Here is a 57,671-nt window from a genome sequence, read left to right on the forward strand (position 1 = left end):
CCCGCCCCAGTCCAGCCGGTACAGCACGCTGCGCCCGCCGATCCGGTTCGCCAAGGCGTACAAGGCACCGTCGCGCGCGAGCACGACGGAGCCGTAGATGTCGGCGGGCGGGAACCGGGCGTCCTCGGCCTCGATGACCTTGCCGGACGCGGGATCGATGGTGATCACGGCGCCTTTTCCGCGCCAGGTGGTGGAAACGCCGTAGAGCAGTCCGTTGTGGTAGGCGAAATCGTTGACGTCGTGGGCGAGGGTGATCGGCCGCAGGAACACCGTCTTGATCACCCGCAGGTACCGCTCTCCCGGCGTCAAGTCCACTGTGTACAGTGTGCCGTTCCTCAGCAGGTACCAGGAGTTCCCGCCGATCGCGCCGGCGGTCACCCCCGCGACGGGGCTCCACGCCGGCAGCCGGTTCCCGGCGCGGGTGATCGGGCCGAGGTCCTGGGTGCGCCCGTCGCGGTCGATCGTCACCGCGTGCGCGCCGCGGCTGAGTCCTTCGGCGACACCGAAGACGAGATCACGGGTCGCGGAGTAACCGAGCGCGTTGAGCCGGTACCCCGGCTCGGTCACCCGCGAGGTGGTCCCCGACCCGACGTCGAGCCACCGCAGCTTCGTCTTCCCGTACGAACCGGTCTCCGCCTGCACCACCAGGCAGGACTCGGCGGCCCGTGCGGCCATCGGGGCCAGCAACGCCGACGCGCCGACCAATCCGGCGACGGCCGCCGTCGCCGCCGCCCGCGTCACCCCGTCCACAGTGCCCACCGGCTCAAGTGAGCCTTGTCAGCGCGGCGGTGAACGCGTCGGGCGGGATCCGCACCCCGCCCCCGAACGGGTTCTGCAACTGGTAGATGGCGAACAGCAGCAGCGTGACCGTACCGGCCAGAGTGGACACGATCACCAGATGCGCGGCCAGCCGGGTGCCGCCGAACAGGTTGGGCAGCAGCACCGAGATGAGACTGCCGAGAATGAGCGCGAACCAGACGACACCGCCGACCCGGCCACCCTCGACCGCGTTGAGCCGGTCCTGCCGGGCTTCGTAGACCTGCCAGAGCTGGGCGGACGCCTCGGTCTTGCGCTCGCGGAGCCAGTCGTCGTCCGAGGAGGCCTTGTCGACCGCCTTGCGCAACTGGTCGAGCTGCTTCCAGCCGACGTCGGAGACGAAGTCCCCGCCGCCCGCCATCTGCGGCCACTCCTTCTTCTCCACCGTGGAGATGTAGTCCACGCCCAGCTTCCGGACCTCGGCCTTGACCTCGTCCCCCAGGGAGTCGGCGGCCCAGACGGCGGCGACCAGGCTGTCCGCCTCGTGGTACGAGCCCTCCCGCGCCGCGCTCGCGGAGTCGAACAGGGAGATCAGGATGAACGCGACCAGTACGGCGTGCAGTCCGCCGACGATGGTGAACACCTGGCCGGCGGCGTCGTTGTTGTCGGGCCGCCCCTCGTCCCAGCCGAACTTGCGGACGAGGTAGCCGACGAATCCCGCGAGGGCCGCCGCACCGACGACCCAGGCGATGCCGGTCAGGTAAATACCCATTCGACTCCTTCCCTGCGATGACTGCTGAAACTAGTTCACGCTTCGCCGGGCGGAAAAGACCACTTGAATCAATTCATACAAGCGGCGGACGAATCCCGGATGATCATCACCGGCTCGGCCCAATTTCTCATATCGCGAAACGAATTCCGATACGCGCAGGAAAGGCGCGTCACCAGTCGGAGAGCACGGCGTCACGACCGAGTGAGGACCCGCCACAAGACGTCACCAACGGCGCCGTATACCGACATTTCGAGCAGCTTCGTGGCCTGAACGGCCGCCGGTGACTGCCACTTCCGGCCCAATCCGGCAAACAGGTGAACCTCCCGCGAGACCCGATCGAGTTGTTTGTCCGGGCATTACCGCTTGCTATGTTGACTTTGCGCCTGCCCACTCGAATGGGTATCCGCTAATTATGGAAACAGCGGTTCGCCAGGCCGCCGGCCGGTTGAGTAAACCCGTCGACTACGAGACTGAAAGGGAGTCCGTTGACGACCATCGACACCCGCACCGGTTCCCGGCCCGCAGGCGAAGTCCTGACCTGGAGCCGGAACCTGCTCGATCCGGCGCTGCGAGAGGCCGTCGACGGACTGCCCGAATCGATGCGGCTCATCGCCGGCTATCACTTCGGCTGGTGGGACGAACACGGCCATCCGTCCACTTCGGACGGAGGGAAGGCGTTGCGGCCGGCACTCGCGCTGTTGTCGGCGCAGGCTGTCGGCGGTGACGCCGAAGTCGCCGTCCCGGTGGGGGTCGCGGTCGAGCTGGTGCACAACTTCTCACTGCTGCACGACGACGTGATGGACGCCGACACCACCCGGCGGCACCGCCCGACCGCGTGGACCGTCTTCGGTACGGGCGCGGCGATCCTCGCCGGGGACGCCCTGCTGTGCCGGGCCTTCGAGGTACTGGCCCCGTTCGGACAGGTCGCGCTGCGAGTGCTGAGCACGGCCGTGATCGACCTGCTGGAGGGGCAGAGCGCGGATCTGAAGTTCGAAGAACGCGGTGACGTCGACACCGCCGAATGCGTACGCATGGCCGAGGGGAAGACCGGCGCGTTGCTCGGGGCGTCCTGCACGCTCGGCGCGCTCGCCGGGGAAGGGAGGCAGGATCAAGTCGACCGGCTGACCGAGTACGGGAGGGCACTCGGGCTGGCGTTCCAGCACATCGACGATCTCCTCGGGATCTGGGGCGATCCGGAGGTGACCGGGAAACCGGTCCATTCGGATCTTTCCAACCGGAAGAAGTCCCTGCCGGTGGTGGCCGCGCTCCACTCCGGGACCGAAGCCGGGCGAGAGCTGGACACCTTGTACCGCAAGGAAAACCTCGACGCCGCGGAATTGCCCCACGCGGCGGAGCTGGTGGAACGGGCGGGCGGCCGGTCATGGAGCCAGGAGCAGGCCGACGCACTCCTGACCGGCGCGCTGCACCATCTCGCCGTCTCGAACCCGGTGCCCCGCCCAGGCGCCGAGCTCGCGGCCCTCGCGAAACTGGTGGTACGGCGACGATATTGAAGACGGGCGCGGAAAGGCAGGGGTGGGCCGGTCGAAGCGGCCCGGCCCACCACTGTCGGGCAGCGGGGGGTCAGCGCCCGGGGCGGGTCAGCCCCTGCTCACCGGCTCCCCGGCTGAGGACGACCTCGTCGGTGGCCTTGAGCGCTTCCGCGCCGGCGTCCCCGCCCTGCCCGGCGGTGAGATCGAGCAACCGGATCGGCGGGCCGAGCTGGACCAGCGTCGGGACGTACTCGGCCTTGTCGACCTTCCAGCGTTCGCCGTCGCGCACGAACCGGAATCGCGCGGCCGCGCCCTGTTCGGTCGAGCCCTTCGGTTCCGAATGCCGGGCGACGCTGTTGCCGAGGCCGTAGGCGACCCATTTGCCGTTGATCCGCTCGAAGGGCTGAACGACGTGCGCGTGGTGGCCGATGATCAGGTCGATCGAGTCGTCACCGAGGAGTTTCTTCGCCAGTGAGCGCTGTTCGGCGGTCGCTTCGTGCTGGTACTCGGTGCCCCAGTGCAGGCTCGCGAGGACGACCTGGGCGCCCGCCTTCCGCGCGGCCTTGGCCTGGGCGATCACGTCTTCGGCGTCGATCTGGTTGACCAGCCAGGGTTTCCCCGCGGGCACCTTGATCCCGTTGAACCCGTAGGCGAAGGAGATCTGGGCGACCTTCACTCCCTTGACGTCGACGATCAGCGGCTTCTTCGCCTCTTCGGCCGAACGCGCCGAACCGGTGTGCTTGATCCCCGCCTCGTCGAGCTTGTCGAGCGTCCGCGTCGCGCCTTCCGCGCCTTGGTCGATCGTGTGGTTGGACGCCGTCGAGCAGTTGTCGTACCCGGTGTCCTTGAGCGCGTCGACGATCTCGGGCGGCGCGCTGAACGACGGGTAGCCGCTGTACGGCCCGCCCTTCGGCGCGAGCGGGGTCTCCAGATGACAGATGCCGAGGTCGGCCCCGGAGATCAGCGGTTCGATCCCGGCCAGCAGGGGCCGGTAGTCGATCTCGCCCTTGCCGTCCTCCTTGGCCTGGTCGGTCAGCGCGGGGTGGATCAGCACGTCACCGGTGGCGACCACGGTGAACGACCCGTCCGGCGCCTGGCTCGTCTGGGGCTGCGCCTCGGAAGCGACGGGTGGCTGCTGGTCCTCGGGGGCCGCGCCGCACGCGGCGAGCAGCAGGGCGGCGCCGAGGAGGGCGCTGGTCTGACGGGCGCGGGAGCTGAACATCGGTTCCCTCGATCGGGTGACAAGTCCCTTTCATCCTGCCTTACGCCGAATGGGTACGACACCCAACCAAAGTCAACAAGACCGATCGGACAAACTTCGGACAAGTTCCACAGGACCGCTCGCCGTAGTGCACGGCTTCCGACATGCGATTAGTACGACCACAGCCGTCCTTCGTGACTCAATCGCGCCTTGACGTCACCCGGAAGAGTGCTTAGTAATACGAGTCACACTCTTCCGCTTCGTCCTGGGAGCATTCGATGTCCACAGCTTCGCACAGGTCCCTGCCCTGGCGCATTGTTGGTTCTTGTTTGATTGCCGGTGTCGTGTTGACCGGCTGCTCCTCCGGCAAGGAAGCCGCCGCGCCGCAGCAGCAGGCCCCCGCGAGCGGCAAGGTCACCCTCTTCTACCTGCAGAAACAGGGCGATCAGCAGTACTTCGTCGAACAGGCGCAGGGCGCGCAGGAGAAGGCGAAGGAGCTGGGCGTCGAGCTCAAGGTCGTCAACCTCGGGCAGGACGCCAACAAGGCGATCACCGAACTCGACGCCGCGCTCGCGCAGGGCGCCAACGGCATCGCGATCGTCGTCCCGGACCAGGCCATCGGCCCGCAGGTACTCGACAAGGCCAAGAGCGCGGGCATCCCGATCATCGCCTCCGACGATGTGATCAAGGACGGCGGCGGCACGAAGTCGCCGTTCGTGGGCTTCAACGGATCACAGATGGGCGATTCGGTCGGCAAGGAGGCCGCGAAGCTGTTCAAGGCGGCGGGATGGACGGCGGCCGACACCAAGATCATCAGTGCTTACAAGCAGGACCTGACCGTGTGCTCGGATCGTGTGTCCGCCGCGAAGGCCGCGTTCGACAAGGACGCCGGCGCCCAGGTCCCGGTGATCGAGGTCGGCACCGACAACACCCCGGTGGACGCGCAGAACCGCACCGGCGCCGTGATCGGCTCGAACCCGGGCGTCAAGCACTGGGTGGTCTGGGGCTGCAACGACGAGAACGAGACCGGTGCGGTGACGGCGCTCGCGAACTCGGGCGTCGCCGCGGACGACATCATCGGCGTCGGCCTCGGCGCGTACCTGACCTGCAAGGACTGGGCCGCGGGCAAGGACACCGGCAACAAGTCGGCGCTGTTCATCTCCGGCGCCGAGGTCGGCCGCACCGCGATCCAGCTGCTCGTGGACAAGGTGAAGAACTCCAAGGACCTGCCCCCGGAGACGATCGCGAAGACCCAGATCGTCACCAAGGACAACTACAAGCAGGCCGGCGTCAACTGCATCTGATCCCGCGTGGAGGCGTTTCCATGGCCACATCCGAACCCGCGGCGGCGCTGACCGCCGAAGGGATCAGCAAACGGTTCTCCGGGGTGACGGCGCTCGACGGCGTCACCCTGGACTTCCGGCCCGGCGAGGTCCTCGCGCTGATGGGCGAGAACGGCGCCGGGAAGTCCACCCTGCTGCGCGTGCTGTCCGGCGACCACGGTCCCGACGACGGGCACCTGCTGATCGACGGCGCTCCGGTGACCTTCGACAGCCCGCGCGCCGCGATGGCCGCCGGGGTCCGGGTGATCTACCAGGAGCCGGAGATCATCCCGCACGTTTCGGTGGCGGAGAACGTCTTCGTCGGCGAACTGCCCGCGCGGGGACGGCTGGTCAACCGCCGGACCCTGCACCGGATGACACAGGAAGCGTTGCGGGAGTATGGGTTCGAGGGCGTGCTGCGGCCGGAGACGCTCGGGAGCAGGCTGTCCGCCGCGCAACGGCAGCTGGTCGAGATCCTGCGGGTGCTCACCGCGACGACGCCGCCGAAGGTGATCGCGTTCGACGAGCCGACGTCGTCGCTGTCCGAACACGAGGTCGACGCGTTGTTCGCGCTGATCCGGCGGCTGCGCGGCAGCGGGGTGGCGGTCGTCTACGTCTCCCACCGGATGAAGGAGATCTTCCAGCTCGCGGACCGCGTGGCGGTGCTGCGCGACGGACGGCTGATCGGCGTGAAGGACGCCACCGCCACCGACGAGAACCAGTTGGTGCGCATGATGATCGGCCGCGACCTGTCCACTTTGGAGCGCAGGGTCACCCAGGAGACCGGCCGGGTCGTGCTGCGGCTCGACCACGTCACCACCGACGACGTCACCGACATCTCCCTGCAGGTCCGGGCGGGCGAGGTCGTCTGTCTCGCCGGGCTGGTCGGTGCCGGGCGTTCCGAACTCGCGCACGCGATCGTCGGCGACCTGCCGGTGCGCTCGGGCACCGTCGAACTGGACGGGAAACCGTTGCGCGCCCGCACTCCCGGCGACGCGGTCAAGGCGGGGATCGGGTTCGCTCCGGAGGAACGCAAGACCGACGCGTTGCTGATGCAGCGGTCCGTGCGGGACAACGTCTCCATCGCCGTACTGGACCGGCTGCGCCGGTTCCGGGTGGTGCGGCGGGCCAAGGAGCGCGAACTCGTCGCCGAGTACGTGCACGAACTGCGGGTGCGGACGCCGTCGATGGAGCAGGAGGTCCGCAAGCTCTCCGGCGGCAACCAGCAGAAGACCGTCCTCGCCCGCTGGCTCGCGCGGCGGCCGAAGCTGCTGATCCTCGACGAGCCGACGCGCGGTGTCGACGTCGGCGCGAAGGCCGAGATCTACCGGATCATCGACGGTCTCGCCGCCGAAGGCATCGCGCTGCTGGTGATCTCGTCCGATCTGCCCGAGGTGCTGAGCCTCGCCGACCGGATCGTCGTCCTGCGCGCGGGCCGGGTCGCCGGGGAGATCGACCGCGACGACGCGACCGAGGAAGCCGTGCTGACCCTGGCCATCCCCGCCACCGAACCCGCCGTCGAAGAAGACCAGGAGATCGCCTCGTGAGCACCCCCACGCGCACCGAATCCGAAGAACGGTCCGCCTCTTCCGGCACGGAGACCGAGCGGGTCTCCCCCGCCCGGCGGGTGCTGACCGCGATCGGCGTGCAGAACTCGAGCCTGCTGCTCACCCTGATCGCGCTGGTGATCCTGATGAGCTCGCTGAACGAGAACTTCTTCCGCACCAACAACCTGCTGCTGATCGGCAGCGCGATCACCATCATGGGCCTGCTGTCGCTGGTGCAGACCCTGGTGATCATCCTCGGCGCGCTGGACATCTCGGTCGGCTCGATGGCCGGGCTCGCGTCGGTGGTGTCGGCGATGGTGTTCACCTCGACCGGCTCTTCCGCGGTCGGCACGCTGGCCGCGATCGGTGTCGGCGTGGTGTGCGGCCTGGTAAACGGCATGATCATCATCTTCGGCCGGGTCAACCCGGTGGTCGCGACACTGGCGATGCTCGCGACGTACAAGGGCATCGCGCAGGTGATCTCGGACGGCAAGGCGCAAGGCTACACCGGCGCCGACGACCTGTTCATCTTCCTGGCCAAGGGGTCCATCGCCGGGCTGCCGACGCTGGTGTGGGTGTTCCTGATCGTCGCGGCGATCCTGCACTTCCTGTTGCGCTACACCGACATCGGCCGCAACATCTACGCGATCGGCGGCAACGACACCGCCGCGCGGCTGGCCGGGATCAACATCAACCGCTACATCATCGGCGTGTACGCCCTCGTCGGTGTGGTCGCGGCGATCGCGGGCCTGCTGATCACCGCGCGCACCGGGTCCGGGCAGCCGACTTCCGGCTCCGAAGGGCTCGAACTGCTGGCCGTCACCGGCGCCGCGCTCGGCGGCACGATGCTCAAGGGCGGCAAGGGATCCATCATCAGCACGGTGCTGGCGGTGATCATCCTGGGCGTGCTCAACAACGGGATGTCCGGGCTCGGCGTCAACCCCTTCTGGCAGAACATGGCGACCGGGTCCCTGCTCGTCATCGCCGTCGTGCTCCAGCAGGTCCGCGGCGGGGAACGCCGGGTCGGCCTGCCCGTATGACCCGGCATGCCCGGATCGTCGACGAACTGGGCAGGCTGATCGTTTCCGGTGTTTTCGGGACCGAGCGGCCGATCGTGCCGGAAGACCTCGGCCGCCGGTTCGCCGCGTCGCGCACGGTGGTGCGGGAAGCGTTGCGGGTGCTGGAAACCAAGGGCATGGTGACGGCGCGGCCGCGGGTCGGTACCTGGACGCGGCCGCCGGAGCACTGGGACGCGATCGATCCGGACGTCATCGCCTGGCGGGTCGCCGGCCCCGAACGCTCCCGGCATCTGGCGGAACTGCACGAACTGCGGCTGGCGATCGAACCGCAGGCGGCGAGAATGGCCGCGTGGCACCGTCGCCCGGACGAACTCGCGGTCCTCGTCGCGGCGTACGGGCTGATGGCCGACGCCACCGATCTCCCGGCGTTCCAGGAAGCCGACCGGGCGTTCCACGCGGCCCTGCTCCGCGCGTCCGGCAACCCCTTGATCGCGCAGTTGCACGTCCCGGTCGTCGCGGTGCTGGACGAGGTCCCCGGCGACGACATGCTCGCGGCGCATTCACTCGTGGTGGCGACGGTGCTCGGAAAGGACGGTGACGGAGCGGAAACGGCGTCACGCCGCTTACTGGAAACCGTTGTGCCGTACCGCTCATCGGCATCTTGACACCCTGAGTGGTACACACCATTCTCGATTCCGGGTTTCCGGGCACGGAGGCTCACCGCCGCCGCGAAGTGCTTGAGGAGGACGCTTCATGCGTTTCCCCGGAATTCGCCGGGTCACCTTGTTCGCCGCCGCGGCACTGGGCGCGAGCCTGCTGGCCGTGCCGCACGCCGTCGCCGCGGAACAGTGCTCCGTGGCGAAGTCGATGATCGCGGCGGGCGACTACTGGGTCACCCACGGGACGGATCTCGCCACGAATTCGTGGCAGAACGGCACCTTCCACGTCGGGAACCTCGCGCTGGTGCGGACGACGGGCGTCTCGAACCACAAGACACTTCCGTGGGCGCAGGACAACAAGTACCTGCTGCAAAGTGATCCGGCGCGGCCGTTCTTCCCCGATTTCCAGGCCGCCGGCGAGGCGTATCTGGACCTGTACTCCTTCCACCCCGACGCCCCGGTGATCGCCGACGTCCGCAAGCGGGTCGCGGACGAGGTCGCCAGTGTCGAGCGGGGCGATACCGGCTACTGGGACTACGTCGACGCGCTGAACATGGCGATGCCGTCGCTGGCCAGGATCGGAGTCATGGACGGCAGCGAGCCGACCCTGGCCGCGATGCGGAAACTGTTCCGCTCGGCGGAAAAGAAGCTGTACGACGACGCGCTGGGGCTTTGGCGCCGCGACGCGGGCAGCGACGCCTACTGGTCGCGCGGCAACGGCTGGGCGCTCGCCGCGCTGGCGAAGGTGCTGCAGGTCCTGCCTTCCGGCGATCCGCGCCGTCCGGAGTTGCTGCGGGTGTTCACGAAGATGGCGAACACGCTGTGGTTCCTGCAGCGGCGGGACGGCTTCTGGAACACGGATCTGCTGCGGCCGTGGAACCACGGCGGCCCGGAGAGCAGCGGGACGGCGCTGATCACGTACGGGCTCGCGTGGGGCGTCAACGCCGGGATCCTCGACCAGGGCAAGTACCGGCGCACCGTCGACAAGGCCTGGGAAGCGTTGTCCACCAAGGCTTTGCGGGCGGACGGATTCTTCGGCTACGTGCAGCCGGTCGCTTCCGGCCCCGGTCCCGTCCGGGCCGGTGACACGGGCGCACACGGCGTCGGCGCGTTCCTGATCGCCGGTCAGCAGGTGGCCCGCCTCACCCCGGCCTGCTCCTGACGCGTTTCGTCCTCTGAATGCTGTTCTTGTACAAGAAAGAACAGCATTCAGAGGACGAAACGCGGGAGTCAGGCCAGGCAGTCGGAGGGGTCGCCGCGGCGCAGGGCCGGGTCGTCCTGAGGAAAGGTGCGTGCCACGCCCGGGCCGCTGGACCGCGTTTCGAACCGCACGGTCACCCGCCCGTGCCCGGCGCCCTGCACCCAGCCGCTCCCGTGCTCTTCGTGCACGACGTCGTCCCCAGGCCGCCAGCTCGACGACGGGACCGCGGCCGCCGGAGCGGGCGCCCGCTCGACCACGGGCACGTCCGGGACCGGGACGGACAGCGTGAACAGCGGATCCTGATGCGGCACCGAAAGCCCGGAGAGCGCGACCCCGGCCAGCCGGACCCCGCCGAACTCGGTCGGGTCGATCAGCAGCCGTTCCGCCATCGAGGCGAGCTGGTCGAATTCGTCGGTGGGCGAAGCCATCGTCTCCGACCGCGTCACCGTGCTGAAGTCGGTGTGCCGCAGCTTCACCACCACCGTCCGCGCGACCCGGCCGGCGTTGATCAGCCGCCGATGCGCGTGCACGGCGAGATCGCGGACCTCGCGCCGCAGGCTCGGCAGGTCGATCAGGTCCCGGTCGAAGGTCGTCTCGGCGCTGACCTGTTTGAGTTCCGCGCGGTCGGACACCGGCCGGTCGTCGACGCCGGTGGCCAGGCGCCGCAGGTCCCGGCCGACCACACTGCCCAAAGTGGACACCGCGTCGGCGTCGGTGAGCGCGGTCAGCTGGCCAAGGGTCCGGACGCCGATCGCCCGCAGCTTGCCTTCCGCCACCGGGCCGATCCCCCACAGCACCCTGGTCGGCAGCGGGGCGAGGAAGTCGCGTTCGGTGCCCTGGTCGACGACGAGCAGCCCGTCCGGTTTCGCCAGATCCGAGGCTACTTTCGCGACCTGCTTCCCCGACGCCGCCCCGATCGACGCCACCAGGCCGATCTCGGACCGGATGTGCTCACGCAGGCGGGTACCGAAGTCCCGTACCTCGGCCGAGGTGGCCCCGGCCAGCGACGGCGGTTCCGCGAAGGCCTCGTCGAGCGAGATCCGTTCCAGCACGGGCGCGTACGTGGCGACGAGGTCGAACACCCGGGTGCTCAGCAGTTCGTACAGTTTGAACCGCGGCGGCAGGATCACCCCGCCTGCCGGCAGCAGCCGTCGCGCCTGCGACATCGGCATCGCCGATTTGATCCCGTGTTCGCGCGCCTGGTAGCTCGCCCCGGCGACCACGCCACGCGGGCCCGCGCCGCCGACCAGGACGGCACGCTTCGCCAGGGTCGGCCGGGTCAGCTGTTCACAGGAGGCGTAGAACGCGTCCATGTCGAGGTGGATGACCCACCGGTCATGCCCGCCCATCGCCCGGTACCTCGAGAAGACGGTGCAGGGCCTTCGTGTACTCCTCGAACGCGGCCCGGCCCCGGGTGGTCAGCTCGACCAGCGTAACCGGCGTGCGGTGTTCGAAGGCCTTGGTGATCTCGACGTAGCCGGCGTCCTCCAGTTTGCGCAGATGCGTCGACAGGTTGCCGGGCGTCATGTCCAGCAACTGCTGCAACCGCGGGAAAGTGATGCGGTCCCCCGGCCCCAGACTGGACAGCGCCACGGTGACCCGCAGCCGCGCCTGCGCGTGGATCACCGGGTCGAGCTGCGGCAGCCCGTCTTCGCTCATCGCGACCGCACCAGGAAGACCAGTGACGCCACCAGGAAGCCACCGCCGCCCGCGAGACTCAGCACGAGGAAGTTGTGCGGTCCCCCGGCCAGCACGCTCGCCGCGCCGCACGCGATGATCCACACGCCGAGGCCGTACTGCAGCTTGCTCTGCCACAGCATCCCGCCCGCGAGGTACATCAGGCCGGTCAGCATGAGCGAGGTGCCGGACCACAGCAGCGGGATCAGGTCGGCGTCGAGGCCGAGGCGCATCAGCGCGGTGTTCACCACCGTCAGGCCGCCGAACGCGATCATCCAGCTCCAGCCGTACATCGCTCCGACGAGCCGGGACGGCCCGCGCACGCCGCGGCCGGCGCGGATGCCGTAGATCGCCGAGTACGCCATCGCGCCGGCGAACCCGGCGACGGTGATCGCCCCGGCGACCCACATCGGCATCAGGGCGGTGGGTGGCGCGGAGACGTAGACGAGCCCGAAACCGAACAGCCACACCAGCCCCCAGACGGCGAGCAGCACGGACGGATTCGGCCCGATCTCGCGCCGGGTCTGCTCCGACTGCCTGGCGATGAGCGCGAGCGACTCCTCGGGCGTCATCGGCCGCTCGTCGTCGGCCCGTTCATCCTCCACCACCTGGGAAAGCTAACACGCGGTCACAGTCTCGCCGTGTCAAGCCGGAACCTCGCCATCACCACGAGCGCGGGCACCACGAGCCAGGCCGCGAGCACTCCGAGGGCGGTCAGCGTGCTCGAACCGCCGAGTACCGGCGCGCGGCCGATCTCGCCCAGCCAGTAGGTCGGCATGAGGTGCCCGGCGGTGTTCATCCAGCCGGGCAGGATCTGCAGCGGGATCCACAGCCCGCCGAACATGCCCAGCGGCAGCATCAGCGCGCCGGTCACGGCCTGGACGGTGTCGCCCTTGCCGAACAGGCCGATCATCAGGCCCAGCACCGCGAAGGGGAGCGCCCCGAGCCACAGCGAACCGAAGATCGTCAGCCATTGGCCGGTTTCGAGCCGAATGCCGCGGATCATCCCGGCCGCGAAGATCACCAGCAGCACGGGCAGCGCGACGAACAAGCCCGCCGACACCTTGACCATCAGGTAGCCCGGCGCCCGCATCGGCGTCAGCCGCAAAGTGCGCTGCCAGCCGTCGGTGCGCTCGGTGGCGACACGGGTGCCAGTGAACAGCGCGGCGGTCATGGCGCCGTACGCGGCCATGTTCACCATCGTCACCGTCGCGGTCGAGATCCCCGGAGCGATCTCGCGGGCGCCGAAGATCCCGCCGAACAACAGGAACATCGCCAGCGGCATGCCGATGGTGAACAACGCGAACTGCGGGCTGCGGACGATGCGCTTGATCTCCAGCGCGAGGTAGTTCAGGTTCATCTCAACGCTCCTTCAGGCGCATCGGTGGTCAGCGCGATGAAGGCCTCTTCCAGTCCCATGGCGGTGATCTCGATGTTCACGGCGCGCGGGAACTCCCGCAGCAGAGCGCGGATGGCGAGGTCGGAATCGGCGCAACTCAGTTCCGCGTGCCCGGCCCGCAGCACCGCGCGCGACACCCCGGGCAACGCGGCGAGCGCGGCTTCGGTGTCTTGGGTGGCATCCGGGATGACGGCGCGCAGCATCCGGCCCGCGACCGCGGCCCGGACCTCGCCGACCGGGCCGTCCGCGACGACCCGGCCGTGCCGCATGAGCACGACACGGTCCGCGTAGTCCTCGGCCTCGGCGAGGTAGTGCGTCGCGAAGAGGACCGTGCGGCCCGTCTCGGTGTACTCGCGCATCGACGCCCAGAACCGGCGGCGCCCCTCGACGTCCATCGCCGCGGTCGGCTCGTCGAGCACCAGCAGCTCCGGATCGCCGACCAGCGCTAGCGCGAACCGCACCCGCTGCTGCTCGCCGCCGGAGAGCTTCCCGCAGCGGCGGTTCGCGTACTCGGTGACACCGGCGCGCTTGAGGACCTCGCGGGTCGGCAGCGGATTCCGGTGCAGCGAGGCGAACAGGCCGACGAGCTCGGCGACCGTGGCGTCCCTGAGCAACGTCCCGTTCTGGGCCATCGCGCCGACCGTCCCCCGGTCCATCGCCTCGGCCGCGCTGACCCCGGCGACCCGGACCTGGCCCGAATCCGGCCTGGTCAGGCCCAGCAGCATGTCGATCGTGGTGGATTTGCCCGCCCCGTTCGGTCCCAGCAGCGCCACCACCTCCCCCGGTGCGACCCGCACACTGACGTCGTCGACGGCCAGGACGTCACCGAAGCGCTTCACCAGCCCTTCGAGGCTGAACGCGTCCGCCATGACTCTCCCCCTTCGAGCACTCTGAACTACAAAGCTCACTCCGCACTTTGTAACACAAAGCTCCCTGCGGCGGAAACCCCGAAGCGCGTGAAGGCCCCCTTCCCTCGGCTGAGCCGAGGGAAGGGGGCCTTCACGCGCATTCCGTCAGGCGGGTTAGGCAGGCACCCGGGAGGTATCCGCGCCGGAGGTGGAGGCGGAGACCGCCGGTGGGGTGGGCACCGGGAGCGGCAGCGGCGCGCATTCGACGTCGGCCGTCCGCCCCGGCTTGCGGTCGGGCAGCGCCCCGGTCGCCAGGTAGTCGGCGATCCGGTTGTCGACGCACGCGTTGCCGCGCGGCGTGATCGCGTGGCTCGTGCCGCCCGGCTCACCGATCAGGCGAGCGCCGGGGAACCGGCTCCGCACTTCGAGGCTGCCTTCGTACGGCGTCGCCGCGTCGAGCGTCTCACCGATCATCAGCACGCTCGGCACCTTGCTGCCATCGACCTTCACCGGCTTGCCGGGCTTCGCGGGCCAGTACAGGCAAGGCCCGTTGTACCAGGCGTTCTGCCAGGTGAAGTACGGCGCCTTCTGGTAGGTCCGCCAGTTGTCGTGCTTCCACTGCTGCCAGCTCTGCGGCCACTTCACGTCGGTGCACTGGACGGCGAGGTAGACGGCATAACCGTTGTCGTCGCCACGGCCGCTGAAGCCCTCGAACAGCCCCTTCATGGTCTGCCAGTCGCCCTTGTTGACGAACTTCGCCAGCGCGTCACCGAGCAACGGCCAGCGCAGCTGGTAGTAGGAGGCTTGGTTGAAGACGTCGAGGAGTTCGTCCGGCCCGATGTAGCCGCCCGCCGGGACCGCCGCGACCTTCTTCAGCTGTTCGTCGAAGACCTGCTTCACCGCGGCCTGGGTCTTGCCGAGGTGGTAGGCGTCGTCGTGCGAAGCGACCCAGCCGAACCAGATGTTGAGGTTGACGTCGTAGGCGAGATCCTGGTTCAGGTTGGCCTGGTACCAGACGTTGCGGGGGTCCACAGTGGAATCGAGGATCATCCGCCGGACGTGCTGCGGGTACAGCGTCCCGTAGACCTGGCCGAGATAGGTGCCGTAGGAGTAGCCGTAGAAGTTGAGCTTCTCCACGTCGAGCGCCTTGCGGATGCTGTCCATGTCCTTGACCGTGTCGGTCGTCTTGATGTTCTCCAGCAGCCCGCGGCTGTTCTTGTCCGCGCACGCGTCGGCGTAGGACTTCGAGCGCTGAAGCCAGGTCTTCTCCAGCTGCCGCGTCGTCGGCAGGTAGTTCGGCCGGTTGTAGTCCATGTAGTTCGGGATGCACGAAAGCGCGGGCTTGCTGGAGCCGACGCCGCGCGGGTCGAAACCGACCCAGTCGTAGGCGTCGCCCGCGTGGTTCGGCACGCGCGGCCCGCGGGTCGCGAGCAGCAGCCCGGAACCACCGGGGCCGCCCGGGTTGGTGAGCAGGACGCCTTGATACTGCGCTTCGGGCGTCTTGTGCTTGACGCGGCTGAGCGCGAGCTGGATCTTCTCGCCGCGCGGCCGCGAGTAGTCCAGCGGGACCGGCAGGAAACCGCATTCGGCGCCGGCGGCGATCAACGCCGGATCGGTGCACGCTCCCCAGGTGATCGTCTCGGCGGGCTGCGCCGACTCCGCCGCGCCGGCGGGCGTGGTCACCGCGACCGAGGCGAGCGTGGCCACGGCCAGCGCGGTGATGAGAACACGTCTCAAGGTTTCTCCCTTTCCCTCCAAAGGTGAAAGCCCCGAAACCCTATCCACGTCCGTGACCGGCGGAAGCGTTCCGGCGAAGGTACCTACCAACGGCGGGTCCCGATCGCGGCAAACCGGGCAGCCGGTTAATCACTTGGGAGGCCGCGCGCGACGGGTTAGGATCCCGATCATGATCTACTACGTCCGCATCCGCACCGCCTGAGACGGCGTGACCGCCGGGCCGCCCGCGATCGGGTGGCCCCCTTTCTGCGCGCCGTCTGACGTCCCTTCACGGATCCAGACAGGACATCATGCAGAACCACCACATCGGGATGATCGGCTGCACCGCGCCGAGTCACATCTATCCGTCGCTGGCGATCATCCGTGAGCTGGTCGCTCGCGGGCACCGCGTCAGCTACGTCGTGGGCGAGCCGCTCACCGGGCTGATCGAACCGACCGGCGCCGAGGTCGTCCCGCACCCCTCGATCCTCCCGCTCGGCGACCAGTCGGCGTGGCCGGAGGACCCTGCGTCGCAGATGCGGGTCTTCCTCGACGAGGGCATCCAGGCGATGCCGGTGCTGACCGGGTTCTACGACGACAACCGCCCGGACCTGTTGCTGTACGACATCGGCGGGCTCCCGGCGCCCCTGCTCGCCAGGCGCTACGGCGTTCCGGCGGTGCAGCTCTCCCCGACGTATGTCGCTTGGGAAGGCTACGAAGAGGACATGGGCGAGATCCTCACCTCGATCCGGTCCTCACCGTCCGGAAAGGACTACTACACCACTTTCACCCAGTGGCTGAACGAAAACGGGATCGAGGCCGACGCCTGGGACTGGATCTCCCATCCGGAGCAGGTGCTCGCGCTGCTGCCGAGGGCGATGCAGCCGAACGTCGAGCGGGTGCCGTCGTCGGTCCGGTTCGTCGGCCCGGCGCTGGACCCGGAACGGCTCGCCGACCGGAGCTGGACCCCGCCCGCGAACGGCAAGAAGGTCCTGCTGATGTCGCTCGGCACGGCGTTCACCGACCAGCTCGACCTGTTCCGCGCGTGCGTGGACGGGTTCCGCGACTCGGACTGGCACGTCGTCATCTCGATCGGGCAGACCGACCCGGCCGAACTCGGGCCGCTGCCCGAGCACATCGAGGTGCACCAGTTCGTCCCGCAGCTCGCGGTGCTGGAGGCCGCGTCGGCCTTCATCACGCACGCCGGTATGGGCGGCAGCACGGAATCGCTGTGGTACGGCGTGCCGACCGTCGCGATCCCGCTGGCCACCGACGGTTTCGGCAACGCGGCGAAACTGGCGGAACTGGGCGTCGGTGAGGAACTCGCGGCCTCCGACGTGACGGCCTCGACGTTGCGGGCCGCCGTCGAGCGGGTCGCCGGGTCGCCTTCGGTGGCGGCGCGGCTCGCCGAGGTGCGGGCGGAGACTCGGGGGAACGGCGGGATCGAACGGGCGGCCGACGCCGTTGAGTCCTTCCTGAAGTAGCCCTGCCCACTGCAATGAAGGGGCCTTTCATAGCAAAATTTGCTATGAAAGGCCCCTTCATTGCACGCGTGTCAGGTGCCCCGGATCTCGTTCAGGTAGTTGTAGATCGTGTACCGCGTGACGTCGAGTTCCCCGGCGAGGTGGTCCACCGAGTCCTTGATGAGGAAGAACCCCGCCTCGTCCAGTTCCCGGACCACGGCCGCCTTGTGCCGCTTCTTCATCAGGTCCACCGGGATCCCGGCCTTCGTCACCGCCCGCCCGATCAGGAACCGTTGCAGGCTGTCGACGTCCGGCGGGAACGTCTCGGGTTCGTGCCCGTTCGCCTTCGGCGCGCCGTCGGTCAGCCGGTTGACGCACAGGCAGCCGATCGCGACGCCGTCGGCGTCCCGCAGGAACAGCGTCGAAGACCGGATCGCGCGCCCGTCGGGGCCGTGGGTCTCGTAGTTCGTCAGATCCTGCGTGGTACCGCGCCGGACCAGGCCCAGCAGCAGATCCGTCATCGGCCCGCCGACCGTGCGGCCGGTGAGGTCGCCCGCGATGGCGACGATCGAGTCCGGCAGCCTGCTCAGATCGTGCAGCAGGACTTCGTTGCCAGGCCCCAGCATCGCCGCGAGCGCGTGCACCGCCGGGACGAGCGCCGTGAGCAGATCCCCTGACGCCACGGACGGCACCACGGGACCACCGGAGGAAACGAAAGCCGGTTTCTTCAGCCGGCCCAACGCCGAGCGCACCTGTTCCGCCGCGCTCGCCGGGGTCGACGCGTGCGGGGACAGCCGGACGTGTTCCGGCCGCACGGTCGCGGCGATCCCGGCGTCCGCGAGCGCGGAACCGACCTGTTCGGCGGCGTGCCCCGGCAGGGTGAAGGCGAGGATCCCGGCCCGTCGCTCGACGGCCGAAACCACCTCACCTCCCAGCGACTTCACGACTTCTTCGAGTTCTCCGACCCGTTCGGTGATCCGCCCGGCGATGGCGACGACGCCCGCTTCCTCGACCAGTTCCAGCGCGGCCGCGAACGCGCCCGAGGTGATCGGGCTGAGATTCGAGATCGACCACGCGGCCGCGGTGTCGTCGGCCGGGTGGATCTCGTCGTCGAACAGCCCCGGGTCACGGGCGCCGGTCCAGCCGGACAGGATCGGTTCCATCCGCTCCAGCGCGCGGTCGGACAGCACGGCGAAACCGGTGCCCCAGCCCGCCCGCAGCCACTTCTGACCGCCGACGACGAGCACGTCCGCGACCTCCCACGGCGCTTCGGTCACGCCGAAGCCCTGGATCCCGTCGACGACGAGCAGCCTGTCCCCTGCCACCTCGCGGATCGCCGCCAGATCGGCGCGATACCCGGTGCGGAAGTCGACCGCGCTCACGCTGACCAGCGACGTCTCCGGCGTCAGCGCCGCTTTGACCGCGTCCGCCGTGACGTTCCCGAGCGGCAGCCGCCGCACGGTCAGCCGTCCCGCCTGTTCGGCCCGCGCCCACGGGTAGGTGTTGGCCGGGAACTCCGACGCCGACACCAGCGCCTCCCCGCCGGGAGCGTTGAACGCGGCCTGGAACAGTCCGAGACTGGTGTGCGGCAACAACACCGTGTGGTCGGTGTCGCTGCCGGAAAGCCGCGCGGCGGCGGCCTTGGCCCGGGTCTCCTGCCGCATCAGGTCGTCCACAGTGGACGGGCCGGCCTTGGTCGAGGCGTCGAGCAGGCTCGCCGTCGTGTCGAGCACGGCGTGCGACGGCGGGCCGAACCTGGCGAAGTCGAGGTACCCGGCCGGTTCGTCGAACTGCAGCAGGTACCGCGGGGAGATCCGCGTCATGCGAGGACCCGCGCCAGGAACTGCCGGGTCCGCTCGTGCTTCGGCGAGCTCAGGATCTCCCCCGGCGGGCCGGTCTCGACGACCGCGCCGTCGGCCATGAACACCACCTCGTCCGCGGCCTCGGCCGCGAACCCCATCTCGTGCGTCACCACGACCATCGTCATCCCCTCCGCGGCCAACGTACCCATCACCGCCAGCACCTCGCCCACGAGCTCCGGGTCGAGCGCCGACGTCGGCTCGTCGAACAGCATCAGCTTCGGTTTCATCGCGAGCGACCGGGCGATCGCGACCCGCTGCTGCTGCCCGCCCGAGAGCTGCGCCGGATAGGCGTCGGCCCGATGCGCGAGGCCGACCCGGTCGAGCAGTTCGAGCGCCTGCTCCCGGGCTTCGTCCACCGGCACACCGAGCACTCGCACCGGTCCTTCGACGACGTTCTGCAGCGCGGTCCGGTGGCCGAACAGGTTGAACCGCTGGAACACCATGCCGATGTCGCGCCGCTGCCGGGCGACCTCGCGTTCCTTCAGCTCGTACAGCTTGCCGTTGCGCAGCCGGAAACCGATCGGTTCGCCGTCGACCCAGACCTGTCCGGCGTCGATCGTCTCCAGGTGGTTGACGCAGCGCAGGAACGTGCTCTTCCCCGCCCCGGACGGGCCGAGCAGGCAGACCACCTGTCCTTTGTGGACTTCGAGGTCGATCCCGCTCAGCACCTCGGTGTGGCCGTAGCTCTTGCGGACGCCGACGGCCTTCAGCAGTGCTTCAGCCACGTTCACTCCTCACCAGCGGCGCGGTGCGCAAGGCCTTGGCGGCACGGGAGAACGGACTCCGCGACCGGTCCTCGGCGTCGAAGGCGCGCTCCAGGTAGTGCTGCCCCACCCCGGCGACGGTCACCACGACCATGTACCAGACCGCGGCCGCCAGCAGGGTCTCCATCACCAGCAGGTTGTTGGACGAGATGTTGTTGGCGGCGTGGATCAGTTCGGTCACGCCGATCACCGAAGCCATCGACGTCCCCTTGAGCATGTTGATGAAGTCGTTGCCGGTCGGCGGGATGATCACCCGCATCGCCTGCGGCAGCACCACGCGGCGCAGCGTCGCACCCGGTGACATCCCGATCGACTTCGCGGCTTCGGTCTGTCCACTGTCGACACTGTTCAGCCCGGCGCGGACGATCTCCGCCATGTAGGCGCTTTCATTGAGCGCCAAACCGAGCAGCGCGGCGGTGAACGCGGTGATCAGCACGTTGGTCTGCTCGTGCAGCAGGTAGCCGCCGAACGGCAGCGGGATCGAGATGAACTCGAAGACCAGCGCGAGGTTGTACCAGATGAGGATCTGCAACAGCACCGGAAGACCGCGGAACAGCCAGATGTAGCCCGCCGCGAACCAGCGCGCCACCGGGTTCGCCGAACGGCGCATCAGCGCGATCACGATCCCGATGACGATCGCCGAACCCTGCGCGATCACCGCGAGCAGCACGGTGTTGAGCAGGCCGACCGCCATCACGCGGTACCACAGGAACTCCGGGACCGAATCCCACTGGATCTGCGCGTTCCCGAGCGCGATCCCGAGCAGGACCAGCAGCACCAGGATGATCGCGGCGCTGACCCAGCGGCCCCAGTGCTTAAGGCGGACGATCGGCAGCGGCTCGGTGTCCGGCCGCTCAGCTCCCGCCATTGAGCTTCGCCTCCTTGACCGCGCCCTGCTCCACACCCCAGGCCTGCAGGATCTTGCCGTAGCCGCCGTCGGCGATCAGGGACTGCAACGCCTTCTGGATCGTCTCGGCGAGCGGCTTGTTCTCCTTGTTGACGCCGATCCCGTACGGCCCGCCGTTGATCGGCTCGCCCGGGACGACCTCGAAGAACTTGCCGTCGCCCGCGGTGCGGGAGATGTAGACCGCACTGGGCAGGTCGTTGAGGATGGCGGCGACCCGGCCGGTGCGGAGCTGGTTCTGGTTCTGGGTGTCGGAATCGGTCGCGGTGACGGTCAGCGCGGGCTTGCCGGCCTGAGCGCATTTCCCGTTCTGTTCTTCGGCGAACTTCTGGTGGCTCGTACCCTGCACGACCGCGACGTTCTTCCCGCACAAGGTGTCCGGACCGGAGATCTGGTCGGGGTTGCCCTTGCGGACCATGATCGTGATGCCGGAGGAGAAGTAGTCGACGAAGTCGATCTGCGCCTGACGGGTCTTGGTGTCGTTCATCGCGGCCATCGTGAGATCGACGCGGCCGGACTGGAGGCTCGTGATCAGCGAGCCGAACGCCATGTCCTGGTGGTGCACGGTGACGCCGAGCTTCTTGCCGATGGCCTTGGCGAGGTCGACCTCGTAGCCGATCGGGGTCTTGCCGTCGGCGGCGTAGAAGTTGTTGGGCGCGGACTGCAGGTTCGACGCCAGGTGCAGCATCCCGGCCTGCGCGTACTTCGCGGGCAGCGTGCCGGCGACGGCGGCGTCCTTCTGGACGGCCTCGATCAGCGCGGTCGTGTCCGGGATCGCGGAAGGCGCTCCCGGCGCCGCGGGTTCCTGGCCGCCGGCCCCGTCGGGCCCGCCGCCGCAGGCCGCGGTGACGAGCGCGGCCAGGCCGGTGAGCACGGCCAAGCGCCAGGTTCGGGTCAGGGTGTGCGGCGTCGACGGCATGACGGACCTCCACGGTGCCTCGGGTGGTCGCCGACGCTACAACTGGCTGTTGAAGAGGTCAACTGAGAGTTGAAATCTTGTCCGGTGGATGTCAGGAAAGGGGCGTTCAGGACAAAATTTGCCCTGAACGCCCCTTTCATGACACTTCAGTGACCGGCTGCCGCCCGATCAGACCGCGATGTAGTTCCCCGAGAGGATCAGCAGGACCTGCACGGTGATGCCGGTGCCGTAGTAGTCGGTGGCGTTCGGCGTCCAGGTGGTGACGCGGGTCCACAGCTTGTCCAGCCAGGCCTGACTGCCCGGGTCGTTCATCGCCGCGATGGCGAACGACGCGGTGAAGCAGGGGTGCTGCCCCGTCTCGCCGGCGAGCTTGCCGCCCGCCAGCGTGTAGCCGGTGGTGATCTTGGCGGGGTCGCCGCCGGTCGTCTGCTGAATCCAGGTGTTCATCTTCTTCACCTGGCCCTGCGCCGGGCTGCCCGACACGGTGATGCCGTCGACGCCGAGCCGCCACGGGTCACGGCAGGCGTTCCACGCGAAGTGCGGGTCGTGGTCCTCGAGGAAGCCGTCCGGAGCGGGCTTCGGGGTGGAGTTGGTGTTCACGACGAAGTCCGGGATCAGCCCGGTCTTCGGCGAGTACTTCTGCTGGAGCTGGGTGACGGCCTGCTCCTGACGAGTCCGGACCTGCCCCCAGAACGAGTCCCCCGTGGCCTTTTCGAACGCGCGCAGGTGGCCCGGCATCCAGTCCGACGAGCGCGAGCTGTTCGTGTACTCGGCGTCGTCCGCCCAGTCGGCGAGCCGCATGAACTTGGTACTGGAGTTGACCTCGCTGCGCTTGATCGCCTTGATGATCCGCAGCGCCTCGGACTTGTAGTTCACCGAACCGGTGCTGCCCCAGACCTTGTCGGCGATGAGCAGGCCGTAGGCGATTTCGAGATCGCCGTCGGTCGCCGAGTCGACGCCGTTGACGCTCTTGCAGCTCTCGTTCTGCTCGGCGGCGTGCAGGTCCTTGTCGATCGACGACGGGTGCGCCTTCACGAACTTCAGGATGCCGTCGAAGATGGCGCGGGCCTGCGAGTCCTTGTCGCCCATCATGGCGGCGATGGTCATCCCGTAGCCCTGGCCCTCGGCCACGAAGGCGTGGTCGGCGTCCGGCGCCTTGACCGCGTAAGTGCCTGTCCCGCACTTGGTGGTCAGGAAGTTCTTCTTCCAGAAGTCGTAGTACTTGGCGAGCGCCGCGTCCTGCGTCGCCTGTGACACCGACGGGCGCAGAACACCCGGCAGGTAAGGGGTTCCCTGAGCGGTGGCCGCGGTGGCGGGGGCGGTCGTGGCGACCAGCCCGGCGGTCAGCGCGGCCGCGGCCAGCACTGTCCGAACGGTCTTTCTCATGGCTCCTCCGGAAACTTCGTTGATGGCGGCGGCGCGTTTCGAGAGTGACAGCCGGATCGGCCAAAAACAAGAGAGTTAAGAAAGTTTCCTTACTATTACCTCAAATGACGTTTCCGTGACCGTGCCCTAGCGTTGACACCATGAAGATCGACTTGAGTGCGCGCGACGAGTCCTTCCGGCACTTCTGGACCGAGCGCCACCTCGCCACCCTGACCACCGTCCGCCCCGACGGGACCCCGCATGTCGTCGCGGTCGGGGTCACGGTGGACTTCGAGGCCGGGATCGCCCGCGTGATCACGTTCCGTTCGTCCAAGAAGGCCCGGATGATCAAGGAAGCGGGCGAAAAGGGCATTCCGGTCGCCGCCTGCCAGATCGACGGGCCACGATGGTCCACTTTGGAGGGACACGCGGTGCTGCGCGAAGACCCGGAGTCGGTGCACGACGCCGAGAACCGCTACGCCGCGCGCTACCGGCAGCCCAAGCCGAACCCGGAACGCGTGGTCATCGAGATCGCGGTGACCCGGGTCCTCGGCAACGCCTAACCGGCGAGTACCAGCCGGGTGTATTCGTCGAGGATCTCGCCGAGTTCGGTGAATCCGCCCGCCGCGGCCACTTGCTGATACCCGACCAGCATCGCCAGTCCGAGCGAGGTCACGACCTCCGCGCGACGCTGGTCGGGGATCAGTTCCGCGACCACCTTCCCGACCGTCTTGACCCGGGCGTCGTCGACGCGTTTCTGGGCCGCGCGAACGGTTTCGTCGTTCGCCGCCCAGGCGCGGATGGCCGCCTCGGCGCGATGCCGGAGCCCGCGCGTCAGGCTCATCAGCGCGGCGAAGTCCGCCTCGGGACCGCCGGAACCGAAGTCCAGTTCCCGCAGGATCCGTACCTGCCGCTGCTCCCAGAATTCGAGCAGCGCGCCGACGAACCCGGGCCAGCCGCCGAAATGGTGGTAGAAGGATCCGCTGGTGACGCCGAGGCGTTTGCCGAGCGCGCCGACGTTGAGCCCGGCGAACCCGGATTCGGCGAGGAGGTCCAGCGCCGCTTCGAAATAGCTTTCCCTGCTGACGATCGACGGCATCAGACGGCGCGCTCCCGCCCCTCCCAGTACGGGCGCCGCAGGGTGCGCTTGAGGATCTTGCCGGTCGCGTTGCGCGGCAGCGCCTCCACGATCTCGACCGTGCGCGGGCATTTGTAGTGCGCCAGGCGTTCCCGGCAGTACTCGACGAGCTCGTCGACGTCGACCTGCTCTCCCTCGGCGGGCGCGACGACGGCCTTGACCTGTTCGCCCCAGCGCTCGTCGGGGACCCCGATCACGGCGACCTCGCCGACCGCGGGATGTTCGGCGAGGATCCGCTCGACCTCGGGCGAGTAGACGTTCTCGCCACCGGTGATGATCATGTCCTTGACCCGGTCCTCGATGAAGACGAAGCCGCCGTCGTCGACCCTGCCGACGTCGCCGCTGCGGACCCAGCCGTCGACGACGGTCTCCGCGGTCGCCTCGGGTTTGCCCAGATAGCCCGCCATCGCCTGATCGGTGCGGAACCACAGTTCGCCCGGCGTCCCCGGCTCGGTGTCTTCGAGGGTGACCGGGTCGACGACCCGCATCCGGACCGCGGGCAGCACCGTGCCCGCGGACGCCAGCCGTTCCGGCCGGGCGGGGTCGCGATGCGCGTCCGGATCGAGCGTCGTCACCACGCCGGACAGTTCGGTCATGCCGTAGACCTGCACGAACCGGGTGTCCGGCCAGGCCGCGAGCGCCTTCCTCAGCAATGGCAGCGGCATCGGTGAAGCGCCGTAACCCAGGTACTTCAGCCGGCTGAACGCGGCGACGGCCCGCTCCCCCGCCTGCATGATCCCGGCGACGACGGCGGGCACCAGGAAGGCGTGCGTGACGCCCTCGGCCAGCGCGCCCAGCAGTGACTTGCCGTCGGGCTCGCGGGTCATCGTCGTCGGCCGGCCGTAGTGGAACCCGTTGATCGCGTAGCAACTCCCGCCGACGTGGAACAGCGGCATCGCGACCAGGTTCCGGTCACCTTCGGCCATCGGGAACCGAGCGCCCGCGTTGCGGCTGTGCGCCAGCAGGTTCCGGTGCGTCAGGACGGCGCCCTTGGGGAAACCGGTGGTGCCGCTGGTGTAGATGACCAGCGCGCCGTCGTGCTCGTCGACGTCGGGCGACAGCCCGGCGGGGGCCGCCTCGGCCAGGAAGTCCTCGTACTGGTCGTCCTCTCCCCCGACGACGATCACACGCTCGACCGACGGCAGCCGGTCCCGCAGCGCCTCGACGGCGGCCACCAGTTCCGGTCCGGCGAAGACGACACGCGCGCCGCTGTCACCGAGGACGTACGCCAGTTCTTCCGGCGCGAGGCGCCAGTTGACGACCGCGTTCGCCGCGCCGAGCGAGGACGCGCCGAAAGTCACTTCCAGGCAGGCGGGTGTGTTCTTGTCGACGAACGCGACCCGGTCGCCCCGGCGGCCGCCAGCGCGCCGGTGACCCGCCTCGCGCGCTCGTCGAGTTCGGCCCAGCCGAGCCGTCGCCCCTGGAACGACAGAGCCTCCCGCTCGGGGATCTCCTTCGCCCAGTGCGCGAAAAGTTCGCCGAGAAGCCGCACATCCGGACGCGCGTCGTCGGGCATACCGGACCCCTTTCTCCTGGTCAGAGCCACCATAGAGAGGTCTATGGTGACCCGTCGCCCGCCACGCGTCAAGCCGCTGAGCGGGACAACGAATGACCTCTCCCGCTCACGCGACGAACAGGCTGAGCAGCCCTTCCACCGAACGGACGATCACGCGCGCGGCGGCGCGTTCGGCGTGCGCGGCGTCGGCCCGTTCCGCCTCGTGCCGCCAGCGGACGAGCGCGTTCTCGGCGCCCGCGTGAATCTCGGCGGGGTCCGCGTCGGGTTCGAGGCCGAGCCGCTCGGTCGGTGCGAGGCCCTGCGCGCCGAGCAACCGGGCGGCCTCCTCGGCGATCTCCCCGGACAGTGCCGTGCGGCCACCGCGGATGCCGGCGATGAGCCGCAGTTCCCGGAAGTCGTGCGCGGCCGCGGCGAACCGCTCCACGCGCGCGGCCAGCCGGTCGCCGTGCTGGAGTGGTTCGGCGGCGAGCAGACCCTCCAGCCGCAGGACCGCCGTGCGCGCTTTCAGCGCCTCCGCCCTGGCGACGAAGCATCCGGCGAGCGTGTCGCGCAGGTCACCGAGACCGCTGCGATGCACGAGTTCCGCCGAAAGTTTGAGCCTGCTCTCGCAGCCGGTGCGGATCAGGGTGATCGCCAGCCGGACGCCGTAGAGCCCGAACCGCGAGACCAGATGCTTCCGCGACTCCGGCGAGACCCGAATCGGGAACGGATCGTCCACAAAGGAATCGACCGACAGGAGATGGCGCTCCAGGTCCGGACGGGAGACCGACGCCAGCGCGCGCAGTACCTCGAACTCGTCGTCCCGCAACGCCCTTCCGGCGTAGCCGAGCTGCCCGGCGACGGCGATGACTCCTTGGAATCCCGCGCAATCCGGGTCTTCGCGCCAGGCCCGGCGCGCCAGCTGTTTCGCGGTGAGCAAGGCGTCGATCCGGCCGGCGCCGACCTCGTCGGCCCGGCCGAGCACCAGCACCGTGTTCACCGCGGTCTGCCGGGCGAACGCCGAACCGCCCACCTGCCGGGTGCCTGCCAGCTCGTCGGGTTCGAGATGACGCACCAGGCGCACCGTCGCGTCGACGTGTTCAGCGGGCGCCGGGGTGTCGAACAGATCGATCTCCCGCAAGGCCCGCGTCGGCCACTCCGACAGCGCGGAGACCAAAGTGGACTTTCCGGTCCCCGGGGTGCCGGCGAAGCCGACCCGCAGCGGTTCTTCCAGTCGTTCCAGGCATTCCCGCAGCATCGCGACCGCGTGGGGACGGTCCCGGTAGTGCGCGGCGGCCTCGTTCAGCAGCTCGTGGACGTCCAGACCGGTCACGCGGAGAGCTCCCGGCGCGGCGCGGCGCCGCTGCCGAGCGCCCCCGCCTTCCGGTGCAGAGCGGCGAGCCGGTCGATCTCCTTCTTGACCCGCTGGGTGCGCCGGTCCCGTTCGGCGGATCCGGCGATGATCAATTCCCGTTGGCGCGTCAGCTCTTCGGCGAGCTGGTCCGACAGCGCGGTGAAATGATCGCGCAGGCGCCGCTGGACCTGGCGGACCTCGTCCTTGATCTCCTTGCTGAACCGGATGAACACGTCGTCGACGTGGCGCTGCGCCGCGGCCTTCGCCAGCGCTTGGCGCCGCTGGAGCCGCATCCCGCCTTCGTCGCGCACGCTCTTGGTGGCGAACGCGACACCGGCGCCGAGGGACACCGGATTGATCAGCGGCAGCCCGGCGAGACTGGTGACCAGGCCGAACATCAGCACGCCACCGTAGGAACCACGCAGTCCCGTGAAGAGTTTCTGCCCGATCTTGAACCGTTCGATCTTGGGGGCCCCGACCTCGGGGATCGACTCCACGCCGGATCCGGTCAGCGGCAGGTCGGGGGCCTGACCGTACTGCGGCCCGAAACTCGTGGCGACCGCGTGCGCGATCCAGGTCGACCGGTCGGACACCCAGTTGTAGTTCGTCTCGACGGCCTCGGCGAGGTTTTCCTCCAGCCAGGTCTGGAAATCCGGCCAGATCTGCACCGGGTCTCCTTCGTCGAAGGTGCGGTCGATGTGCCGCACGATCACCCGTGTCCGTTCGCGCAGGTCGTATTCGGCGTCGGAGACCAGGTCGGTGATCTCGTCCGAAAGCATGTTCTGCCAGCGGACGTTCTGCCGCCGCAGTTCCTCGGTGCGCCGTTGTGCCTGGTGCAGCAGGGTGACCTGGTCGATCCCGTCGTCCCGCGAGACGGCGTCGAGCCGGGTCTGCAGTGTCTCGACCAGTTCGACCGCCGCCGCGCGGACGCTCACCGCGGCGGCGAGCGCGCGGGTGCGTTCGATCGGGCGCGCGGCCTGTTCCCCCACCCAGTTCAGGAGTTCCGGGAAACCGGACTGTCCGTTGAGGACGGCGTCACCGGTCTTCGCGGCGGCTTGCCGCACCGTCGCGGACACGGGGAAGACGTCGGCGACGACACCGGTCTCGGAAAGCGCGGTGCGACTGCGCGCGGCGAGTTCCCGCCAGTCCGGGCTGACGTCGATCTTGGTCAGCGCCAGCACCAAGGCCGGGCACCAGGTCCGGATGTGCCGCGCCAGCGCGAGTTCGGCGGGCTGGAGTTCCTGTGTCGCGTCGGAGACGAGGATCACCGCGTGCGCGTCGGCGAGGGCGTCGAGGGTGGCCGCCGTGCGCGGCGAGCGGGGATCCCCGATCGCCGGGGTGTCCACCAGCACCAGTCCCGTGCCGAGCAATTCGCGCGGCAGGCCGACCTCGACCCGGCGCAGCGAACCGGGCGGGCGGACCTCGAGTTCCTTGGCCAGGTCACCGACCGGCACGTTCTCCCGGCCGTGTCCGACCAGCGTGGCGGCGGGGTCCGCGGAGTATCCGATCTCCGTGGGTACGGCGGGCGTGCTCGCGTCGCCGACCGCGCAGACCGGGGCGTTCAGCAGCGCGTTGAGCAGGTAACCCTTGCCCTGCTTGGGAAAACCGACCACCGCGATCCGGGTTCCCGGGGTCCGCTGGTCCCGTCTGCGCCGGAGGCGTTCGGCCAGGTCGGCGCGACCGTGGGCGGCACAGGCGTCCAAGGTCTCGTTGAGCACGTCGAGCCAGGCGGGGGCTGTCACGGGGATGCAGTGTTCCCTTAACCAAGCGCGGAATCAATGTGGCATGGGCCAACATGCCGCGAGGGCCCCGCGACCTGGTGCGATCGCGGGGCCCGTGCACACGGCAAGAGATGAAAGTTATTCAGCTCAGCCGATGTGGATGTCGTTGCCCGAGCCGATGTCACCGACGTGGACGTCGTTGACGTTGCCGATGGTGTGGCCGATGTTGTTGCCGACCTCGGAGACCACGTCGTGGACGTCGGAGACGCCCGCGTGGTTCGCGACGCTGGCGACCTCGTTGGCCACGTTGCCCGCGACGTTCCCGGCGACGTCACCGTGGTTGCCGAGGTTGTTGGCGATGTCGCCGTGGTTGCCGAGGTTGTTGGCGACGTCGTGCACCTTGGTGGTGACGTCGGCGACGCCGGTCTGGCCGATGACGCTGGTCAGGTCACCGACGGTCGACAGGAAGTCGGGGGCACCGCCCGCGACACCGTCGGCGCGCGGCAGGTCGCCGCCCAGGTCGCCGACGGCCGGAACCGAGTCGACGGCCGGGAGCCCGGCGGTGTCCACGGCCGGGACGGCGTGGGCGAGGTCGGTCGCGGTGTCGACGGCGCCGGTGGCGACGTCACCGGCCTGGGCGACGGAACCGGCGTCGAGGCCACGCGAAAGGTCGTCGGTCAGGCCGAAGCTGCCCACGGTGTTCTGCGCGAGCGCGGTCACACCGGCGGCGGCGTTCGACACGTCGGTCACGTCGGAGACGGCCGGGACGGCGGGCACACCGGGGAGGTCGACCGGCAGGTCGCCGACGGCGGGCACGGCCGGGACGGCGGGCAGGCCGCCGAGCTCCGGAAGAGCGCCCAGCTCCGGCAGGCCCGGCACGGCCGGGACACCCGGGAGACCGGCGCCGGGGAGGCTCGGGACCGAGGGCAGGGAGGGGAGGCCGTCGACACCGGGGACCGCGACCGGGAGGCCGGCGGTCAGCGCGGTGAGCTGGTCGATCGCGCCCTGGACGCCGTCGGCGCACTCGCCGTCGGTGCCGTCGACGACGCTGGTGACGCCGCCGAAGCCGGCCAGGTTGTCGGCGGTGGCCGCGGCGGTTCCGGTGGCGTCGGTGACGGTGCCGACCGGGACGAAGTCGAGCACCAGCGGGACGACCTCGTGCACGTCGGCGGCGTTGATGTCACCGAGGCCGGCCTCGGCCAGGACCTGCTGCGGGTCGTTGGCGAACGCGGCGCGGGCGGCGGTGTCGTTCAGCAGGTTCAGCGTGAAGTCGTGCAGGGTCTGGACGGAACCCATGAAAGGACTCTCCTGGGGGTCTAGGTCGGTGGGGCCTGCTCAGCGACCGGAGGGCACGGCTGAGCGCAGGTCACCGAAGTTAGTGAGGCGGAACCCCGGGCACATCGGGGATCACTCCCGGTCGTCTCTCACTCAGCCAATAGGGGATCGGTATGACATCGTTAGGGCGTTAGGGGCTTAACCGAGACGCATCCGGTTGGGTTTAATGCCAACCCTCACCCGGATGGGTCAAGCCATTCAGGTGAGTGGCCCTATTTGGTCCTTAGGGGCTGGTCAAGCGAAGGAGGATGCGCGTTGCCCTACGTCCTCGGCATCGATATCGCCTCGACCCGCACCACCGCCGCCACCTGCGTGAACCAGGGCGACGGCTGGGGCGTGCCCGAGCCGTCGTGGCTCGGCGCGCGCGGCCCGTCGGCGGCGTCCGCGGTGTTCCTCGACGACGACGGCTACCTGCTCACCGGGGACGCCGCCGTCGAAGCGGGCCTGTCCGCGCCCGCCCGTCTCCTGACCGGGTTCCATGAACGGGTCGGTGACGACGTCCCCGTGATCGTGGGCGGCGAACGGTTCCCCGCCGAATCCCTCAGCGCGGTCCTCGTGGACGCCGCGGTGGATCAAGCCGCCGAGCGCTTCGGCGAGAAACCGCAGCACCTCGTGCTCACGCATCCGGTCGGCTGGGGGTCGTACCGCCGCGACCTGCTGCGCCGGGCGCTGGCCGAAGCCGGATTCCAGCGCGCCGTGCTGGTACCCGCGCCGGTCGCCGCGTTGCACGCGTTCCTCGCCCCGCGAGGCGACGTCACCGCCGGGGTCTGCGAATTCGGCCCGGACGGCGCGGTGGTCACGATCGCCGCCGCCGGCGTCAACGGCTGGCTGCCGGTCAAGACGGTGGAAGGCGTCGACCCCGGCGAGGCCGTCGGCAAGGTCTTCGAACTCGCGCACGGCGCCGGGGTACCGCCGCAGGCGCTGGCGGGCATCGTGGTCTGCGGTGAGGCGCCGCCGGTTCCCGGCCGCACGCCGTGTCCCGTGTTCGCTTCGAGCGACCCCGTGCTCACGGTGGCGACCGGTGCGGCGAACATCGCCGCGCGACGTGACATTCCTCAACCCGGCAGCCCGCGATCGACCGCCCTCGCCGCGGTGGAAACCGTGGAAACCACCCTTCTCCCCCGGGTCGACGCACTCGAAGAGCTCACCGAACGGCCCGAACGGCCGCCGGTCGACATCACCCCGTTCCCCTTGCCAGAACGCACCGGGGCGGCGAAACTGCTCAGCCGACGCAAGCCCATCGTCGCCGGCGCCGCTGTCGTGGTACTGGCCGCGACCACGCTGTTCCTCACCCTGACCACTCGGGAAGCCACCGCAGACAAGGGTCCCGAAGCCCCTCCCGCCACCTCGAGCTCGTGCGCGCCGTCCACCCCCGGCGCCGCGCCAACATCCCCCGAAGGTCGCTGTTGAACGCACTGCTCGACAAGCCCGGCATCATCCATCCGGGTGCCCGGCCCCTGCTCGACGAGGTGACCGCCGCCCCGGACCTCCCGGTGCGGGTCACCGTCGTCGCCCCCGGCGGGCACGGGAAGACCCATCTGCTCGGCCTGCTCGGACGCCACTACGCGGGCGCCGGGGTCGAAGCGATGCTGGTCGACGACGCCGACCAGCTCGGCGACGACGAGATCTCGAAGATCAAGGCGCTGGCGGAGGAAACGACGGCACCCGTCGTCCTCGCGTTCCGGCCGGCCGCGCGGACGACCACCTTGCGCGCGCTCGCCGATTCCTTCGGCAGGTCGGTGGCTTTGGGCGCTTTCGACGTCGACGACGTCCGGCGGCTCGTCGAGCACGCCGGCGGCGACGCGGCCACCGCCGAAGCCGTCCACGCCAGGACCGGCGGCGTGCCGGGACTCGTGCTCCGCGCGGTCACCGGCAGGCTCGCGGACTTCCGCGGTGAGCTGGAACAGCTGGACGACGACGTGCACCGCTACCTGATCGCGGCGGAAGCGGGCGCGGGCCGGAATCTCGATCTCCTGGCGGCGCTGCTCAACCGCGATCGCGAGGGGCTGCCCGAGGTCTTCGACGGAGCCAGGGCGACCGGGCTCCTCGGCGAGGACGACATCCTGCTGCCCATCGCCGCCGAAGCCGTCCGGGCCTGGGGTTCGCCGGGGCGGCGGCTGACGGTGCTGCAGCGGCTGGTGGAACTCCAGTTGCGTGACGGGCTTCCGGTGCTCGACCTCGCTCGATCCCTGCTGGGCACGGGAAGTTCGGGCGCGAGCGCGGCGGCGGCCTTCGAGGCGGCCGCACGTGAGGCGATGCCCGACGACACGAAACTCGCCGCGCGGTTCTACGAAGCGGCGTCCGAGGCCGGTGGGCGCGGCGCGGCGCTCACCGTCGGCTGGGCGCACGCCGCGGCGCTGGCCGGGGACCTCGACACCGCGCTCCGGCTCGGCGACGGGATGCTCGGCGGTGCCGACGATCCTGATGCCGCCGACGCCAGGGCGGCGGGCGCCGAAGTGGCCGCGACCGTACTGGCGCATCGCGGCGAACTGGCGCACAGCGCGGAGCTGTACCAGTGGTCGGGCCGGGCCGGATCGAAGGCGTTCGCCGCGATCGCCTTGCTAGGCACCGGAAAGCTCGAAGCCGCGCGGGGCGTGCTGGAGACCCCCGAAGTCCCGACCTTGTTCGCGGGCGCCGCGTCACGGACGGCGCGCGCGATCACCGATTCGGTGTCCGGCTGCGGCGCCGAGACGCTGTCGGCCCTGCTGGGCGCGGCTTCGATGCTGGAATCGGCGGGAGCGCCCGCACCGCTTCCGGACAGCCCGGCCGCCCTCGCGGCGTTGGTGGGCCTGCATTCCGGCGAACTCGCGCTGGCCGAGTCGGTGCTGAGCCGCGCGGTGGCCGGGCGGATCGGCGGAGACCTGCTCGCGAAACGACACCGGCTGCTGCTCGGCTGGGTCGCGATGACCGCGGGCGACCTCAAAACGGCGGCGGAGTCGCTGATGCCGCCGGACGGTCTCGAAGCGCGCGACGAACTCTTCGCCGCCACCCTTCAACTGGGCCTGGCTCGAAGGGCGAGCGATCTTCCCGGCCTGCAACGATCCTGGGACCGCGCGTATCAGGCGTCGATGCGGCAGCAACCGGACCTGTATTCGCTGCTGCCGCTGGGAGAACTCGCGATCGCGGCCGCACGGGGCGGCGCGAGCGCCAAACTGGCCGGTCAGCTGGAGCGCGCGCACGCCGTGCTCGACGCGCTCGGCAACCCTCCACTGTGGACGGCCACACTGCGCTGGCACGAACTGCACGCCGCCATCACCGTCGAAGATCATTCTTCGGCCGGGGAGCATCTGGCCTCACTGAACGCTTTCGCGCCGTGCGGCCGCTATCCGGCGGCGCTCGCCGACGCCGCGACCGGCTGGCTCGCGGTCCTGACCGGGACCTTCGATCCCGAAGCGATCACCGCGGCCGCGTCGGAACTGCACGAGCTCGGGCTCGCCTGGGACGCTTCCCGGCTGGCCGGGCAGGCGGCGATCCGGACCTCGGACCGGAAGGCGATGGTCCAGCTGCTCGAAGCGGCCCGGCAGTTCCAGGGACGCGCGCCGGAACCCGTCGCCGCGACCGGGCTGAGCGCGCTGAGCGAACGGGAACTGGAGGTCGCCCGGCTGGTCGTCGACGGGCTGACCTACAAGCAGGCCGGGAGCAAACTGTTCATCTCGGGGAAGACCGTGGAGCACCACATGGCCCGGATCCGGGGGAAACTCGGCGCCGGGGACCGGCGGGAACTGCTGGCCATGCTGCGGGAACTGCTGGCCGCGGGCGAGGGCTGAGCGTCATCGGCCCGGGTTCGTCGCCACAGTGACTTTCTGGACGTCGATCCCGACCGGGGTTCGGTGGGTGTCCAGGTCCGTGATCCGCCAAGGCCTGTCGAATAGGGCGGTGAGCGCGATGCGGACCTCCAGGCGAGCGAGGTGGGCGCCCAGGCAGAAGTGGATGCCGTGGCCGAAGGACAGATGGGGGTTGGGCGTCCGGTCCGGGTCGAAGGTGTGCGGGTCGGTGAAGACCTCGGGGTCACGGTTGGCCGCCGTGATCATCGCGACGACCCGGTCGCCCGGGCGGAGTTCCCGACCGCCGAGCATGGTGGGCCGGGTGACGAACCGGTCCGTTCCGCCCGTGGCGGGCAGGTAGCGCGAGACCTCCTCGACGGCCAGGCGCAGGTCGTCCGGTCGCGGCCGGGAGGTGAGGCAAAGAACGGCGTTCACGAGCAGGGTCTTGGTGGTCTCGTGGCCGTTGATCAGCAGCAGCGCGCAGAAGTCGATCAGCTCGTCCTCGGTGAGGTCCGACGCCATCAGGGTCGCGATGATGCCGGTCGGGCGCTCGAACTCCTCGCGGAAGTAGTCACCCATTTCCTTCAGTGCCTGATGGAAGGCGGTCCGGCGGGCCTCGTCCGCGGTGAACGTGCCGAAGAAGGACGTGATGGCCTCGGTCCACCGGACGAAATCCGGCCACCGCGACGGCTGTACCCCGAGCAGATCCGCGATCGTGTGCACGGACAGCGGGTAGGCCACCGCCCCGATCAGGTCGAATCTCTCCCCGGCGTCGGCGAGCAGGGCGTGGACCCTCGCCGTGATCGACGGCTCCAGCGACGCCACGGCCCGGGGTGTGAAAACCTGGCTGACGATCCGGCGCACCGCGTGATGCCGGGGCGGATCCATCGCCTGGAGGCCACGCAGCAACGGGTTCGAGCCGTGCGGGATCGGCTGGGCGCTGTAGCGCAGCTCGTCGGAGGAGAACACCGCGTGCTCGGTGAGCACTCTGTCCACTTCGGAATGCCGCGTGACCACCCAGCCGCCGAACGACTCGGCGAACCGCACCGGCCCCACTTCTTGCTCGTGGAAAGCGAAAATCTCCTCAACGGACATACCCACAGGGTGCTATCCGGCGACGGCCGCCGCTTGGAAGAAACGGTCACACGACGACCCGACCGCGCGCCGGAACTCCGCGATCATGTGCGGCTGGTCGTAGAAGCCACTGCGGACGGCGATGTCCGCCCAGTCCGGCGCCGATGCCGACCGCGCCAAGGCCATCGCCCGGTGCAACCGCACCACTCGCGCGTACGCCTTCGGGCTCAGCCCGACCGCCACCAGGAACCGCCGCCGCAACTGCCGCTCGGACACCCCGGCCGCGGCCGCGTGCCGGGACACCATAAAGCGACTCTCGCCGACTGTGAGCGTGTCCTGGGTTCCGACCACCCCTATACCTTGGCCTCTCGCAACAACCTCTCCCTCGCCTACCAGGAAGCGGGACACCTCGAGCAGGCAATCCCGCTCCACGAGGCGGCACTCACCACCTGTGAGCGTGTTCTGGGCCCTGACCACCCCGACACCCTGCTCTCCCGCAACAACCTCGCCAGCGCTTACCACAGGACTGGGGACCCGCAGCGGGCCATCCCGCTCTTCGAGGCAGTACTCACCAGCTGCGAGCGCGTCTTGGGCCCCGACCATCCCACCACCAAAGCCGTAGCCGCCAATCTCCTCAGCGCCCGCGTGACCTGACTCCCGGATGACCGGACACCGGCCGAGACGGAAGCCGAAGCCGTCCCGGAATACGGCCTGTCGGCGGAAAGCGCGTGATCGAAGGTCACCCAGGCCCGGCGAAAGTCACGGTCGCCTCTCTCACCGGACCGTTCACTCTCCGCTTAAAACCAGTCACGATTCCAGTCGATTTCGAACGTGCGTTCGACTATGATCATCGGCATGACCACAACTCTGGTTCACAACCCGAAAGCCGCTCGCTTTCTTGACACCGCGTACTCCGAAGAGGTTTCGCTTCGGAAGACGCAGGGTCGTCAGGCGCGGGCGTTAGCCGAGTTCGCCGCTGTCGGCGGTTCGCGAAGATCGGTGACCGAGGAAGTCGCTTTGCGCTTCTCGGTCACCCGCAATCACGCGTTCCTGCTCGTCGAAACCTCCTGCGCCCTGGTCTCCCGCCTGCCGAACACGCTGGCGGCGTTGGAGCGCGGCGATATCGACCTGTACAAGGCTTCCAAGGTCATGCAACTGACCAGGGAAGTGTCGGACGAGGTCGCGGCACAGGTCGACGCCTGGCTGGCCCAACGTCTCGCCGATCGTGATCCCGGCTCGATCCGGAGGTCGGTGAGCCACGCCGTGCAGAAGTTCGACCCCGCCGGATATCGCGAACGAGCCGCCAGGAAACGCGCCCTGCGGCACATCTCGCTGGAACACAACGACGAAACCATGTCCACGCTTTCCGGCCATCTGCCGACGGAAGTCGCCAGTTCCATCTACGCCTCGATGAGCCGAGCCGCGCGCACTCGGCGAAACAAGGACAAATCCCGGACGCTCGAACAGCATCGTGCGGATATCTTCGCCGAACGCCTGCTTGCCGAGGACGGCCGAGGAAAACCGCGGGCGCATATCCACGTCTATGTCGACCTTTTGACGCTCACCGGTGCACGCGAGGACCCCGCGACACTTGCCGGGTACGGCCCCATCCCCGATTGGCTGGTCCGCGAGATCGCCTCCGACCCCGATTCGACCTGGTCGCGGCTGATCACCGACGCCGCCACCGGCCAAGTGCTCGAAGCCGGCGCCGGGAAGTATCGGTCACCGGCGTCCCTGGCACGGTTGATCATGGCGAGGGACCGGGAGTGCACCCAGCCGGGCTGTCACCGTCCGGCCGAGTTCTCCGAGATCGACCACATCATCGGCCGGGCTCGCGACGGCAAGACCGACCATCACAACTGCCACCTGCACTGCAAGGCCCACAACCTGCTTCGCGAGGAACCCGGATGGTCGGCCGAGCCCACCGGCAACGGCGGCATGATCATCACCACGCCGAGCGGGCACACCTACGAGACAGCGCCGGAACCGTTCCACGAACCCCGTGCGGAGCCCGACGATGACGCACCTCAGCCCTGAGCACGGAACGCCGCGGCCGCCGAGAACTCACGCGCGAAGCAGCTCAAACCCGTGTCTGCAAGGCCTTCAATGCCGCCCGAACCACTCGCTTCGACGGGTCGTCGGCCATCGGCCTCACCAACTCGACCGGAACTGCGTCCAGAATCCGAAGAGCCCCAACGGCTTGAGCCCGCACTCGAGCCACCGGATGGTTCAGCAGGGGATGCAGCAACGGTCCGTCGTCAGGGCGTCCCGACTCCGCGAGTCCGGCGATGGCACCGAGCGAAGGCCGCCCACCGGAGACCGCGGATCGGTACCGAGCCATGGCATCCGTCCCAGTACGCCGGGCGGCGTCCCGGGCCAGCGCGCGGATCAGCGAAGAACGATCGTCCAGCAACGCGACGATCTCGTCGAGCTGCCCGAGCCTGGCGAGCCCGGTCAGCGCGCTGATCCGCACCTCGTTGTGCCGGCAGGCAGCCAGCTTGCGCAAGATGTCCACGCGACCGGTCCAAACGGCCTCCCGAGCCGCGGCCTCGCCGGCTCGCGCGCGAAGGCTCTTGTCGAGGCTCCTCAAAGCGAGCTGGACGAGTTCGTCGAGCTTGAAGTCAGCTCGCCGTGTCCTCACCTCGAACGCGAACCTCGGCACAGCGACGTTCTCCGAACGGATCAGCTGATCGAGCACCTGCGCGGGAGCTTCGTAAGCAGCCGCGTACAGCTGCTTCACCCCGAAGTCGCCGCGGTACCGGCGCTTCAGGTGGAGCATCGTTTCGGCGGCCGCCCGCAAGTACGTCACCGGGTCGTCGTGCAGGAGCCGGACGACACCCATGCGAGCGACGTCGCTGACCGGCGACGCCCAGTCCGTCATGCGCAGCAGCAGAAAGGGGAGGATCGCCGGGCTCGGCTTCTCCAGCAGTTTCGTGACCGCGAGTTCCCGGACCCGGCCATCGCCGTGCGAAGTGGCGAGGGCGGTCGCCAGCGGCCCTGCCTTAACCGCCTTCAGTCGCCGCGCGACGTCATCCAGAGCCCTTCGATACCGGCAGTACTCGTCGATGGTCACGACGAGCGCCGGAGTCTCGGTGATCGTCTCGAAGGCGGCCGTGATTTCGGCGGCGTCGCCGGACCTGTCGACGCGCACGAGCGCCTCGACGAGCACATCGACGCGGCTGCCCCGGCTCTCCAGCGTTTCCCGGAGTGCCTCGGCCACAGACGTCCTTTTTCCGAAGATCACCCGGTGATCCTCCCCCATCCACCGCCCGCCGCGCTCATCCTTTTCGCGGGTAGACGTCCGATGGCGCGGGCGCGTAGGAACGAAGAATGGCTGAGGAAAGGTCCAGACGAGTTTTCCTGTCCACGTCGGCCGCGATTTCGGCGGTCGCGCTCACCGGAGTCCCGGCCGGTGCGGAGGAGCCGGGCGATCGCGGCGCCGGCGAAACCCTCTCACCGCAACGACCCGACGCGGAACTGCGCACGATTCTGCGGGAGATCGACGAACACCGCATCGAGGCCACCGTACGCAGGCTCGCCGCCTTCGGCACACGACACACGTTGTCCTCACAGACCGATCCCGTCCGGGGAATCGGCGCCGCCCGTGACTGGATCTTCGCGGAGATGCGGAAATCCGCGGAACGGTCGGGCGGCCGGATGAAGGTCGAGTTGCAGTCGTACGTGCAGCCACCCGCCCCACCCAGGATCCCCGTCGCCACCACGATCACCAACGTCGTCGCCACCCTGAGCGGATCCACCACACCGGAACGGGTCTACGTCGTGTCGGGTCACTACGACTCGCGGTGTTCGGATCCGCTCGACGCGACAAAGGACGCTCCGGGCGCGGACGACGACTCCTCCGGAGTGGCCGTGACGATGGAGCTCGCCCGGGTGCTGGCCACTCGCCGCCCGGCCGCGACCATCGTGTTCGCGGCGGTCGCGGGCGAGGAGCAGGGCCTGTTCGGCGCACGGCACCTGGCCACGCAGTACAGGACGGCGGGCACGAACGTGCAGGCGATGTTCACCAACGACATCGTCGGTTCGAGCCGAGCGGACGACGGGACCCGCGACCCGCGCACGATCCGCTTGTTCGCCGAGGGCGTGCCGACGTCGGAAACCCCGGCACAGGCCGAGATCCGGCGCTCGGTCGGCGGCGAGAACGATTCGCCGTCCCGCCAGCTGGCCCGGTTCGTACGCTCGGTCGCGGAGAACGACGCGACCGGCATGTCCGTGCGGGTGATCTACCGGCGCGACCGCTATCTCCGGGGTGGCGACCACATCCCGTTCCTGGAGCAGGGTTATCCGGCCGCGCGGTTCACCGAACCGCACGAGGACTACGCGCATCAGCACCAGGATGTCCGGGTGGAGAACGGCAAGCAGTTCGGCGACCTGCCGGAGTTCTGCGACTTCCCGTTCATCGCCAGGGTCGCGCGGGTGAACGCCGCCACGCTGTGGTCGCTGGCGACGGCCCCCGGCACCCCCGAGGACGTCCGGATCCGGACGAACCAGCTGACGAACGACACCGATCTGGTGTGGCGGCGCGGAACCGATCCGGATCTCGCCGGTTACGAGGTCGTCTGGCGGGAGACGACGGAGGCCGAATGGACACACGTGATCGGGGTCGGCGACAAGACCGAGGCTAAAGTGGATCTGTCGAAGGACAACGTGTTCTTCGGTGTCCGCGCGGTCGGGAAGAACGGCCGCCGCGGTCCGGTCGCGTTTCCGACACCTTTGAGCTGATGCCACGATGACAATCACCCCCGACGACCTCGACGCGGCGATCCGGAGTGTGACCGGCGACCTGGGCCAGGCGTCGGGCCGTGACTGGTCGGCCGCACCGGGCACCGGCGACCTGAACGCCTGGCGAACGGCCGAGCACCTCGGCGACTGCCTCGTTTCCTACGCGGGGCTGCTGATCGCTCGGCCGTCGACGCCACGTTTCGTCTGTTTCGAAGCCGTCGCCCACCAGACCGCGACGCCGTCGGAGCTGCTGGAGTTCGTCACCGTCGGCGGCGGCTTCCTGGGCGCCGTCCTCCGAACCTCGGCCCCGGACGTCCGCGCGTATCACCCGAGCGGCCACGCCGACGTCGAGGGCTTCGCCGGTATGGGGTGCGTCGAGGCCCTCGTCCATGGTGAGGACATGGCCAGGGGGCTCGGCGTCACCCTCGATCCGCCACGCGACGTCTGTTCGCGGGTGCTCGCGCGGATGTTCCCGGAGGTCGACGCCGGCGACGTCGATCCCTGGACGGCGTTGCTGTGGGCGACGGACCGGACGGAACTGCCGGGACGCCCCTCCCGTGCCGGCTGGCAATGGCGAGGCGCGCCACTCCACCAAGCGACCGCCTAACCCAGCAGCCGGCTAATCCAGCAGTCGCCGGATGTGCGCGGTCATCACCGCCCCCCAGGATGAAAACGCTGCTGAAAGCGCTTTCTCACGTACCGTAGAATCCGCAGGCGCCGGGGGGGAGGAGGAGCGCGAATGGTCCAACAGGCCCAGAGCACTCTCGGTGACGTCGCGAAGGCGGCCGGGGTCTCACTCGCGACCGCGTCCAGGGTGCTCAACGGCACCGCGAGCGTCGGCCCGGCACTGCGTGACCGGGTCAAACGGGCGGCCGAACGGCTGGCCTACTCCCCCAACGCGCACGCGCAGGCATTGGCCCGTTCCTCCAGCCGCACGGTCGGGGTGATCTGCCACGACGTCGGCGACCCGTATTTCGCCGGTATCGCGCGCGGGGTGATGCGCGCGGCGAACCGCCACGATCTCCAGGTCGTCCTCGGCAGCACGTTCCGCGATCCGGACCGCGAAGCCGCCTACACCTCGATGATGCGCGGACACCGGGTGTGCGCGATGTTGCTGATCGGGTCCGGCTTCGAGGACCGGGAACGGCAGGAGGGCCTGCGCCGGGAGCTGGACCGCTACCGCGCGACCGGCGGCCGGGTCGCGGTGATCAGCAGGCATCGCGGCCTGCGGGCCGACGCGGTTCTGCCGGAGAACCGGGAAGGCGCGGCCGACCTGGCGCGGGCCCTGCTCGGGCTCGGGCACCGCCGGTTCGCCGTGCTGTCCGGTCCCCCGCTGCTCAGCACGGTCGTTGACCGCGTCGAAGGTTTCCTCGAAGCCCTCGCCGACGCGGGCGTCACGGTGGAGCGCGAAGACATCGTCGAGGCCCCTTCACCCGTGACGGCGGTTACGAGGCCGCTCAGCGGCTCATCGGCCGCGGTCTGCGCGCCACCTGCGTCTTCGCCTCGACCGACGTCATGGCCGCGGGTGCGCTCGCGGCCTTGCGCGACCTGACCCCGCCCCTGACCACTGTGGCCCTGCCGCTGGAAGACCTCGGCGAACGGGTGCCGGAACTGGCGATGCTGCCGGAACGCGCCGCCCGGGCCCGGATCGAACGGGTCCGCGGCCACGTCGTCCTGCGCGCAAGCACCGCCCGGCACTCCGACGGTTCCTGACCGTCACCGGAGTCCTACGAGGAGTACGCGGGTACGGCCGATCGGCGCAATTTCGTGGTTGAAGCGTTTGTCACGGCGGAATCCGGGAACTTTTGCGGCATGTCCAGATGGCGAACCACCAGTAGGAGCAACACGGCCGTGCGGGTCATCACCGGCATCGGCGCCCTGTTCGCTTTCATCGAGCTGCTGTACATGGTCATGGTGCTCGCGGGAGCCAACGCGGGCAACGGTTTCTACATCTTCATCCAGGCGCTGGCCAGGCCGCTGGCGTTGTTCTGGCCGGGACTCTTCCCGGTGAGTGACCCGAATCTCGCGGTCATCCTCGACTACGGTCTGGCCGCCGCGTTCTGGGTGATCGTGGCGGGCGTGATCGCCCGTTTCGCGGCCCGCTGACCCCCTGCGGCAGCATCCGGCGTCCCGTTCGGCGACACTGGTCGGATGAGCGAAGGCAGATGGTTCGAGCTGAACCCCCTTCCCGAGCTGTTCGGCCTGGCCGCCGCCGGGCGGGCGCTGCTGCCGAACGTGCCCGTCACCCCGGCCGCGGTGCTGAAGACCGTGACCGAACAGCTGGTCGGGCGGCGGCTGACGGCCAAAGTGGACGGCCACGACGTCGGGCTCACCCTGACCGGGCTCGACTACCAGGCCGACAGCCTCAGCCTGGCCGCCACCGGCCGGATCGGCGACGTCCGCATCGTCGTCGAGGACGTCGACTGGCCGGACACCCCACTGAGTCGCATCACCGTCCTGGCGTCGAACGTCCGCCTTCGTTCACTCCCGTCCCCGGCGGCCATCCCCGAACAGGTGAAGATGGCGATCCGGGTTTCTCCTGAAGTCCTTCAGGCACGGGTGACCGAAGCCCGGCCGGGCATCATCGTGACCCCTGGCAACGACGGGCATTTCCACATCCGCTGGGAAAAACGTCCACGCTGGGGTCATCTCGCCCTGGAGTCCACTGTGGAGGACGACGCCGTCGTGCTCCGGCCGATGTCCGTCCACATCGGACGACGCCGGTTCGGTCCCCCGGCGAGGCTCAAGCCGATCGTGCTGCCCCTGCCGGAACTCCCGCAAGGCATCCGCCTCACCGCGGTCGAGGCGCACGACGGTCACCTGGTCCTGCACGCGCTGGCCGAGGAATGGCCGGAGAAGCTGTCCACCGTCCCGCTCGGCGACCTGCTGGGCTGGGTGACGACGGCGGTGACCACCTTGACCCTGCCCAGGCTCGGCGGCCGATAGCCACACGCGTGACCATCGGCCGCCTGGCGATCAGCTGTGGAGACGTCCTTCGGCGACACGCACCGGAGGCGCGGCAGGTGTCACCGCGGCGCTTTCCGCCTGCGTCCCGGCGGCTGCGGCGGAGGAGGACCGCACGAGCCCGGCGGACTTCCCGCACACCTTCTTCTTCTCGTCCGAGGTCATCTTCTTGCCGACCGTCCTGGTCTGGCCCACGACACCGGGAGCCGGGCCTTCACCGCTGAAGTTCCAGACGTACCACTGGTTGTGGCCCCACCGGCGCTTGTCGTACCACATGTCGTACGAGCCGCTGGCCACCCGCATCACCGGCGAACGGTCCAGGCCCGCCCAGTAGCCCGGGTTCACCTCGATCCGGGTCTCGACGCTTTCGCTGGTCTCCCAGCCCCATTCCTGGCCCCACGTGCGCTTGTAGGCCACCGACCAGTCGACGAGGAATTCGAAGCCCGCGCTCACGCTGATCTCGTTCGACACCGTGTTCTTGCCGCTGCGGGTGTCGCGTTTGCCGATCACCTGGGTGATCTTGTTGGCGCTGCAGTTGTAGACCGTGTCCACCCGGCCCCAGCTGCCGTAGAAGTCCTGTCCGCGCTGGTCGACGTGGGCGTTGCAGGTCTTGGTGGCGCGGCCGCAGTCCTTGAGCAGTTCGGCGCGGGAGGGTCCGCGCGTGTACTTCACCGAGCTGCCGAGGTCGTTCATGTTCGACCCGTAGTTGCCGCTGTCGTTGGCGTACCACTCCTGGGAGCCGCCCTGGTATTCGGCGTGCTCGTACATCGTGATGTAGCAGTTCTGGAAGGTCTGGAACGAGGAGATCTTGTCGTTCCAGTCGCCGAGGAAGCCGAGGTTCTGGCTGGTGCCGTCGGTGCACGGCGACCCGGTGACCGCGAGGCTCGCGCCGCCGAAGTTCCCGTGTTCGTACAGCACGCTGATCACCGTCGCGGAGGCGCCGACCTCACCCGCCGACGCCGCGGCGAGGGATTCGCCGACGCTGCCGAAGCACTTGATCACCCCGGTCGCCGTGTCGGCGACGCAGTGGTCGTCACGCTGCGCGGCGTTCGCCGGGACACCGCCGGCGAGGCACGCCATGACCGCGGCCAGGACGGCCGCCCCGAGTCTGTATCTACGCACGTCTGAACTCCCTGGGAGAAACGGAACGCCGACCAGGACAGGATCGGCGTTACGCAGTCCACCACGGGGAATCCGGCTTGCCCATGCAGAACTACCGGCAGACTGTGCTTCCGCTGACCGGTGATCGGAACACTTTCAGGCCTCGCCCCGCTCGCGCAGATAGCGCGTGTGATCGGCCTGCTGGTGGACATCGCCGGCGTAGAACCGTTCCGCGACGCGGTGCGCCTCGGTCTCCAGCAGCTCCAGTTGCGCAAGGAGTTCCTCGGCCGCGCTGGGCTCGCCGCTCGCCCGCCGTTTGGCGGCGAACCACCACGGCAAGTTGAGGTAGGTCTCCACGGAAAGCGGCAGGTCGGTGCGCGCCGACCGGGTGACAGCGTGCTGGACGTCCGGGTTGGCCGCCCACCGTTCCGGCTTCGACAACAGGTCGTCGAGAATCCCGACGATCCGGCGCACACTGTCCACAGAGGACTCCGGCATCCGCTGCGCCTGCGCGGTCACCTTGCCCACCAGCGAACCGAGGTCCGCACGCAGCTGCCCGGCCTCGGCGACGACGTCCACCGGCACCAGCCGGACACGCTCGGGCGGCGCGAGCAGAGCGAACACCGCGTACAGCCCGGCGACCACCACCGGCCACAGCCCGCCGACGACGCCGGCCAGGTACAGCGCGAGCCCGATCAGCCCGCCGACGCAGCCGGCGAGGTTCTTCGTGGAGCCGAGGTACCGGATCATTGGTAGCCGCGGATTTCCTGGAACACCTTGGGCAGCACGTCACCTCGGGCGTCGAACACGTTGCCGCCGGTGCGTTTCGCGACCTCGCCGAGTTCGGCGGAGTTCCCCTCGCCGAAGATCACGGTGAACACCGGGACCTGCCGCATAGCCTCCGGCAGCGACGGGAACCTCAGCTGGAAATCGGAGAACGTGGCACCGTTCGCGTTCTGCCCGTCGGTCATCAGCACGATCGACGTGAACCGGTCGGGGTCCCGCGCGACCAAAGGTCCCATGATGTCGTACGCGCGCTGGAGGCTGTCGTAGATCGCCGTCCCGCCGTTCGCGTCGAGGCCTTCGGCGAAGGTCTTGATCTTGTCCAGGACGGGCTGCGGGTCGCCTTCGGGCACCGCGAAGGTCTCCGGGCGGCCGGGCACGGTGTCGAACGGCAGCATCGTGACCTCTTCGCGGCTGCGGAACCGGCGATACCGGCCGGTCAGTGACCCGTCGGCGCCGGTCAGCCCGATCAGCGCGGTGCGCAGCGACTCGATCCGGTCGCCCGCCATGGAACCGGAGGTGTCGAGGACGTACAGCGTCCGCGACGGACGCCGGATCTTGTCGAAGTAGGCGCCCAGCAGCGCGTCCACGGCCTGCTGCGTCGCGGGGAACGGCAGCTCCACGAGATCCTTCTGCGCGAACTGCTGTCCTAATGGGACACCTGGGACGACGGGGCGGCGCTGCGTGGTCTCCATGATCTTGCGTTGCGTGTCCGGTGTGCGCAGCCGCTCGGCCAGCTTGCGGTGCGCGTCCCGGGCGTCGGAGTTCGCGCTCTGCAGCAACGTCAGCGGGTAGTCGGCGGTGACGACGCCGTCGGACGGATACACCAGCGTCAGCGGTTCGGGGAGTTTCCCGCTCGCGTTCATCGACAGCAGGACGGACTCGTAGTTGATCAGGCCGTCGACCTTCTTGCCGGGGTCCTGGCCGCTCGCCCGTCGTTGGTAGGCCTCGGAAAGCCAGCCGGACGAGCCCGCCGACATCGCCTGCGCGCTGAAGAACTCGGTCAGTTTCGGGGTGACGGAAGCGATCTGCTGAGCGTCGACGGCGTTGCCCGCGCCCGCGAGCGCGGACGCCACTCCCACCAGCGCCGAGAAACCGGAGTTCGACGCCGACGGATCGGTCATGCCGTAGGTGAAAGCCTTCTTCCCGGCCGCCTCGGCGATTTCTCCCCAGCCGACCGGCCGCCCGGCCCAGCCGAGCCGTTGCGCGGCCGACGCGGACAGGCCGAGCACCACCGGCGAACTCATGATCTTCACCTGCTCGCCCAGCCGTTTCGCCGCCTCCGGAACCGCCGCGGGATACCGGTTCGAGGAGAACCAGACGGCGTCGTACTGGCCGTCCACCTTCCCGTTCGCGAGCGACTCGGTGCCTTCCAGCGTCCCGGTGAACTGGAACTTGACCTTGACCCCGGTCGCCGCCGCTTCCTGCTCCAGCAGCGGTTGCAGGTCCGCCAGCTCACTGCCCGCGAGCACCCGCAAGGTACCCGGCTCGGCCTCCCCCAGGCCCCGCGTCTCCCCCTTGCCCGAATCACAGGAAACCAGCGACAGCGCGCAAACCACGCTGATCGCCAAGACCGTCCAGCGTTTCACGATGCCCCCTCGGCCGTCGCCGTCTCGTGAGACCGGCGCAGATGGTCTTCGGCCCGCCGGATCTCCCCGGACAGTGCCTCCACGGTCACCGCCATCGTCGAGACGGCCCCCGCCTTGTACTCGTCGATAGCGTCGATGCTGCGGTAGATCCGGTCGAACGACTCGCGGATCGTCGCCACCGCGACGGCCGGATCGCTGCCCGCGCGCTGGATCTCCGCGCTGCGCAGTTCCAGCATTTCGGCGTTGGCCTTGAGCTGGCCGTCGGTGGTGGCCTGCACGGCCTGGACCTCGTCGAGGACGTCACGCTGTCCGGCGAGCGCGCCGCTCACCAGCAACGCGACCCGCAGCGCCGCGACCGTGGTCGACACCGCCCGTTCGATCCCGCGGATCAGCTCGTCGTTGTTGCGCCGCACCAGATCCAGCGCGAGATAGCCCTGCGCGCTCACCGCGAGCTGGGTCAGCAGGTCCTGGTGGCGCTGCCGGATCGGGTGCAGCGCGTCGGCCCGCAACCCCTTGGCCCGGGCAGGATCGGTGAAGTCGAAGATGCCCGCCTGGCGATCGACCGCCGTGTCGACGGCCTCGGCGAACGCGGCCGCTTCGGACAGTTTGCCGAGCGTCCCCCACAGCCGTTCCCGTTCGCCCTTGAGCGCGGCGTTGTCGCGGCGCAGGACGTCCTGCCGGGCCCGCAGGTCCAGGACCAGCGCGTTCACCGGTTCGTTGGCCGCGCGGTAGCGGTCCAGCGCCTTCTTCGCGCTGCCCGCGACCGGGATCAGGCCCATCAGCTTGCGGCCGGTGATCGGCAGCTTCGCCGGGTCGATCTCCGCGACGGCCCGCCGGAGCCCGGCCAGGCTCACCGTCGCCTGTTGTCGTGGTGAACCGATTTCCGCCAGCGCCCGGGTCGAACGGTCGAGCAGCGCACCCGCGACGGTCGCCGCAGCGCGCATGTCGGACTCGCCGACCGCGAGCAGCTCGTCCAGGACCCGGGTGAACTCGGGTGAGCGGACGTCGAGCGCTTCGAGCCGCCGGGCGAAACTCTCCGCGCGCTTCGCGACTTCGGCGTGGACCTCCGGGCCGAGGGTGACCAGGCCGGCCGCCCGCTCGGCCGGGATCGCCTCCACCGGTTCGGGTGGAGTGAGCGTGAAATCGTCCATCAGTACCGCTTCTTGACGGCGTCGAGCAGGCGTTCCAGCGTCTCGTACGACGGCGGCTCGACGGCGTCCACCAGATCCGCGGGCACCGGCGCCTTGGCCGCCGCGATGACGTCCGCGAACAACCGCGGGTCCCCGGTGCGGAAACCGAAGGTGGCGGCGAGTTTCCCCAGTTCCGGGTCGGTCGCGAGCAGCCTGCCCACCTGATCGCCGTTCGGTTTCAGCGGGACGAGCGTGTGCTTCGAGTACACCGTCGGCGCCGTGTAGAGCAGGCGCATGTCCGGCCGGATCGAGCCGTCGGCCCGAACGAGCCTGTCGACGAACTGCGACTCGTAGATCAGCGCCATCGGCGTCTTGCCCATGCCCGCGGCGAGGTAGTCCTCGAACGGGCCTTCGGTGCTGTTCTGCGTGTAGCCCTGGTCGATGAACAGCTTCGACACCCCGGGCAGCACCTTCGCCTCGGCCTCGGGCGTGCTGACCACGGTGTTCCCGTTGGCGACGAAGGAAACGATCGACAGGTACATCGCCGCCGAGTTCGATTCACGCGGGTCCGTGGTCGTGACCAGCACGTTCTTGCGGGCCGGGAAGGCGGTGTTGCCGGGCAGCTGGTCCCAGCGGGTGCCGTTGCGCGCGAGTTCGAGGTACTTCGCGACGTCGAGCACCTGGTAGTCACCGGCGCCCTTGCGCACGATCCCGTTGGCGCTCAAGAGGTTCACGATCGGCTCGAAGGTCGCGATCGCCATCGGCGACTGGAACGGCGTGTGCACACCGGTCACCTTGTGGTCGCGCTGGATCCGCTGCGCGGCGGGCGACGAGGACGGGAACGCGAACTCGTACGCGCCGAGGTCCATGCTCGCGATCTGCCGCGACCCCGCGGTGTCCACTTCGACCTTGAGACCGTGTTTGGCGAACGAGTCCGCCACCCGCTTGTCGGAGAAGAACGCCAGCTTCTCCGAACCGATCACCCCGCGCACCGTGGTCAGATCCGTACCCTGCGCGGTGTTCTCGTCACCGCCCCGGCCCCAGACGATCACGGCGACCACGGCCAGCAGCAGCACCACTGCCAGGCCGATCGACAGACGGCGTTTCACCGGCCCACCCCCTCGTTCACAGGCTTGATCCTTCAGCCCGTTCGACTCTTTTGACGCGCGGGCGAGCCATTTCGAAGTGAACGATCGATGAACGGAGGAAGTCGTCAGTTTCTGGCGAAACGTTGGGATGGAAGGGAAATCAGATCACGGACTGCTCCGAGACCGGCAGGCACACGGTGAATCGCGTGTCACCCGGTTCCGAATCGACCCGGAGGTCGCCCTGATGCCGTTCGACGACGATGCGCCAGGAGATGTCCAGGCCGAGCCCGGTCCCCTGGCCCACCGGTTTCGTGGTGAAGAACGGTTCGAAGATCCGCTGCCGCACCTCCGCCGGGATCCCCGGTCCGGTGTCGCCGATCTCGACGTGCACGTGATCGTCGACCCGCGACGTCCGCAGGGTCAGCGTGCCCTCGGTCCCCATGGCGCCGAGCGCGTTGTCGATGACGTTCGTCCACACCTGGTTCAGCTCACCCGCGTACGCCGGGATCCGCGGCACCGTGTGGTCGTACTCCTTCACGACGCGGATGCCCGGCGCGATCTTGCCCGCCAGCATGACAAGGGTGGAGTCGAGTCCTTCGTGGACGTCGATCCACTGGTGCGGCGCGCGGTCCATCTGGGAGTACTGCTTGGCCTTGCCGACCAGCACCGAGATCCGGGTCGTCGAATCCTCGATCTCGCCCATCAGCATCTCGGTTTCGAGCGCGTACGCGAGCCAGCGGACGGCGCCGTCGAGGAAGGTCACCCCGACCGAATCGAGCAGCCGGTCCAGGTCGGGCACGGTCAGCCCGGCTCGAACGTAGATGTCGGCGAGGTCCCAGCCCTGGTCGATGCCGTGGTCCTCGAACCAGTCGCCGATCTCGTCCTCGCGGTCGGCCTGCTGCATCGCGGTCAGCTTCGGCGCCGCGGCGACCTGTTTGACCAGTTGCTCCTGGATCTCCAGCAACTGCTCCAGCAGCGTCGGGTCGACGTTCTTCTTCGCCAGCATCGCGAGTTTGTGCCGCATCCCGGCGACGCGCTCCCGCAGCGACGCCGTCGCGCGGACGGCCGCGGCGGCCGGGTTGTTGAGTTCGTGGGTCAGCCCCGCGGAAAGCTCGCCGAGCGCGAGCAGCCGCCGCCGCGAACCGATCACCGTGTCGCTGTTGCGCCAGCCGAGGTACATGCCCTCCAGCAGATGCGTCGCCATCGGGAACCAGCGGCGGAACTCGGTGGCGAACTCGGCCGCGGGCAGGGTCAGGAAGGTGAGGTCGCTGACCGCGTGCACCGAAGCGCCGTAGGTGTGTTCGGTCTCCTGGTGCACGAAGAACTGCGTCGCACCGCAGTACGCGCCGCGCTGGTCGGACCGGATCGTCTCGACCTCGGTGCCGCCGACGAGCCGCGTCATCCGCAGCGCGCCGGAAAGCAGGAGGTAGAAGCAGGTGGCCGGTTCACCCTCGCGCATGACCGTGGTGCCGCCGGTGTACTGCTCCAGGACGGCGTGCTCGTCGATCCAGTCCAGCTGTTCTTCGCTGAGGTGTTCGAAGAGGAAGAGCCCGCGCAGTTCCTCCCTGGGCAGGACGCTCATTGCTCCTCCAAGTACCGGTGGACCAGGGTGACGGCCATGGCACCTTCGCCGACGGCCGACGCGACGCGCTTCACCGACGCGGCCCGGACGTCGCCCGCCACGAACACGCCGGGGATCGACGACTCCAGGTAGTGCGGGTCGCGGTCCAGCGGCCAGCCCGGCGGCGGGCCGCCATCGGTGAGCAGATCCGGACCGGTCCGCACGAAACCGTGGTCGTCGCGCTGGATCTCCGTGCCGAGCCAGTCGGTGCGCGGCGCGGCGCCGATGAAGATGAACAGGTGGCCGGTCGGCACGGTCTCGGTCGCGCCGCCGTTCTCGCACAGGGTCAGTTGTTCGAGGTGATCGTCGCCGTGCGCCTCGACCACCGTGGTCCGGGTGCGGACGTGGATGTTCCCGATCGCGGCGATCTGCTCGATCAGATAGTGCGACATGGACGCTTCGAGCGACTGGCCGCGGACGAGGATGGTGACGTCGGCCGCGTGCTTGGAGAAGAACACCGCCGCCTGGCCCGCCGAGTTCGCGCCGCCGACGATGTAGACGTGCTCGCCCTTGCACTCGGGTGCCTCGGTGGCGGCCGAGCCGTAGTACACGCCGCGGCCGGCGAGCTCGGCGACGCCAGGAGCCTCCAGCGCTCGGTAGTTGACGCCGCTGGCGAGCACCACGGAATGCGCGGAGATCTCGGTGCCGTCGCCGAACAGGACCACCCGCGCGGAGCCTCGTGCCTCCAGGCCGACGACGTCGCGGGCGGTGAGCACCTCGGCGCCGAACTTGAGCGCCTGCCGCCGCGCGCGGTCGGTGAGCTGCGCGCCGGAAACGCCGTCCGGGAAGCCGAGGTAGTTCTCGATGCGGGAGCTGGTGCCCGCCTGCCCGCCGGTGGCCTTGCGCTCGACGATCACCGTCCGCAGGCCCTCCGACGCGCCGTACACGGCCGCCCCGAGTCCGGCGGGCCCGCCGCCGATGACAATCAGGTCGTAGAACTCCTGCGCGGGGCGCGTGGACAGGCCGACGGCGTCGGCGAGTTCGGGTCCGGACGGCTGGCGCAGCACCGTGCCGTCGGGCGTGACCAGCACCGGGATGTCCTGGGGTGCCGCGTCCGCCGCGTCGAGGATCCGGCGGCCCTCGTCGTCGTCGACGGAGTACCAGCGGTACGGCACGGCGTTGCGGGCCAGGAAGTCGCGCAGGTGGAACGACGGCGACGAGTACCGGTGGCCGATGAGCTTGATCTCGTCGACCGGCCGCTCCCCCACCGCGCGCCAGGTCTCCACCAGGGCGTCGATGACCGGGTAGAGCTTCTCCTCCGGCGGGTCCCACGGCTTGAGGAGGTAGTGGTCTACGTCGACGACGTTGATCGCCTGGATCGCGGCGTCGGTGTCGGCGTACGCGGTCAGCAGCGCGCGGCGCGCGTTCGGGAACAGGTCCATCGCCTTCTCGAGGAAGACGATGCCGTCCATCTGCGGCATCCGGTAGTCGGCGAGGATCGCGGCCACGGCGTCGCCGCGCAGCTTGATCTCGCGCAGGGCTTCGAGGGCGTCGGCACCGGAATCGGCCCGGATGATCCGGTAGTCCTTCCCGTACCGTTTGCGCAGGTCGCGGGCGACCGAACGGGACACGGCGGGATCGTCGTCGACGGTCAACAGGATCGGCTGGCTCACCGGTTCAGCCTAAGCGATCCGGCGTAGCGTCGGGGCGGTGATCATCGAGGCGGAGCGCGTGCTCCACGACCGTGCCGTCGTCGCGTGCGAAGCGGCCACTGCCGCGGGACTCCCCGGCCGTTTCGAAGCGTGGCGTGAAGACGGGCTGTTCGTGGTGCTGGCCACCGCGCCGGAACTGGGCTTCCTGCGCACGATCTCCGGCGTCACCGTCGAGAACCTGCCGTCGGCCATCCGGCTCGCCGGCGCCTCGTGCTGGGACGGGGACCGGCCGACGCTCGTGCTCCCGCCGGGCTTGAACCCGACCGGTCTCGTGCCCGTCGCCGTCCGCCCGATCGCGATCCTCCCGCTCGCCGACCTCCCTCCGACGGCTGCGGACGTCGACGACTCACCCGACATCGACGTGTTCCTCCGCATCCTGCTCGAAGGGTACGAAAGCGGCGGCGCCGTAACGGAGTTCATCGCCGCCGAGCACCGCGATCCGCGCATCCGGCGGTCTCTGCTCGTCGAGAACGGTGTGCCGATCTCCGCGGCGGCCATGAGCTCGCACGGGCCCGGCGTCCTTCTCGGCGGCTCGGCCACGCCGCGGGCCCATCGCGGCAAAGGCGCACAGGCCCGGCTGCTCCTCCACGGGCTGGCCGCGGCCGCCCGGGAAGGGCACCGCTTCGCCGTCGCGACCGCCGTAGAGGGCTCGCCGAGCCTGTCGAACCTCAGCCGCGCCGGGGCGCGGGTCCACTTGCGACAAGCTTTCAGGCTTGGGTGAGTTTTCGCAGCCGGAAGGCCAGGACGAGCAGCATGATGCCGTACAGCAGGGCGTAGATCCCGACCAGCAGCGCGATCCCGTAGGCGCCGGCGATCGGGTTGATCACGATCACGATGCCCGCGATCAGCGAAAGCGCGCCCGCCGCGATGAGGAAGGCCTCGCCCTCGATCTGCTTGCGCAGCCGGATCGCGGCGACGATCTCGACGATGCCGGTGAAGATCGCCCAGAACCCGACGAGGAAGGCCAGCACCAGGACGGTGATCCCCGGCCAGAGCAGGACCAGGACACCGGCGGCGATGCCGAGCACGCCGAGGACTCCGTAAGCGGCGCGATGGGCGGCGTCACCCGGCCGGAAGGCCTGCATCAGGCCGCCGATGCCGTCGATGATCGCGTAAATGCCGTAGATGATCGCGAGGGCCAGGACGGTGGCGCCCGGCCAGATGAGCGCGAGCACGCCGAACAGGATGGCGAAAACCCCGCGGACGGCGGCCAGCGGCCAGGCCAGGCGGGGTTCGACGACGGTGAGACCGACGAGAGGCATGCCCCGAGTATCGGAGCGCCCGGAGACGAGCGCGCGGCATGCCACCCGGAGGGGTGAAAGGCCGGTGCGCGCCGCGACCGCCATCACGGCGCGCACCGGGGTCCATCAGGGATAGGCGACCAGGTTCGCCACGTTCGAACCCGAATTCGCCGGTCCGCCGCGGTCGTTGACGACCCGGCTGATGGTCCCGTTCCCGCCGAGGGAGACGGCGACCATGCTGCGGAACCGGACGTTCGGGTTGTTCGGCGCCTCGATCGCGCGATCCGCGACCACACTCGGATTCACGTTGAAGAAGCAGTAACTCCCGAGCCCGTACGCCTCGTGGTTCGTCACCGAGTTCGCCACTTTGTAGGCCGCGTAACCCCGCGTCGAACCGTTCATCCACGCGGCCTGATTCGGTGGGTCGTAAGGCATTTCGTTCTGGTAGAAGTACGTCCGGCCGCGGTTTCCGTTCCAGAGCGTCTGGTACTTCTGGTAGTGCTCGACGAACAGGCCGTACATCGTGACGTCGTCGCCGTCGACGATCAGGCCGGTGTCGGCGGTGTTGGTGTTCCAGCCGACGCCGCTGCCGTGGTCGGCGCGCCAGATCCACAGGTGGTCGCCGATGACGTCGTCACTGTTGACCACCAGGCTGTTCGTGGCCTTGCCGACGCCCGCCCCACCGACGCGGAAGAACACGTCGTGCAGCGAAGTCGGGTTGGCCGCGTGATCCTGCGCGGAGTTCGCGGGACCGACCTCCATCAGCGTGTTCGAGTTCGTGGTGCCCGCGTCGATCAGCACGCCGGCGACCTTGACGCCGTCGACGTCGGCCACCGTCATCGCGGTGATGCCGTTGTCCGGGATCAGCGTGGCCAGGCCGAGTCCGAGCACGACGGTGTCCGGCCGGGTCACGCGGAGCGTCTCGTTGAGGTGGTAGACGCCCGGGGTGATCAGGAGGTCCTTGCCCTCGGCGAGCGCCGCGTTGATCTGCGACGCCGTCGTGCCGGGCTTCGCGATGAAGAACCGGCTGATCGGCAGCGACGAACCCGGCTGGTTGCCGTCCCACGTGATGCCCGAGGCATTGGTGCGCGTGGACGGCACGAACACCTGGTACGCGCCCGCGCCGTCGACGTAGAGGAACGGCTTCTCCCGCACGACCGGCGTCGTGTTCACCGTGGTGTACGGCGGATTCGGGAAACTGGTCGACGGCGCGCCGTTGACTCCGGCGAACACCATGTTCCAATTCGAGCCGCTCCAGCTGCCGAACTGCGAGTTGCGCGAGATCCACTGCTGCTGCGAGCCGGACCGCACCTGGCCGTCGACCTTGACGTCGGACATCCAGCCGCCGCTGGACCACCCTCCGTCGTCGAGCTGCAGGTTGCCGCGGACGTGCATGCGACGGTAGGGCGCGGCCTGCGAAACGGCCCAGCGGTCGGTGCCGCCGTTGGGGTTCACGGACAGGTTTTCCGCGCCACGCCAGAAGTTCTGCGTCGCGTTGCCCTGGAACCAGTCGGCCTCCGCGTGCACCGCGCCGTTGATCGTCACGTTGTCCGGTGAGAGGCCGAGCCCGAGCACCTGCGTGTAGAACCCGACGTTGACGTCGACGTTGTACGAGCCCGGTTTGAACAGCAGCGCCTTCCGGTTCGTGCCGAACTGGTTGGTCTCCTGCTGCGAGAACACGCTGTTGACCTGGGACTGGATCGCCGATTGCGACATACCGGGGTCGAAGACGAGCACGTTCGGCCCGAGGTCGGGATTGGCGGTGCCGGTGACCGGCGTGAGCCGGAAGGACTGGGCGCCGGATCCGTTGCAGGAATACTGCTGGAGCTGGGTGCTGTCCTGGGTCGAGAGGCCCGGGATGTCGAGGCACCTGCCGCTGTTGCGGCTCACGAAGTGATACGCCCCACCGGGTTCCTCGACCGGCTGCCACTGCTGGTTGTTCCCGCCGCCGTAGGCCCACAGGTGGATGAGCCCGCCGTCGGCCGTCGACACCTCGGCGACGTCCCACACCTGCGCCGGGTTGTTGCGCGTGTTGACCCGGTAGTAGCCGCCCGAGGTCGGCTGGAACTGCCACTGCTGAGAGAAGGTCTGGTTGCAGGCGTACTGCTGGACGACCGTCCCGTTGGCCGACCCGGCGGCACGCGCGTCCACGCATTTCCCGCTCGTGGTCGTCACCGTGTACCAGGTATCGGGAACGATGGCCGCCTGCGCCGCCGGAGCCACCACGATCAGCGCTCCGACCAGGGAAAACAGGGCTATCAGGGCTGCTCTGGCCCTCATCAGGACCTCCTCCGCGTCAGTGAGCAGGGCGAGCTGAGGCGGAGCCCAGTGGAGACGCGGCGTAGCGGGCGGGGACCTCGGCGTCACGATGGTCGAAAACGTAACGGCGGTCACACGCGGAGTCAATACACGTCTAAAAATAAGTCTCAAAGATGCAGGTCAACACCGTTTCCGGCGATCGGGACCGCGTAGAGTGACCCCCGCGTGAACGGCCCTCGCGAGCGGTGTAATGTATGGACACACGAGATGCGGAGTACAACTTCGCTCCGGGGCTATGGCGCAGCTGGTAGCGCACCTCACTGGCAGTGAGGGGGTCAGGGGTTCGAGTCCCCTTAGCTCCACAGTGACGAAACACCGCCCACTCGGCAGACTTGCTGAGGTAGGGCGGTTTTTTCGTTACGCCTCACTTTGGGAATTGACGCGGCGAACTGCAGTCACTGTTCAGTAGCTGGAGCAAGTGTTCTCAGCCTTATGTGTTGGCGCGGATTCGCTACGTGCACCCGCGCCAACACATCGGCTTTCGCACCGGAAGACCTACCCGGAGCAGGCAACGGATGTTCAGCGACTCCGGCTTACCGCGAGCGTGTCAGCCAAGGCAGTCCTGGACGGCCTTGCTCAGGTTCGCCGCCCGAGTGTCGTCGGGCCGGTAGTTCCAGAGGTTCGTGACGTAGCCGAAGCCGACACCGGCGTCCGGGTCAGCGAAACCGATCGACCCTCCGGAGCCGGGGTGGCCGAACGAACCAGGACCGAGCATGGGCAGGGCCGGGCAGGCGCGCCAGAACCCGAGGGACATGTTGAAGGAGCGGTCGGCCGGGATGTCCAGTCCTGGCGGCAGCCCGTACATCGTGGTCTTGTCCGTCTGGATCTCCGTCATCGTCTCGACCGTCGGAGGGTCGAGCAGCCGGACGCCGTCGACGTCGCTGACGGTGGCGGCGTACATCCGTGCCAGCGATCCCGCGTCGGCGAGCATGTTCGCGGCCGGGAATTCCGCCGCGCGCCAGGCACGAGTGCGGAAGTAGCCGGTCGCTGGATCCAGGGCACCGCCGAGCACACCGGCCCGGATCTGGACCGCGTCCGGGGTCCACATGGACTCGACCCAGGCGGTGACCGTCTCCTCGTCGAGCCCGGTCGTCGCGATCATGCCGGCGAGCAACTCCTCCACGGTGAACGGAGCGGCGTCTTCGAACCGGGCCACCCTTGGCTCTTCTTCCTCGGGCAGCCCGATCCAGGCGCTCAGCCCGAGCGGTGCGGCCACCTCCTCGGCGAAGAACGTGCCGAGCGACTTGCCGGTGATCCGACGGACGATTTCCCCGACGAGGTACCCGTATGTGACGGCGTGGTAGACGTGCTCGGTACCCGGTCGCCACAACGGTTTCTGTGCCTCGATCGCCCGAGTGACCGGGTCCCAGGCACAAGCCTGCTCGAAGGTCAGCGGTCCGTCGACGATCGGCAACCCGGCCTGGTGCGACAGCAGCCAGCGCACCAGGATCTCGTCCTTGCCCGCGGAACCGAATTCCGGCCAGTAGCGGACCACCGGGGCGTCCAGATCCAGCTCACCGCGCTGCACCAGCAGATGCGCGCAGATCGCGGCGGCGCCCTTCGTCGTCGACGCGACCTGGACGATCGTGTCCTTGCCCCACGGCCGGTTCGCCTCCCGATCGGCGAGGCCGCCCCACAGATCGACGACGGGACGGCCGCCCAGGTAAACGCTGCACGCGGCGCCGATCTCCCCTGGGGTTCCGTCGAAGTTCGCGCGGAACGCGTCGGCGACCTTCCCCCAGCCGTCCTCGACATGACCGCCGAAGTGCGGTCCGGTGGTCTCGTTCGTCATGGTCTTGTTCCTTCCGGAAAGTCAAATACCGGGCTCCGAGTTCGGCTGCCCGATGTCCACGATCACCTCCTGCACTGACACCGGGCAGTCACGGCGCTGACACGCACGCGGCGGTGTGGCGATTTCAGTGCCCTGGATAGCCGGATCGCGCACCGGCTTCCGGGACCTGTTGTCCCGAAAGCCGATCAGCCGGCGCCAGGACAGCAGAGAATGGTGTGACCACCACCTCGACGAAACCCACCAGAGAAAGTGAGACCTGTCGTGGCCGACCACAAAGCCGATGGCATGTGGGATCTGATCGTGACACCCTGGCACCTCGACGAACACATCCCGGCCTTCCCGATCCCCGCTGCCGCGACTCAGGTCGGCTTCCCCGCGCTCCCCGCCGGAACGGTTCCCGCCCGGATGAGCCTGCTGCACCAAGCCGCCCGCGACGCGGTGACACTGGCCGCCCGCCCCTTGGTGCTCTCCGGTGACTGCCCCACCTCGCGCGCGGCGGTGGCCGGGCTGCAGCGCCGCCACCGCGACCTGGCCGTGCTCTGGCTGGACGCCCACGGCGACTTCAACAGCCCTGCCATCTCGACCAGCGGCTACATCGGCGGCATGGCGCTGGCCATGCTGACCGGCCGCACCCCTGGCCTGTTCGGCGACACACTCGCCCTGTCCCCCATCCCCGACACCAGCGTCGTGCTCGCCGACGCCCGCGACCTCGACCCGGCCGAGCGCGATGCCCTGACCGCCAGTCGCGTCCGCCGCGTGCCTGCCGATCCCGTCGAGATCGCCTCCGCCCTCAACCAGCTCGGCGACGTCCCCGTCTACCTCCACCTCGACATCGACGTCATCGACGGCGCTCAACTGCCCGGCGCGCGTTTCCCCTCCGGCCCCG

At 69.1% G+C, this 57,671-nt stretch carries 51 protein-coding genes, 1 tRNA gene and 1 pseudogene (2 of these 53 only partly in view); 20 read left to right on the top strand and 33 right to left on the bottom strand.

Going from position 1 to position 57,671, the window contains the following annotated elements; translation table 11 throughout:
- A protein-coding gene (locus IE302_RS31085; RefSeq protein WP_191257996.1) for a DUF6923 family protein crosses the window boundary here: on the bottom strand, positions 1-759 show its 5' portion. 480 nt of this gene lie to the left of the window's left edge; only the first 759 of its 1,239 coding nucleotides appear in the window; its start codon is at positions 757-759; the stop codon falls past the left edge of the window.
- Positions 760-763: 4 nt separating this feature from the next.
- Positions 764-1,528 carry a bestrophin-like domain gene (locus IE302_RS31090; protein ID WP_191257997.1) on the bottom strand — a complete coding sequence of 255 codons (765 nt, stop codon included), beginning with the start codon at positions 1,526-1,528 and terminating at the stop codon, positions 764-766.
- Positions 1,529-2,013: 485 nt separating this feature from the next.
- Between IE302_RS31090 and IE302_RS31095 the strand changes: the two genes are divergently transcribed.
- A complete protein-coding gene (locus tag IE302_RS31095; protein WP_191257998.1) occupies positions 2,014-3,039 on the top strand; it encodes a family 2 encapsulin nanocompartment cargo protein polyprenyl transferase in 1,026 nt (341 codons plus the stop codon).
- A gap of 70 nt (positions 3,040-3,109) precedes the next feature.
- Here the strand turns inward: IE302_RS31095 and IE302_RS31100 are convergent, their stop codons facing one another.
- Entirely contained in the window at positions 3,110-4,240 is a 1,131-nt protein-coding gene (locus IE302_RS31100) for a CapA family protein (RefSeq protein ID WP_191257999.1), read from the bottom strand.
- Between the two features lie 323 nt (positions 4,241-4,563).
- On the opposite strand from IE302_RS31100, the gene IE302_RS31105 reads away from it, so the two are divergent.
- From IE302_RS31105 to IE302_RS31125, 5 genes are all read left to right on the top strand, one after another.
- The gene (locus IE302_RS31105) at positions 4,564-5,523 is read left to right on the top strand and encodes a substrate-binding domain-containing protein (protein ID WP_229908036.1); all 960 of its coding nucleotides are present in this window, start codon (positions 4,564-4,566) and stop codon (positions 5,521-5,523) included.
- A 20-nt stretch (positions 5,524-5,543) separates the two neighbouring features.
- On the top strand, positions 5,544-7,088 hold the full coding sequence (locus tag IE302_RS31110) for a sugar ABC transporter ATP-binding protein (RefSeq protein WP_191258001.1): 1,545 nt from the start codon (positions 5,544-5,546) through the stop codon (positions 7,086-7,088).
- Positions 7,085-8,128, top strand: a complete 1,044-nt coding sequence (locus IE302_RS31115; RefSeq protein WP_191258002.1) for an ABC transporter permease — start codon at positions 7,085-7,087, stop codon at positions 8,126-8,128. Before IE302_RS31110 ends, IE302_RS31115 begins: the two co-directional genes overlap by 4 nt.
- Entirely contained in the window at positions 8,125-8,772 is a 648-nt protein-coding gene (locus IE302_RS31120; RefSeq protein WP_191258003.1) for a FadR/GntR family transcriptional regulator, read from the top strand. The genes IE302_RS31115 and IE302_RS31120 overlap by 4 nt, the downstream gene beginning before the upstream one ends.
- An 88-nt stretch (positions 8,773-8,860) precedes the next feature.
- A complete protein-coding gene (locus tag IE302_RS31125) occupies positions 8,861-9,928 on the top strand; it encodes a glycoside hydrolase family 88 protein (protein ID WP_191258004.1) in 1,068 nt (355 codons plus the stop codon).
- A 68-nt stretch (positions 9,929-9,996) separates the two neighbouring features.
- On the opposite strand, the gene IE302_RS31130 is transcribed toward IE302_RS31125, so the two are convergent.
- The 6 genes from IE302_RS31130 to IE302_RS31155 form a co-directional block, all read right to left on the bottom strand.
- A complete protein-coding gene (locus tag IE302_RS31130; protein ID WP_191258005.1) occupies positions 9,997-11,316 on the bottom strand; it encodes a DNA polymerase IV in 1,320 nt (439 codons plus the stop codon).
- Complete coding sequence (locus IE302_RS31135; RefSeq protein ID WP_020634259.1) at positions 11,303-11,626, bottom strand: transcriptional regulator; 324 nt, start codon at positions 11,624-11,626, stop codon at positions 11,303-11,305. Before IE302_RS31135 ends, IE302_RS31130 begins: the two co-directional genes overlap by 14 nt.
- Positions 11,623-12,252, bottom strand: coding sequence for a hypothetical protein (locus IE302_RS31140; protein WP_191258006.1), 630 nt, complete (start codon positions 12,250-12,252; stop codon positions 11,623-11,625). Before IE302_RS31140 ends, IE302_RS31135 begins: the two co-directional genes overlap by 4 nt.
- Positions 12,253-12,272: 20 nt before the next feature.
- Entirely contained in the window at positions 12,273-13,004 is a 732-nt protein-coding gene (locus tag IE302_RS31145; RefSeq protein WP_191258007.1) for an ABC transporter permease, read from the bottom strand.
- Positions 13,001-13,912 carry an ABC transporter ATP-binding protein gene (locus IE302_RS31150; RefSeq protein ID WP_191258008.1) on the bottom strand — a complete coding sequence of 304 codons (912 nt, stop codon included), beginning with the start codon at positions 13,910-13,912 and terminating at the stop codon, positions 13,001-13,003. Before IE302_RS31150 ends, IE302_RS31145 begins: the two co-directional genes overlap by 4 nt.
- 153 nt (positions 13,913-14,065) lie before the next feature.
- Positions 14,066-15,628: an alpha/beta fold hydrolase gene (locus IE302_RS31155; RefSeq protein WP_191258009.1), complete on the bottom strand. Its 1,563-nt coding sequence runs from the start codon at positions 15,626-15,628 to the stop codon at positions 14,066-14,068.
- Positions 15,629-15,918: 290 nt separating this feature from the next.
- On the opposite strand from IE302_RS31155, the gene IE302_RS31160 reads away from it, so the two are divergent.
- Positions 15,919-17,091: a macrolide family glycosyltransferase gene (locus IE302_RS31160; RefSeq protein ID WP_191258010.1), complete on the top strand. Its 1,173-nt coding sequence runs from the start codon at positions 15,919-15,921 to the stop codon at positions 17,089-17,091.
- Between the two features lie 71 nt (positions 17,092-17,162).
- On the opposite strand, the gene IE302_RS31165 is transcribed toward IE302_RS31160, so the two are convergent.
- From IE302_RS31165 to IE302_RS31185, 5 genes are all read right to left on the bottom strand, one after another.
- The gene (locus tag IE302_RS31165; RefSeq protein WP_191258011.1) at positions 17,163-18,893 is read right to left on the bottom strand and encodes an aminotransferase class V-fold PLP-dependent enzyme; all 1,731 of its coding nucleotides are present in this window, start codon (positions 18,891-18,893) and stop codon (positions 17,163-17,165) included.
- Positions 18,890-19,657 carry an amino acid ABC transporter ATP-binding protein gene (locus IE302_RS31170; protein ID WP_308436924.1) on the bottom strand — a complete coding sequence of 256 codons (768 nt, stop codon included), beginning with the start codon at positions 19,655-19,657 and terminating at the stop codon, positions 18,890-18,892. The genes IE302_RS31165 and IE302_RS31170 overlap by 4 nt, the downstream gene beginning before the upstream one ends.
- Positions 19,650-20,564 (bottom strand): amino acid ABC transporter permease, encoded by a 915-nt coding sequence (locus IE302_RS31175; RefSeq protein ID WP_191258012.1) that lies wholly within the window; start codon positions 20,562-20,564, stop codon positions 19,650-19,652. Before IE302_RS31175 ends, IE302_RS31170 begins: the two co-directional genes overlap by 8 nt.
- Positions 20,551-21,519 carry an ABC transporter substrate-binding protein gene (locus IE302_RS31180; RefSeq protein ID WP_191258013.1) on the bottom strand — a complete coding sequence of 323 codons (969 nt, stop codon included), beginning with the start codon at positions 21,517-21,519 and terminating at the stop codon, positions 20,551-20,553. The genes IE302_RS31175 and IE302_RS31180 overlap by 14 nt, the downstream gene beginning before the upstream one ends.
- 168 nt (positions 21,520-21,687) lie before the next feature.
- Positions 21,688-22,905 (bottom strand): family 8 glycosyl hydrolase, encoded by a 1,218-nt coding sequence (locus tag IE302_RS31185; protein WP_191258014.1) that lies wholly within the window; start codon positions 22,903-22,905, stop codon positions 21,688-21,690.
- 140 nt (positions 22,906-23,045) lie between these two features.
- Between IE302_RS31185 and IE302_RS31190 the strand changes: the two genes are divergently transcribed.
- Positions 23,046-23,447 (top strand): TIGR03618 family F420-dependent PPOX class oxidoreductase, encoded by a 402-nt coding sequence (locus IE302_RS31190; protein ID WP_191258015.1) that lies wholly within the window; start codon positions 23,046-23,048, stop codon positions 23,445-23,447.
- Here the strand turns inward: IE302_RS31190 and IE302_RS31195 are convergent.
- The 6 genes from IE302_RS31195 to IE302_RS31215 all read right to left on the bottom strand — a co-directional run bounded on the left by IE302_RS31195 (position 23,444) and on the right by IE302_RS31215 (position 29,888).
- On the bottom strand, positions 23,444-23,983 hold the full coding sequence (locus tag IE302_RS31195) for a TetR/AcrR family transcriptional regulator (RefSeq protein WP_191258016.1): 540 nt from the start codon (positions 23,981-23,983) through the stop codon (positions 23,444-23,446). The genes IE302_RS31190 and IE302_RS31195 overlap by 4 nt on opposite strands.
- Positions 23,983-25,329, bottom strand: a complete 1,347-nt coding sequence (locus tag IE302_RS31200; RefSeq protein ID WP_229908069.1) for an AMP-binding protein — start codon at positions 25,327-25,329, stop codon at positions 23,983-23,985. Before IE302_RS31200 ends, IE302_RS31195 begins: the two co-directional genes overlap by 1 nt.
- Complete coding sequence (locus IE302_RS42865) at positions 25,320-25,538, bottom strand: hypothetical protein (protein WP_229908037.1); 219 nt, start codon at positions 25,536-25,538, stop codon at positions 25,320-25,322. Before IE302_RS42865 ends, IE302_RS31200 begins: the two co-directional genes overlap by 10 nt.
- A gap of 106 nt (positions 25,539-25,644) precedes the next feature.
- On the bottom strand, positions 25,645-26,850 hold the full coding sequence (locus tag IE302_RS31205) for a GTPase (protein ID WP_191258017.1): 1,206 nt from the start codon (positions 26,848-26,850) through the stop codon (positions 25,645-25,647).
- Positions 26,847-28,613 (bottom strand): dynamin family protein, encoded by a 1,767-nt coding sequence (locus IE302_RS31210; protein WP_191258018.1) that lies wholly within the window; start codon positions 28,611-28,613, stop codon positions 26,847-26,849. Before IE302_RS31210 ends, IE302_RS31205 begins: the two co-directional genes overlap by 4 nt.
- A gap of 126 nt (positions 28,614-28,739) precedes the next feature.
- Positions 28,740-29,888: an IniB N-terminal domain-containing protein gene (locus IE302_RS31215; RefSeq protein WP_191258019.1), complete on the bottom strand. Its 1,149-nt coding sequence runs from the start codon at positions 29,886-29,888 to the stop codon at positions 28,740-28,742.
- Between the two features lie 294 nt (positions 29,889-30,182).
- Here IE302_RS31215 and IE302_RS31220 point away from each other — a divergent pair, with 294 nt between their 5' ends.
- Complete coding sequence (locus tag IE302_RS31220; RefSeq protein WP_191258020.1) at positions 30,183-31,337, top strand: Hsp70 family protein; 1,155 nt, start codon at positions 30,183-30,185, stop codon at positions 31,335-31,337.
- Complete coding sequence (locus IE302_RS31225) at positions 31,334-33,694, top strand: helix-turn-helix transcriptional regulator (RefSeq protein WP_191258021.1); 2,361 nt, start codon at positions 31,334-31,336, stop codon at positions 33,692-33,694. The genes IE302_RS31220 and IE302_RS31225 overlap by 4 nt, the downstream gene beginning before the upstream one ends.
- Positions 33,695-33,697: 3 nt before the next feature.
- On the opposite strand, the gene IE302_RS31230 is transcribed toward IE302_RS31225, so the two are convergent.
- Entirely contained in the window at positions 33,698-34,786 is a 1,089-nt protein-coding gene (locus IE302_RS31230) for a cytochrome P450 (RefSeq protein ID WP_229908038.1), read from the bottom strand.
- A 12-nt stretch (positions 34,787-34,798) separates the two neighbouring features.
- Positions 34,799-35,071: a helix-turn-helix transcriptional regulator gene (locus IE302_RS42870; protein ID WP_229908039.1), complete on the bottom strand. Its 273-nt coding sequence runs from the start codon at positions 35,069-35,071 to the stop codon at positions 34,799-34,801.
- Between IE302_RS42870 and IE302_RS42875 the strand changes: the two genes are divergently transcribed.
- Both IE302_RS42875 and IE302_RS31240 read left to right on the top strand, forming a co-directional pair.
- Complete coding sequence (locus IE302_RS42875; RefSeq protein ID WP_229908040.1) at positions 35,057-35,419, top strand: tetratricopeptide repeat protein; 363 nt, start codon at positions 35,057-35,059, stop codon at positions 35,417-35,419. The genes IE302_RS42870 and IE302_RS42875 overlap by 15 nt on opposite strands.
- 345 nt (positions 35,420-35,764) lie before the next feature.
- A complete protein-coding gene (locus IE302_RS31240) occupies positions 35,765-36,802 on the top strand; it encodes an HNH endonuclease signature motif containing protein (RefSeq protein ID WP_191258213.1) in 1,038 nt (345 codons plus the stop codon).
- A gap of 43 nt (positions 36,803-36,845) precedes the next feature.
- Here the strand turns inward: IE302_RS31240 and IE302_RS31245 are convergent, their stop codons facing one another.
- Complete coding sequence (locus IE302_RS31245; protein ID WP_191258024.1) at positions 36,846-37,985, bottom strand: HEAT repeat domain-containing protein; 1,140 nt, start codon at positions 37,983-37,985, stop codon at positions 36,846-36,848.
- 110 nt (positions 37,986-38,095) lie between these two features.
- On the opposite strand from IE302_RS31245, the gene IE302_RS31250 reads away from it, so the two are divergent.
- From IE302_RS31250 to IE302_RS31270, 5 genes and pseudogenes are all read left to right on the top strand, one after another.
- The gene (locus IE302_RS31250; protein WP_191258025.1) at positions 38,096-39,505 is read left to right on the top strand and encodes a M20/M25/M40 family metallo-hydrolase; all 1,410 of its coding nucleotides are present in this window, start codon (positions 38,096-38,098) and stop codon (positions 39,503-39,505) included.
- Positions 39,506-39,512: 7 nt separating this feature from the next.
- A complete protein-coding gene (locus IE302_RS31255) occupies positions 39,513-40,112 on the top strand; it encodes a maleylpyruvate isomerase mycothiol-dependent enzyme family protein (RefSeq protein WP_191258026.1) in 600 nt (199 codons plus the stop codon).
- A gap of 132 nt (positions 40,113-40,244) precedes the next feature.
- A pseudogene (locus tag IE302_RS31260) lies at positions 40,245-41,218 on the top strand (LacI family DNA-binding transcriptional regulator).
- A 138-nt stretch (positions 41,219-41,356) separates the two neighbouring features.
- Positions 41,357-41,611, top strand: a complete 255-nt coding sequence (locus IE302_RS31265) for a hypothetical protein (protein WP_191258214.1) — start codon at positions 41,357-41,359, stop codon at positions 41,609-41,611.
- Between the two features lie 45 nt (positions 41,612-41,656).
- A complete protein-coding gene (locus IE302_RS31270) occupies positions 41,657-42,451 on the top strand; it encodes an LmeA family phospholipid-binding protein (RefSeq protein ID WP_191258027.1) in 795 nt (264 codons plus the stop codon).
- Between the two features lie 30 nt (positions 42,452-42,481).
- Here IE302_RS31270 and IE302_RS31275 read toward each other — a convergent pair whose 3' ends face one another.
- From IE302_RS31275 to IE302_RS31305, 7 genes are all read right to left on the bottom strand, one after another.
- On the bottom strand, positions 42,482-43,591 hold the full coding sequence (locus IE302_RS31275; protein WP_191258028.1) for a peptidase inhibitor family I36 protein: 1,110 nt from the start codon (positions 43,589-43,591) through the stop codon (positions 42,482-42,484).
- A gap of 135 nt (positions 43,592-43,726) precedes the next feature.
- Positions 43,727-44,320: a hypothetical protein gene (locus IE302_RS31280; RefSeq protein ID WP_191258029.1), complete on the bottom strand. Its 594-nt coding sequence runs from the start codon at positions 44,318-44,320 to the stop codon at positions 43,727-43,729.
- A complete protein-coding gene (locus tag IE302_RS31285; protein ID WP_191258030.1) occupies positions 44,317-45,942 on the bottom strand; it encodes a VWA domain-containing protein in 1,626 nt (541 codons plus the stop codon). The genes IE302_RS31280 and IE302_RS31285 overlap by 4 nt, the downstream gene beginning before the upstream one ends.
- On the bottom strand, positions 45,939-47,093 hold the full coding sequence (locus IE302_RS31290) for a toxic anion resistance protein (protein WP_191258031.1): 1,155 nt from the start codon (positions 47,091-47,093) through the stop codon (positions 45,939-45,941). Before IE302_RS31290 ends, IE302_RS31285 begins: the two co-directional genes overlap by 4 nt.
- The gene (locus IE302_RS31295) at positions 47,093-48,181 is read right to left on the bottom strand and encodes a hypothetical protein (RefSeq protein WP_191258032.1); all 1,089 of its coding nucleotides are present in this window, start codon (positions 48,179-48,181) and stop codon (positions 47,093-47,095) included. The genes IE302_RS31290 and IE302_RS31295 overlap by 1 nt, the downstream gene beginning before the upstream one ends.
- A 139-nt stretch (positions 48,182-48,320) precedes the next feature.
- Positions 48,321-49,742, bottom strand: a complete 1,422-nt coding sequence (locus IE302_RS31300; RefSeq protein ID WP_191258033.1) for an ATP-binding protein — start codon at positions 49,740-49,742, stop codon at positions 48,321-48,323.
- Positions 49,739-51,394: an NAD(P)/FAD-dependent oxidoreductase gene (locus IE302_RS31305; protein ID WP_191258034.1), complete on the bottom strand. Its 1,656-nt coding sequence runs from the start codon at positions 51,392-51,394 to the stop codon at positions 49,739-49,741. Before IE302_RS31305 ends, IE302_RS31300 begins: the two co-directional genes overlap by 4 nt.
- A gap of 37 nt (positions 51,395-51,431) precedes the next feature.
- Here IE302_RS31305 and IE302_RS31310 point away from each other — a divergent pair, with 37 nt between their 5' ends.
- Positions 51,432-52,154: a hypothetical protein gene (locus IE302_RS31310; protein ID WP_191258035.1), complete on the top strand. Its 723-nt coding sequence runs from the start codon at positions 51,432-51,434 to the stop codon at positions 52,152-52,154.
- Here the strand turns inward: IE302_RS31310 and IE302_RS31315 are convergent.
- Positions 52,141-52,695 (bottom strand): HdeD family acid-resistance protein, encoded by a 555-nt coding sequence (locus IE302_RS31315; protein WP_005153225.1) that lies wholly within the window; start codon positions 52,693-52,695, stop codon positions 52,141-52,143. The two genes, IE302_RS31310 and IE302_RS31315, sit on opposite strands and share 14 nt — an antisense overlap.
- Before the next feature lie 105 nt (positions 52,696-52,800).
- On the bottom strand, positions 52,801-54,954 hold the full coding sequence (locus IE302_RS31320; protein WP_191258036.1) for an RICIN domain-containing protein: 2,154 nt from the start codon (positions 54,952-54,954) through the stop codon (positions 52,801-52,803).
- Between the two features lie 268 nt (positions 54,955-55,222).
- On the opposite strand from IE302_RS31320, the gene IE302_RS31325 reads away from it, so the two are divergent.
- Positions 55,223-55,295 (top strand) — tRNA-Ala (locus IE302_RS31325).
- Positions 55,296-55,540: 245 nt separating this feature from the next.
- Here IE302_RS31325 and IE302_RS31330 read toward each other — a convergent pair.
- Positions 55,541-56,785, bottom strand: a complete 1,245-nt coding sequence (locus IE302_RS31330) for a serine hydrolase domain-containing protein (protein ID WP_191258037.1) — start codon at positions 56,783-56,785, stop codon at positions 55,541-55,543.
- Positions 56,786-57,046: 261 nt separating this feature from the next.
- Here IE302_RS31330 and IE302_RS31335 point away from each other — a divergent pair, with 261 nt between their 5' ends.
- A protein-coding gene (locus IE302_RS31335; protein ID WP_229908041.1) for an arginase family protein crosses the window boundary here: on the top strand, positions 57,047-57,671 show its 5' portion. It continues 203 nt past the right edge of the window; the window shows 625 of its 828 coding nt (coding positions 1-625); its start codon is at positions 57,047-57,049; its stop codon lies beyond the right edge, outside the window.

The sequence above is a fragment of the Amycolatopsis oliviviridis genome, from assembly GCF_014654365.1.
GTDB lineage: Bacteria > Actinomycetota > Actinomycetes > Mycobacteriales > Pseudonocardiaceae > Amycolatopsis > Amycolatopsis oliviviridis.

What these genes read in the sequence shown, in the direction of transcription:
- IE302_RS31090 (WP_191257997.1), bottom strand. Translation starts at nt 1,528, where the DNA reads ATGGGTATTTACCTGACCGGCATCGCCTGGGTCGTCGGTGCGGCGGCC.
- IE302_RS31100 (WP_191257999.1), bottom strand. Translation starts at nt 4,240, where the DNA reads ATGTTCAGCTCCCGCGCCCGTCAGACCAGCGCCCTCCTCGGCGCCGCC.
- IE302_RS31110 (WP_191258001.1), top strand. Translation starts at nt 5,544, where the DNA reads ATGGCCACATCCGAACCCGCGGCGGCGCTGACCGCCGAAGGGATCAGC.
- IE302_RS31120 (WP_191258003.1), top strand. Translation starts at nt 8,125, where the DNA reads ATGACCCGGCATGCCCGGATCGTCGACGAACTGGGCAGGCTGATCGTT.
- IE302_RS31125 (WP_191258004.1), top strand. Translation starts at nt 8,861, where the DNA reads ATGCGTTTCCCCGGAATTCGCCGGGTCACCTTGTTCGCCGCCGCGGCA.
- IE302_RS31130 (WP_191258005.1), bottom strand. Translation starts at nt 11,316, where the DNA reads ATGGGCGGGCATGACCGGTGGGTCATCCACCTCGACATGGACGCGTTC.
- IE302_RS31135 (WP_020634259.1), bottom strand. Translation starts at nt 11,626, where the DNA reads ATGAGCGAAGACGGGCTGCCGCAGCTCGACCCGGTGATCCACGCGCAG.
- IE302_RS31145 (WP_191258007.1), bottom strand. Translation starts at nt 13,004, where the DNA reads ATGAACCTGAACTACCTCGCGCTGGAGATCAAGCGCATCGTCCGCAGC.
- IE302_RS31150 (WP_191258008.1), bottom strand. Translation starts at nt 13,912, where the DNA reads ATGGCGGACGCGTTCAGCCTCGAAGGGCTGGTGAAGCGCTTCGGTGAC.
- IE302_RS31160 (WP_191258010.1), top strand. Translation starts at nt 15,919, where the DNA reads ATGCAGAACCACCACATCGGGATGATCGGCTGCACCGCGCCGAGTCAC.
- IE302_RS31165 (WP_191258011.1), bottom strand. Translation starts at nt 18,893, where the DNA reads ATGACGCGGATCTCCCCGCGGTACCTGCTGCAGTTCGACGAACCGGCC.
- IE302_RS31175 (WP_191258012.1), bottom strand. Translation starts at nt 20,564, where the DNA reads ATGGCGGGAGCTGAGCGGCCGGACACCGAGCCGCTGCCGATCGTCCGC.
- IE302_RS31180 (WP_191258013.1), bottom strand. Translation starts at nt 21,519, where the DNA reads ATGCCGTCGACGCCGCACACCCTGACCCGAACCTGGCGCTTGGCCGTG.
- IE302_RS31185 (WP_191258014.1), bottom strand. Translation starts at nt 22,905, where the DNA reads ATGAGAAAGACCGTTCGGACAGTGCTGGCCGCGGCCGCGCTGACCGCC.
- IE302_RS31190 (WP_191258015.1), top strand. Translation starts at nt 23,046, where the DNA reads ATGAAGATCGACTTGAGTGCGCGCGACGAGTCCTTCCGGCACTTCTGG.
- IE302_RS31195 (WP_191258016.1), bottom strand. Translation starts at nt 23,983, where the DNA reads ATGCCGTCGATCGTCAGCAGGGAAAGCTATTTCGAAGCGGCGCTGGAC.
- IE302_RS42865 (WP_229908037.1), bottom strand. Translation starts at nt 25,538, where the DNA reads ATGCCCGACGACGCGCGTCCGGATGTGCGGCTTCTCGGCGAACTTTTC.
- IE302_RS31215 (WP_191258019.1), bottom strand. Translation starts at nt 29,888, where the DNA reads ATGGGTTCCGTCCAGACCCTGCACGACTTCACGCTGAACCTGCTGAAC.
- IE302_RS31230 (WP_229908038.1), bottom strand. Translation starts at nt 34,786, where the DNA reads ATGTCCGTTGAGGAGATTTTCGCTTTCCACGAGCAAGAAGTGGGGCCG.
- IE302_RS42870 (WP_229908039.1), bottom strand. Translation starts at nt 35,071, where the DNA reads ATGGTGTCCCGGCACGCGGCCGCGGCCGGGGTGTCCGAGCGGCAGTTG.
- IE302_RS31250 (WP_191258025.1), top strand. Translation starts at nt 38,096, where the DNA reads ATGGCTGAGGAAAGGTCCAGACGAGTTTTCCTGTCCACGTCGGCCGCG.
- IE302_RS31255 (WP_191258026.1), top strand. Translation starts at nt 39,513, where the DNA reads ATGACAATCACCCCCGACGACCTCGACGCGGCGATCCGGAGTGTGACC.
- IE302_RS31270 (WP_191258027.1), top strand. Translation starts at nt 41,657, where the DNA reads ATGAGCGAAGGCAGATGGTTCGAGCTGAACCCCCTTCCCGAGCTGTTC.
- IE302_RS31280 (WP_191258029.1), bottom strand. Translation starts at nt 44,320, where the DNA reads ATGATCCGGTACCTCGGCTCCACGAAGAACCTCGCCGGCTGCGTCGGC.
- IE302_RS31290 (WP_191258031.1), bottom strand. Translation starts at nt 47,093, where the DNA reads ATGGACGATTTCACGCTCACTCCACCCGAACCGGTGGAGGCGATCCCG.
- IE302_RS31300 (WP_191258033.1), bottom strand. Translation starts at nt 49,742, where the DNA reads ATGAGCGTCCTGCCCAGGGAGGAACTGCGCGGGCTCTTCCTCTTCGAA.
- IE302_RS31315 (WP_005153225.1), bottom strand. Translation starts at nt 52,695, where the DNA reads ATGCCTCTCGTCGGTCTCACCGTCGTCGAACCCCGCCTGGCCTGGCCG.
- IE302_RS31320 (WP_191258036.1), bottom strand. Translation starts at nt 54,954, where the DNA reads ATGAGGGCCAGAGCAGCCCTGATAGCCCTGTTTTCCCTGGTCGGAGCG.
- IE302_RS31330 (WP_191258037.1), bottom strand. Translation starts at nt 56,785, where the DNA reads ATGACGAACGAGACCACCGGACCGCACTTCGGCGGTCATGTCGAGGAC.